Annotated in this window: 44 protein-coding genes (1 of these 44 cut by a window edge); 27 read left to right on the forward strand and 17 right to left on the reverse strand. The window is 53.7% G+C overall.

Annotated elements, in window-relative coordinates; all coding sequences use genetic code 11:
• The 7 genes from rpsF to I2E77_RS09410 all read right to left on the reverse strand — a co-directional run.
• Positions 1–69, reverse strand: partial view of a 30S ribosomal protein S6 gene (rpsF, locus tag I2E77_RS09380; RefSeq protein WP_087232933.1) — the beginning only. It extends 246 nt beyond the left edge of the window; the window shows 69 of its 315 coding nt (coding positions 1–69); the start codon lies at positions 67–69; the stop codon falls past the left edge of the window.
• Positions 70–192: 123 nt separating this feature from the next.
• The gene (galU, locus tag I2E77_RS09385; protein ID WP_191395281.1) at positions 193–1,068 is read right to left on the reverse strand and encodes a UTP--glucose-1-phosphate uridylyltransferase GalU; all 876 of its coding nucleotides are present in this window, start codon (positions 1,066–1,068) and stop codon (positions 193–195) included.
• A 117-nt stretch (positions 1,069–1,185) separates the two neighbouring features.
• Positions 1,186–2,268 carry an RING finger protein gene (locus I2E77_RS09390; RefSeq protein ID WP_191405544.1) on the reverse strand — a complete coding sequence of 361 codons (1,083 nt, stop codon included), beginning with the start codon at positions 2,266–2,268 and terminating at the stop codon, positions 1,186–1,188.
• A 239-nt stretch (positions 2,269–2,507) separates the two neighbouring features.
• Positions 2,508–2,765 carry an HPr family phosphocarrier protein gene (locus I2E77_RS09395; protein ID WP_087232942.1) on the reverse strand — a complete coding sequence of 86 codons (258 nt, stop codon included), beginning with the start codon at positions 2,763–2,765 and terminating at the stop codon, positions 2,508–2,510.
• Positions 2,766–2,973: 208 nt separating this feature from the next.
• Complete coding sequence (locus tag I2E77_RS09400) at positions 2,974–4,896, reverse strand: PTS fructose transporter subunit IIABC (RefSeq protein ID WP_195451101.1); 1,923 nt, start codon at positions 4,894–4,896, stop codon at positions 2,974–2,976.
• Between the two features lie 31 nt (positions 4,897–4,927).
• The gene (gene pfkB, locus I2E77_RS09405; RefSeq protein ID WP_195451102.1) at positions 4,928–5,830 is read right to left on the reverse strand and encodes a 1-phosphofructokinase; all 903 of its coding nucleotides are present in this window, start codon (positions 5,828–5,830) and stop codon (positions 4,928–4,930) included.
• Positions 5,827–6,597: a DeoR/GlpR family DNA-binding transcription regulator gene (locus I2E77_RS09410; RefSeq protein WP_195451103.1), complete on the reverse strand. Its 771-nt coding sequence runs from the start codon at positions 6,595–6,597 to the stop codon at positions 5,827–5,829. The genes pfkB and I2E77_RS09410 overlap by 4 nt, the downstream gene beginning before the upstream one ends.
• Before the next feature lie 368 nt (positions 6,598–6,965).
• Here I2E77_RS09410 and I2E77_RS09415 point away from each other — a divergent pair, with 368 nt between their 5' ends.
• The 5 genes from I2E77_RS09415 (at position 6,966) to I2E77_RS14275 (ending at position 11,814) form a co-directional block, all read left to right on the forward strand.
• Positions 6,966–8,207: an aminopeptidase gene (locus I2E77_RS09415; RefSeq protein WP_195451104.1), complete on the forward strand. Its 1,242-nt coding sequence runs from the start codon at positions 6,966–6,968 to the stop codon at positions 8,205–8,207.
• 44 nt (positions 8,208–8,251) lie between these two features.
• A complete protein-coding gene (locus I2E77_RS09420; RefSeq protein WP_087232957.1) occupies positions 8,252–9,196 on the forward strand; it encodes an L-lactate dehydrogenase in 945 nt (314 codons plus the stop codon).
• A gap of 210 nt (positions 9,197–9,406) precedes the next feature.
• On the forward strand, positions 9,407–9,631 hold the full coding sequence (locus I2E77_RS09425) for a FeoA family protein (protein WP_087232960.1): 225 nt from the start codon (positions 9,407–9,409) through the stop codon (positions 9,629–9,631).
• Positions 9,632–9,633: 2 nt separating this feature from the next.
• Entirely contained in the window at positions 9,634–11,637 is a 2,004-nt protein-coding gene (feoB, locus tag I2E77_RS09430; protein WP_195451105.1) for a ferrous iron transport protein B, read from the forward strand.
• A gap of 18 nt (positions 11,638–11,655) precedes the next feature.
• Complete coding sequence (locus tag I2E77_RS14275) at positions 11,656–11,814, forward strand: FeoB-associated Cys-rich membrane protein (protein WP_191362205.1); 159 nt, start codon at positions 11,656–11,658, stop codon at positions 11,812–11,814.
• 51 nt (positions 11,815–11,865) lie between these two features.
• Here I2E77_RS14275 and I2E77_RS09440 read toward each other — a convergent pair whose 3' ends face one another.
• Complete coding sequence (locus tag I2E77_RS09440; RefSeq protein WP_087232969.1) at positions 11,866–12,438, reverse strand: uracil-DNA glycosylase; 573 nt, start codon at positions 12,436–12,438, stop codon at positions 11,866–11,868.
• A gap of 187 nt (positions 12,439–12,625) precedes the next feature.
• Between I2E77_RS09440 and I2E77_RS09445 the strand changes: the two genes are divergently transcribed.
• From I2E77_RS09445 to pdxT, 4 genes are read left to right on the forward strand one after another with little or no spacing between them, the layout of a single operon-like run.
• Positions 12,626–13,195, forward strand: a complete 570-nt coding sequence (locus I2E77_RS09445; protein WP_087232971.1) for a PduL/EutD family phosphate acyltransferase — start codon at positions 12,626–12,628, stop codon at positions 13,193–13,195.
• A 32-nt stretch (positions 13,196–13,227) separates the two neighbouring features.
• On the forward strand, positions 13,228–13,461 hold the full coding sequence (locus I2E77_RS09450) for a hypothetical protein (RefSeq protein ID WP_195451106.1): 234 nt from the start codon (positions 13,228–13,230) through the stop codon (positions 13,459–13,461).
• A 16-nt stretch (positions 13,462–13,477) separates the two neighbouring features.
• The gene (gene pdxS / locus I2E77_RS09455; protein WP_087233086.1) at positions 13,478–14,353 is read left to right on the forward strand and encodes a pyridoxal 5'-phosphate synthase lyase subunit PdxS; all 876 of its coding nucleotides are present in this window, start codon (positions 13,478–13,480) and stop codon (positions 14,351–14,353) included.
• A gap of 3 nt (positions 14,354–14,356) precedes the next feature.
• Positions 14,357–14,932 carry a pyridoxal 5'-phosphate synthase glutaminase subunit PdxT gene (gene pdxT, locus I2E77_RS09460; protein ID WP_087232974.1) on the forward strand — a complete coding sequence of 192 codons (576 nt, stop codon included), beginning with the start codon at positions 14,357–14,359 and terminating at the stop codon, positions 14,930–14,932.
• A 51-nt stretch (positions 14,933–14,983) separates the two neighbouring features.
• Here the strand turns inward: pdxT and I2E77_RS09465 are convergent, their stop codons facing one another.
• Positions 14,984–16,162, reverse strand: coding sequence for a DegT/DnrJ/EryC1/StrS family aminotransferase (locus I2E77_RS09465; protein ID WP_087232977.1), 1,179 nt, complete (start codon positions 16,160–16,162; stop codon positions 14,984–14,986).
• A 311-nt stretch (positions 16,163–16,473) separates the two neighbouring features.
• On the opposite strand from I2E77_RS09465, the gene I2E77_RS09470 reads away from it, so the two are divergent.
• From I2E77_RS09470 to I2E77_RS09515, 10 genes are all read left to right on the forward strand, one after another.
• On the forward strand, positions 16,474–17,061 hold the full coding sequence (locus tag I2E77_RS09470) for an acyltransferase (RefSeq protein ID WP_191441297.1): 588 nt from the start codon (positions 16,474–16,476) through the stop codon (positions 17,059–17,061).
• Positions 17,062–18,189: a DegT/DnrJ/EryC1/StrS family aminotransferase gene (locus I2E77_RS09475; protein WP_195451107.1), complete on the forward strand. Its 1,128-nt coding sequence runs from the start codon at positions 17,062–17,064 to the stop codon at positions 18,187–18,189.
• Positions 18,190–18,227: 38 nt separating this feature from the next.
• The gene (locus tag I2E77_RS09480) at positions 18,228–19,547 is read left to right on the forward strand and encodes a nucleotide sugar dehydrogenase (RefSeq protein ID WP_195451108.1); all 1,320 of its coding nucleotides are present in this window, start codon (positions 18,228–18,230) and stop codon (positions 19,545–19,547) included.
• A gap of 137 nt (positions 19,548–19,684) precedes the next feature.
• The gene (locus tag I2E77_RS09485; RefSeq protein ID WP_195451109.1) at positions 19,685–20,791 is read left to right on the forward strand and encodes a Gfo/Idh/MocA family protein; all 1,107 of its coding nucleotides are present in this window, start codon (positions 19,685–19,687) and stop codon (positions 20,789–20,791) included.
• A gap of 3 nt (positions 20,792–20,794) precedes the next feature.
• The gene (wecB, locus tag I2E77_RS09490; RefSeq protein ID WP_195451110.1) at positions 20,795–21,877 is read left to right on the forward strand and encodes a non-hydrolyzing UDP-N-acetylglucosamine 2-epimerase; all 1,083 of its coding nucleotides are present in this window, start codon (positions 20,795–20,797) and stop codon (positions 21,875–21,877) included.
• A 7-nt stretch (positions 21,878–21,884) separates the two neighbouring features.
• Positions 21,885–23,132: a glycosyltransferase family 4 protein gene (locus I2E77_RS09495; protein WP_195451111.1), complete on the forward strand. Its 1,248-nt coding sequence runs from the start codon at positions 21,885–21,887 to the stop codon at positions 23,130–23,132.
• 245 nt (positions 23,133–23,377) lie between these two features.
• On the forward strand, positions 23,378–23,785 hold the full coding sequence (locus tag I2E77_RS09500; protein WP_087232994.1) for a Fur family transcriptional regulator: 408 nt from the start codon (positions 23,378–23,380) through the stop codon (positions 23,783–23,785).
• A gap of 28 nt (positions 23,786–23,813) precedes the next feature.
• The gene (locus I2E77_RS09505; protein WP_191362196.1) at positions 23,814–24,359 is read left to right on the forward strand and encodes an NADH peroxidase; all 546 of its coding nucleotides are present in this window, start codon (positions 23,814–23,816) and stop codon (positions 24,357–24,359) included.
• 245 nt (positions 24,360–24,604) lie between these two features.
• Positions 24,605–25,867, forward strand: a complete 1,263-nt coding sequence (locus tag I2E77_RS09510; protein ID WP_195451112.1) for an NAD(P)/FAD-dependent oxidoreductase — start codon at positions 24,605–24,607, stop codon at positions 25,865–25,867.
• A 5-nt stretch (positions 25,868–25,872) separates the two neighbouring features.
• Positions 25,873–27,456 carry an NAD(P)/FAD-dependent oxidoreductase gene (locus I2E77_RS09515; RefSeq protein ID WP_195451113.1) on the forward strand — a complete coding sequence of 528 codons (1,584 nt, stop codon included), beginning with the start codon at positions 25,873–25,875 and terminating at the stop codon, positions 27,454–27,456.
• Positions 27,457–27,538: 82 nt separating this feature from the next.
• Here I2E77_RS09515 and I2E77_RS09520 read toward each other — a convergent pair whose 3' ends face one another.
• Complete coding sequence (locus tag I2E77_RS09520) at positions 27,539–28,048, reverse strand: nitroreductase family protein (RefSeq protein WP_172749640.1); 510 nt, start codon at positions 28,046–28,048, stop codon at positions 27,539–27,541.
• A 377-nt stretch (positions 28,049–28,425) separates the two neighbouring features.
• Between I2E77_RS09520 and I2E77_RS09525 the strand changes: the two genes are divergently transcribed.
• Complete coding sequence (locus tag I2E77_RS09525; RefSeq protein WP_243252582.1) at positions 28,426–29,187, forward strand: polysaccharide deacetylase family protein; 762 nt, start codon at positions 28,426–28,428, stop codon at positions 29,185–29,187.
• Between the two features lie 130 nt (positions 29,188–29,317).
• Here I2E77_RS09525 and I2E77_RS09530 read toward each other — a convergent pair whose 3' ends face one another.
• Positions 29,318–30,445, reverse strand: coding sequence for a DUF3810 domain-containing protein (locus I2E77_RS09530; protein WP_195451114.1), 1,128 nt, complete (start codon positions 30,443–30,445; stop codon positions 29,318–29,320).
• Between the two features lie 316 nt (positions 30,446–30,761).
• On the opposite strand from I2E77_RS09530, the gene I2E77_RS09535 reads away from it, so the two are divergent.
• The 7 genes from I2E77_RS09535 (at position 30,762) to I2E77_RS09565 (ending at position 38,935) form a co-directional block, all read left to right on the forward strand.
• A complete protein-coding gene (locus I2E77_RS09535) occupies positions 30,762–32,429 on the forward strand; it encodes a Na/Pi cotransporter family protein (RefSeq protein WP_195451115.1) in 1,668 nt (555 codons plus the stop codon).
• Between the two features lie 148 nt (positions 32,430–32,577).
• A complete protein-coding gene (locus I2E77_RS09540; RefSeq protein ID WP_191362189.1) occupies positions 32,578–33,069 on the forward strand; it encodes an LURP-one-related/scramblase family protein in 492 nt (163 codons plus the stop codon).
• A 137-nt stretch (positions 33,070–33,206) separates the two neighbouring features.
• A complete protein-coding gene (locus tag I2E77_RS09545) occupies positions 33,207–35,834 on the forward strand; it encodes a valine--tRNA ligase (RefSeq protein ID WP_195451116.1) in 2,628 nt (875 codons plus the stop codon).
• Positions 35,835–36,041: 207 nt separating this feature from the next.
• Positions 36,042–37,355 carry a bifunctional folylpolyglutamate synthase/dihydrofolate synthase gene (locus I2E77_RS09550; RefSeq protein ID WP_195451117.1) on the forward strand — a complete coding sequence of 438 codons (1,314 nt, stop codon included), beginning with the start codon at positions 36,042–36,044 and terminating at the stop codon, positions 37,353–37,355.
• Positions 37,356–37,529: 174 nt separating this feature from the next.
• Entirely contained in the window at positions 37,530–37,865 is a 336-nt protein-coding gene (locus tag I2E77_RS09555) for an STAS domain-containing protein (RefSeq protein WP_191395301.1), read from the forward strand.
• The gene (spoIIAB, locus tag I2E77_RS09560; RefSeq protein ID WP_087233035.1) at positions 37,849–38,292 is read left to right on the forward strand and encodes an anti-sigma F factor; all 444 of its coding nucleotides are present in this window, start codon (positions 37,849–37,851) and stop codon (positions 38,290–38,292) included. Before I2E77_RS09555 ends, spoIIAB begins: the two co-directional genes overlap by 17 nt.
• Positions 38,285–38,935, forward strand: a complete 651-nt coding sequence (locus I2E77_RS09565; RefSeq protein WP_087233038.1) for a sigma-70 family RNA polymerase sigma factor — start codon at positions 38,285–38,287, stop codon at positions 38,933–38,935. Before spoIIAB ends, I2E77_RS09565 begins: the two co-directional genes overlap by 8 nt.
• Before the next feature lie 112 nt (positions 38,936–39,047).
• Here the strand turns inward: I2E77_RS09565 and vanT are convergent, their stop codons facing one another.
• The 6 genes from vanT to metA form a co-directional block, all read right to left on the reverse strand.
• Positions 39,048–40,172, reverse strand: a complete 1,125-nt coding sequence (vanT, locus tag I2E77_RS09570; protein WP_195451118.1) for a serine racemase VanT catalytic subunit — start codon at positions 40,170–40,172, stop codon at positions 39,048–39,050.
• Complete coding sequence (locus tag I2E77_RS09575; RefSeq protein WP_191448256.1) at positions 40,139–41,173, reverse strand: acyltransferase; 1,035 nt, start codon at positions 41,171–41,173, stop codon at positions 40,139–40,141. The genes vanT and I2E77_RS09575 overlap by 34 nt, the downstream gene beginning before the upstream one ends.
• On the reverse strand, positions 41,163–41,933 hold the full coding sequence (locus I2E77_RS09580) for a D-alanyl-D-alanine carboxypeptidase family protein (RefSeq protein WP_195451119.1): 771 nt from the start codon (positions 41,931–41,933) through the stop codon (positions 41,163–41,165). The genes I2E77_RS09575 and I2E77_RS09580 overlap by 11 nt, the downstream gene beginning before the upstream one ends.
• Entirely contained in the window at positions 41,930–43,081 is a 1,152-nt protein-coding gene (vanG, locus tag I2E77_RS09585) for a D-alanine--D-serine ligase VanG (protein WP_191395304.1), read from the reverse strand. The genes I2E77_RS09580 and vanG overlap by 4 nt, the downstream gene beginning before the upstream one ends.
• Positions 43,082–43,332: 251 nt before the next feature.
• Positions 43,333–43,815 carry a GNAT family N-acetyltransferase gene (locus I2E77_RS09590; protein ID WP_195451120.1) on the reverse strand — a complete coding sequence of 161 codons (483 nt, stop codon included), beginning with the start codon at positions 43,813–43,815 and terminating at the stop codon, positions 43,333–43,335.
• A 3-nt stretch (positions 43,816–43,818) separates the two neighbouring features.
• The gene (gene metA / locus I2E77_RS09595) at positions 43,819–44,742 is read right to left on the reverse strand and encodes a homoserine O-acetyltransferase MetA (protein ID WP_087233055.1); all 924 of its coding nucleotides are present in this window, start codon (positions 44,740–44,742) and stop codon (positions 43,819–43,821) included.
• Positions 44,743–45,087 lie beyond the last annotated feature (345 nt).

Genomic DNA, 45,087 nt, shown 5'->3' on the forward strand with positions numbered 1-45,087 from the left:
GATGCCGTCCTCTCCCAACTTGGTGGAAAGAATGAAAACGGTCTCATAGGAATTTGTTACTTCTGGCATTGTATTGCACCTCCTTTTGGACGTTAGGCCCCGGATAGAACTTCCGGAGCAAGGATAGAAAGCCAAGAATATGGCTAACAGACATAATTATAACAGCGATAAACCGATGCGTCAACTAAAATTTTACAGGGTTTTGCTGATTTCCTTTAGATATGCCCGGAAAGCGCTTCCAATCTCTGGGTGCTGAAGCGCAACCTCGACCGAAGCCTGCATGATGCCGAGCTTATTGCCCATGTCGTAGCGTGTGCCGGTGAAATCCACCGCAACCATCCCTTTGCTGCGTGCCATGGTCCCCATCGCGTCGGTCAGCTGAATCTCCCCGCCGGCGCCGGGATTTGTGTTGTCCAAAATGTCGAAGATGTCCGGAGTCAGGACGCAGCGGCCCAGGATGGAAAACAGAGAAAGGATCTTATCCGGCGTGGGCTTTTCCACCATATCCGTACACTTATAGTAATTGTCGTGAATCGGCTCGACTTTCAGGGAGCTGTATTTTGTAATCGCTTCCGGCGTCACTTCCTTCACGCCCAACACACCGAGGCCGAACTCCTCGTAGGCGCGGATGAGCTGGCCGCAGGCCGGGTCCTCCCCGATGATGACGTCGTCGCCGTATAGGACGGCGAAGGGCTCGTTACCGACAAAGGAACGCGCGCAGTTGACGGCATGTCCCAAGCCGCGCGTCTCCTTTTGGCGGACAAAATAGATATTGGCCATATGGGAGATGTCCACGATCTCTTTGAGAATCTTTTCCTTTTCCGGGCCTCCGCTGGTCAAACGCGCCTCCAATTCCGGGACGCGGTCGAAGTGGTCTTCAATTAGGCCCTTCCCGCGGTTGGTGATGATGAGGATGTCTGTGATACCGGAGTGGACCGCCTCCTCAACGATGTATTGAATGGCAGGTTTGTCCACGATCGGGAGCATTTCCTTCGGCATGGATTTGGTGGCCGGAAGCACACGTGTGCCCAAGCCGGCAGCGGGGATAACGGCTTTTGTTACCTTCACTGGGATTCCTCCTTAAAGTCATGATGGAACGTGCGTAGCGTCTGTGTTTTTCTGTCCTTAGCCTATGTGTAAAGAATCGCAGTATACTTTCCTGTGCGATGGGATTCTACTTTTCATTTAATAGAGAAAGAGCTGAGGGAGATAAACCACAATCATATAACAAATCAACAGACAGATGGCCAGGGAGGTGTTCACACCGCCGTGCAGCTGCAAACGGACGGCATAATCCGACGGGTCGGGGTTTTCCTCCCGGAGCGTGCGGATTTTGCGGATACAGTGGTTCATATACATGCGGTTTCCATTGAATCCGACAAACAGCATGAGGGCAAACCGAAGCAGCGAGAGCAGGCTGGGAGCCCATACCAGGAAAATTTGCCAGGGAGCCTGCTGCATCAGCAGCGACATGAACTGGACCGACTGTTCCATGGTCGGGTAGGCGGCGTTGATATCCACGCCGACCTGCTGCATCAGATCCATGATGATAGGCGTGGCAAAGCGATAGGAGATAAAGGTGGAAAGCACATAGATCAGCAACATAATCCCCGTGAAAATGGCGCCCCATTTATATTGTTTGCGGTAAAGCATCCAACCGCCAGAGCAGAGAAACGCGGAAAAATTGAACCGGTTCCGATGGTAGCGCTTCCGGTTGACAAAGGCCGGAATATAATATTGGGGATTGGTTTGTACAAATTTTGCTGCATCGCCCGCCGTGACGCCGTCTCCGAGGGGTTCCTCCGGTCTAACGCCGCCCATAGGGTCGAAGGCGAACGGGTAAGGGCCGCTGTACGGGGCGTTTGGTGCGCCAGGGTTTTGATAGGGCGGGGAATTCGGCACGCCAGGATTCTGATAAGGCGAAGCATTGGGGTTCGGTGTCCCGTATGGGGAATACCCTCCATTTGGTGAGGCGCCTTTGCTTGCTCCACCGCTTAACAGCTGACCACATTGGTCGCAAAACAGCGACTCACGGGCGTTTTTCTTGCCGCAGCGTGGACAGATCTTCCCTTCGGCGCCCGTTTCCGTTTGCTTTTCCGGGGGCTTCCAGGCGTCCGGGGTTCCATGCTTTTCTTGAAAAATACAATGTCCAGCTTGCTGATAGCAGGCACGATGATAGGGCGCGCCGCATTCCGGACAGACAACGATGTCGTCGTCAGAGGTAAACGGTTTGCCGCACACAGGGCATTTCAAACCGGTATAATCCATTCTGTGTCCTCCTTGTCGGGGCCCTTTTGGCCCGCAGTCCATTAATATAGTATTCTATCGTTTTTTAGGAGAAACTGCAAGGTTTCCAAGGATAAGTTTTCAGCCTATTCACAGTTTTTCAAAAATCCGGAAATCAAACGCATGGTTGGCTGGCTGCCATCGCATTCAAGCGGAGAAAGGGCCATACAAAAAACAGCCCTTGGGAAATTCCCAAGAGCTGCTTATTTTTCTATAAAAGATTACAGATTTTCCTTAAAGAATGCCTCCAGTGCGGGAGCAGCCGTATCCTCGTCTGCACCTTCCACACATACGGTGACAGTCTCGCCCTTCTTAGCCGCTAAGCCCATGACAGAGAAGATCTTTTTAGCGTCTCCGCTTTTGTCGTCCTTCTTGATCGTGATCGTGCTGGCAAATTCCTTTGCCTTTTTGACAAGCAATCCTGCCGGTCTTGCATGGATACCTTCCGCATCGGTGATGACATACTGAAATTCCTTCATCTTAAATATCTCCTTGTCTATCAATTGGTCCCAATGGCTCACAAGATGCCCAGAGGGACCTGTTATTATTCTTATTATAGAAGGAAAATTGGGCCGGGTCAAGGGATTCCAGACGGGATTTTGCGGGGGATTGAAAAAAGTGCAGCAAGGCTGAAAACGGCCCAATTTTGCTATTTGCTCTCCTTCCTGGAAAGCAGATCATTGGAAATTAGTGCTCTTCCTTGATCGGCTTTTTCAGCAGGGCCAAGAGGAGCATGGCGACGACGGAGCCGATCAAGAGGGATACCAGGTACATGGGCCAATTTTGGACCACAGCGAACACGAAGATTCCACCGTGCGGCGCCGGAAGCGTGCAGCCGAACAGCATGGAGAGCGCACCGGCCACAGCGGAACCGACCACGCAGGACGGGATGACGCGCAGCGGATCGGAAGCGGCAAAGGGGATAACGCCTTCTGTGATGAACGAGAAGCCCATAATATAGTTGGTAACGGTTGTCTGGCGCTCTTTTTCGGTAAAGCGGTTTTTAAAGAACGTAGTGCACAGGGCAACGGCAAGCGGCGGAACCATACCGCCGATCATCACGGCAGCCATAACGCCGGAGGAGACCGGGTCGCCGGCGGCATTGATGAGGGAGGCTGTGCCAAATACATAAGCCGCTTTATTGAACGGTCCGCCCATGTCGATGCTCATCATGCCGCCGACAATCGCGCCGAGGATGACGCCGCTGGTTGCATTCAAGCTGGCCAGAGCATTGCTGATCCACAAGTTCAACGCCGACACAGGGGGATTGATGATAAACTGGATGATGATGCCAATCGCCAGGATGCCCACCACGGGATAGATCAGGACCGGCTTGGTTCCTTCCAGAGATTTCGGCAGCTTGGCGCAGAGCTTCTCCAGGCCGAGCATCAGATATCCGGCTATAAAGCCGGCGATCAATGCGCCGAGGAAACCGGAGCCGCCGGCATTGGCCAATGCGCCGCCCACAAATCCTACCGCGAGTCCGGGGCGGTCCGCGATGCTCATGGAGATGAAGCCCGCGAGGATGGGCAGCATAAAGCCGAACGCTGCATTGCCGATGGTCTTAAAGAGCGCCGCCGCCGGGGAATTCATGCCGAAGTTGGCCGGGTCGCCGCCCGGGGCTAGGATGGTGTCGAGAAGGAAGGCGATTGCAATTAAGATGCCGCCGCCGATGACAAAGGGAAGCATGTTGGAGACACCGTTCATCAGATGCTTGTAGATCTGATGGCCGATCCCCTCCTTCGCGGTGCCGGTTTCCGCCTGGGCATGGCCGCCCTGTGCGTGGAAAACCGGCGCTTTGCCGTCGAGGATGGTCTGGATCAATTCCTGCGGGCGGGAGATGCCGTCGGACACCTGGGTTTGAACGACCGGCTTGCCGTCAAAACGGGGCATATCCACTTTTGTATCCGCAGCGACAATGATTCCGTCCGCAGCCGCGATTTCTGCCTGCGTCAAGACGTTCTTCTTGCCGCCGGAACCGTTGGTCTCCACCTTGATGGTCACGCCCATCTGCTTGGCCTTTTCCTCCAGGCTTTCCGCCGCCATGTAGGTATGGGCAATTCCGGTCGGACAGGCCGTTACAGCGAGGATGCGGTAAGTACCCGGCGCGGCTTTTTTCGCCTCTTCCTCTTTTTTCTCCGTTTCCGCTACCTTCTTGTTTTCGGCTTCGTCCACCAAACGGAAAAATTCTTCTTTGTCCTTTGCGTCGATCAGGCCCTGGCGGAAATCGTCGTCCATCAGCAGGACGCTCAGGCGCCCCAGAACGTCCAGATGGATATTGTCCTCCGTGTCCGGCGCGGCGATCAGGAAGAACAATTTGGCCGGTTCGCCGTCCAGGGAGTCAAAGTCCACGCCGTCGCGGACGACGATCACGGCAAGGCCCGCGCTTTTGACCGCTTTGGTTTTCGCGTGGGGAATGGCGACCCCCTCGCCAATTCCTGTGGAACCGATGGTTTCACGCTTTAAAACGCATTTTTTGTACTCTTCCTTGTCGAGTATATTTCCAGACCGCACCATCAGGTCCACCAGGAGGTCGATTGCCTCCGCTTTGCTTTTGGGGGTGGCATTCAGATCCATTGCGTCTTTGTTCAGAAGTTCCGTAATACGCATAACAAGTCCTCCTATTAAAAATCTCAAGCTATTACATGGTTTTTAAAAGCGCCCGGATGTCATCGCCGCTGGCCAGCCATTCCTGGAAGGCCGAGGCACTGCCGGCGGCCAGGCCGGTCTGAAACGCGGTTTCGTAGTTTTGCGAAGAGAGATAACCGGCAAGGAATCCGGCGACCATCGAATCCCCCGCGCCAACCGAGTTGACCACATGGCCCTGCGGTGGCAAACGCTTGTGGATGCCGCCGCCTTCATCCACCAGGATGGCTCCGTCGCCCGCCATGGAAACCAGGACGTTGCGCGCACCCATCTGCTGAAGCTTTTGCGCGTGGGAGATAATGGCCTCGTCCGTCGTAAGGTGCTGCCCAAAGAGTTCACCCAATTCGTGGTTGTTGGGCTTAATCAGGAAGGGCTGGTATTTTAAGACATTCCGAAGCAATTCCCCGGTGGCGTCCACCACGGCATGGATGTTCCGGCCCTGTAGATGCTCCAAAATTTTTTCGTAGATGTCGGCCGGCAGGGTGTTGGGGATGCTTCCAGCCAGGACCAGCCCGTCGCCGTCGGAGAGATGCTCCAACTTTGCGAACAGGTCCTGTAGATTCTGTGGACTGAGATACGGGCCCTGCCCGTTGATTTCACTCTCCTGTTCGGCTTTGATTTTGACATTGATCCGCGAAAACCCTTCCTGCACTTGGATAAAATCGTTGCGGCAACCACATGCATCGAGCAGCCTGCGGATTTCCTGCCCGGTAAACCCTGCGGTAAATCCAAGGGCGGTGCTCTCAACCCCCAAGTTGCGCAGGACGATCGAGACATTGATCCCCTTACCGCCGGGATAGAGCTCCTCTTTTGCTGTGCGGTTGACGCTGCCAAGTTCCAGGGTGGGGAGTTTTACAATGTAGTCGAGTGAGGGGTTGAATGTTACGGTATAGATCATGAGGACGTTTGCTCCTTTCCAAGGTCTGTTTCAATCACGGTCGTGTGGGAGCGGAGTTGTTTATCCGGTAAAGCAGTTGTGATAACAGCGGCTTGGGATAGATCCGCGAAGATGACCGAATAGAGTTGGTTGTATTTGGAGGGGTCTGCCAGCACATAGCGCTTGTTGCAGCGCTGGATGGCTTCGGTTTTTACGCGGGCTTCCTCGATGTCCGGCGTGCTGAACCCATCGCCAACGCGCATGCCGTTTGTCCCGAAAAAGCCGATGGAGAAACGATACCGTTGCAGGCTGTGCACCGCTTCCGTCCCGACGATTGCCTCCGTGACCGCCTTGATCTTGCCCGACAGGATGTAGGCTTCCAGGCCCTTTTCCGCGAGTTTCCGCGCGTGGACAATCCCATTCGTCACATAGACGGCGTCCTGTTCATGGAGGTAGTCGATCATCCGCTCGGTAGTGGTGCCCGCATCCAGGAACACAAAATCGTTTTTATGTACCAGGGAGGCGGCACATTGCGCGATGCGGTTCTTTTCCTCCACATGGAGGTTGTGGCGGACAGAGGTTTTGTCCTCTGTCATCTGGTAGACGCCGTTGATAGAGGTGGCCCCGCCGTGGACCTTGGTCAGTTTTCCCATCCGGTGAAGCGCCGTCAGGTCGCGCCGGATGGTGGATTCCGAGCTGTTCAGGAGTTCCGTCAATTCCAAAACCGATACGGCCTTTTTTTCCTCCAGAAGTTTGAGAATGGCGGCATACCGTTCTTCTGTCAACATTTCGATCACTTCCTTTGTTCATATAATACAGTCAATATCAGTCAAAGTCAATCGAAATCGATCAAAAACATGACGAAAAACGAACGGATGAGTTATGCAAAACAAACAATCTACAAAGATAACGCGGTGTATTCTGTGAAAACTAACGGGTAACTTGAACAGGTTTGGCTGAAATTGACCGAATGGGTTTGGAGGAGGTGCGCCCAAATCCAAGCATGCGCCTAGTTGTATTTTGCCTGCGAATCGGATATGATAGATTCATACAGAGATCGCTGTCTACAGAAGTTTGTGCGAAAAGAGAGCGATTATGAGCGAACGAAAGCGGTTTTCCAAAACCGGCTTTGGATATAAGGAAAAGAGGATGCAGAATGGTTACGCAAGATACATTGCGGAAATATGCGGAGTTGGCCGTGCGGGTCGGGGTAAACGTGCAGCCGGGACAATTGATGGTTTTGGCGTCCCCTGTGGACTGCGCGTTCTTTGCCCGCCTTTGCGTGGAAGAGGCTTACCGGGCCGGAGCGGGGGAAGTCCGCGTCAATTGGACGGATGAATACACGGACAAGCTGCGCTATGAATACGAAGAACAATCGTCGATGGCTTCTATAGCCCCTTGGCGGATCCAGCAGAAGCAGGATGACATTGACCGCCGCTGCTGTTTTTTGCACATAAAGTCCAGCACGCCGGGGCTGCTGGCGGAGATTCCCGGAGAAAAGCTTCAGGCTGTGCGCGTTGCAGAGGAGCTTGCCTTTGAGAAATTTGAATATTACACCATGGCAAACCATGGGCAATGGAGCATTGTGGCTGTGCCGTCCATTGCATGGGCCAAAAAAGTGTTCCCGGAATTGGAGGAACAGGCGGCATTGGACGCGCTTTGGGACGCCATCCTCGCTGGGGTGCGGATTGGCGGAAACCGCGACGCTGTCGCGGAATGGCAGGCGCACATTACCCGTTTAGCGGAAAACAGCCGCAAATTAAATACCTATCATTTCCAGGCGCTGCACTTCCGGAACGGTATCGGCACCGACCTCACGGTCGGTCTGGCCAAGGGGCATATCTGGGAGGGAGGAAGCTCCCGTGCAGACAACGGCGCGGTATTCGTTCCGAACATGCCGACCGAGGAGGTGTTCACCGCCCCGGATAAATGCCATGTAAACGGGCGCGTCTACGCAACAAAACCGCTCAATTACCAGGGAAAGATGATCCGCGACTTCTGGTTCGATTTTCGCGATGGAAAGGTCTGCGCATACGGCGCCAGCGAGGGCGAAGATGTGCTAAAGAATCTCGTGGAATTTGATGAGGGCAGCGCTTACCTCGGCGAAGTGGCGCTGGTGCCGGACGATTCGCCCATTTCACGTTCCGGATTATTATTCCTGACAACCCTGTTCGATGAAAACGCCTCCTGCCATCTTGCGTTGGGCGCATCGTACCCGGAAAATATCGAGGGTGGGGCGGCGATGGACCGCAAACAATTGGAGGCCGCCGGCGCCAATCAATCCAAGGAGCATTGCGACTTTATGTTCGGCAGTCCGGACATGCAAATCGACGGCATCCTTTCCGATGGAAGGGAGATCCCCGTATTTCGCAACGGTGTTTTTGCTTTCCCAGAATGAGGAATGATCCATAGAAAAATGACGATGTAAAGGAGTGAGCTTTAATGGTAAACATTCAAAAAGCAGCGATGATCGGTTGTGGTGCGGTGGGCGCGACCTCCGCGTTCAGCCTGATGCAGAGCGGACTATTTTCGGAACTGGTGTTGATCGACGCCAACCAGCAAAAGGCGGAGGGGGAAGCGACCGACCTCAGCCACGGCCTTCCCTTTGGCCGTCCCATGAAAATCTATGCCGGTACCTATGACGACCTGGCCGATTGCTATTTGATTATCATCACGGCGGGCGCGGCGCAAAAGCCGGACGAGACCCGTATCGACCTGGTCAATAAAAATGTGAAGATTTTTAAGAGCATTATCCCGGAGATCGTAAAGCGCAACACGGAGGGGATTCTGCTGGTGGTTTCCAATCCGGTGGACATCCTGACGTATGTGACGTTGAAGCTCTCCGGGTTCCCGACAAACCGGGTCATTGGCTCCGGAACCGTGCTGGACACAGCGCGGTTGAAATACCTGTTGGGCGAGCATTTGCAGGTCGATAGCCGCAGCATCCATGCGTTTATCATCGGCGAGCACGGCGACAGCGAGCTGGCGGTTTGGAGCAGCGCGAACGTCTCCGGCGTAGATTTAAACCATTTCTGCGAATTGCGCGGCCACTACAACCATATGGAGGCCATGGAGCGCATCTACACCGATGTGCGCGACAGCGCCTATGAGATTATTGAGAAAAAAGGCGCCACCTATTACGGCATCGCCATGGCGGTGCGCAGGATCTGCGAGAGCATCATCCGGAATGAGCACTCCATTTTGCCGATCTCCAGCCTGATCTGCGGCCATTATGGGCTGGAAGATGTGTGCATGGGCGTACCTACCGTGGTAGGGCGCAACGGTGCAGAGACCGTTTTGGATATTCCGCTCAACGGCTTGGAGCAGCGCAAACTGATGGCTTCTGCCGACGCGCTTCGCAAGGTTCTGGATGGAATTGAGTTGTAACGGTTCCGGCCAATAGAAAAAAGCAACGATGCCCCTGGGCTGTTTTCCGACAGCACAGGGGCATTTTGCATAAGAATTTGTATAGAGCATTGTGGAATCTCGATGACGTGTGTCTTGACAAATTTTTTAGGAAGGGATTATAATAAAAAAGATAGCATAGGCTAACTTTTGCCGATGGTATACGATTCAGGAGAGAGGGATTGTGGGAATATGACGTTGGATGAATTGAAAATTGGTCAAAAATCCCGAATTCTTGCGGTAAATGGGCAGGGGGCTTTGCGCCGCCGTTTGCTGGACATGGGATTGACGCCGCATACGGAAGTCATGGTGCGCAAGGTAGCGCCCATGGGGGACCCGATTGAATTGCATTTGCGCGGTTATGAGTTGACGCTCCGCATCGAAGATGCGAAGAACATCGAAGTGGAGGAGGTATAACCGTGATTTTTGCATTGGCTGGAAACCAAAACTGCGGAAAAACGACCCTGTTTAACCAGTTGACCGGCTCAAACCAACACGTCGGAAATTTTCCCGGCGTCACAGTGGAAAGCAAGGAGGGCGTCATCCGCGGGTATAAGGACGATACGGTCGTTGACCTCCCGGGAATCTATTCCCTTTCACCCTATACCAACGAAGAGATCGTAACGCGTGATTTCCTTCTGAAAAACAAGCCGGACGGCATCATCAATATTGTGGATGCCACGAACATCGAGCGCAATCTCTATTTGAGCATGCAGCTCATTGAGCTGCATATCCCGATGGTGATCGCCCTCAACATGATGGACGAAGTCCGGGCGAACGGCGGCACCATTAAGATCGATAAATTGCAGGAGGAACTTGGGGTCCCGGTGGTCCCAATTTCGGCCAGCAAAAATGAAGGCATCGACGAGTTGATCGAGACCGCCGTGCGGACTGCGCAGAACCATCAATACCCACGGCGCCAAGATTTTTGTTCCGGCGCAGTACATAGGGCGATCCACTCCATTGCGCACCTTGTGGAGGATCACGCAGAGCGCATCCACACACCTCCGCGGTTTGCTGCCACCAAACTGGTGGAGGGCGATGAGCCCATGTTGAACGCCTTGAACCTCTCGGACAACGAGAAGGACATGGTGGAGCACGCCGTCACGGAAATGGAACGCGAACTCGATACGGACCGCGAGGCAGCTTTGGCCGATATGCGCTATACGTTTATCGACCGCCTTTGCGCCGACAGCGTGGTAAAATGCGGGGAAAGCAAGGAACATGCGCGCAGCGTAAAAATGGATAACCTGCTGACCAACAAATATTTGGCGATTCCGATTTTTCTTGTCATCATGCTGCTGATCTTTTGGCTGACCTTTGGGGTCGTCGGCAGCTTCTTGAGCGATTTGCTTTCCCAGGGCATTGATTTTGTCACAAATGTGGTCAGCGATGCGCTCACCGCTTATGGGATCAATCCCGTGGTGCATTCCCTGGTGATCGACGGCGTTTTTGCCGGTGTGGGAAGCGTGCTCTCCTTTATTCCCACGATTGTGGTGCTGTTTTTCTTCCTTTCTATTTTGGAGGACAGCGGTTATATGGCGCGTGTGGCGTTTGTCATGGATAAACTCCTGCGCAAGATCGGCCTTTCCGGAAGAAGCTTTGTTCCGATGTTGATTGGATTCGGCTGCTCGGTCCCCGCGATTATGGCGACGCGGACCCTGTCCAGCGAGCGGGACCGGAAGATGACGATTCTGCTCACACCGTTTATGAGCTGTTCGGCCAAGCTTCCCATTTATGGGATGATTACGATGGCGTTTTTCCCCAAGTATCGCGCCCTGGTGATGATCGGGCTTTATGTGTTGGGGATGGTCGTCGGTGTTTTGATGGGGTTACTTCTGAAAAGGACGTTGTTCCACGGCAAGCCCGTGCCGTTTGTTATGGAACTTCCGAACTACCGGCTGCCCAGCCCCAAGAGCGTCGGCATGCTGCTGTGGGATAAGGCGAAGGACTTCTTGACCCGCGCCTTCACGGTGATCTTTGTTGCGACCATCATCATCTGGTTCTTGCAGAGCTTTGACGTCCGTTTAAATCCCGTTTCCGCAGGGGATGACAGCATGTTGGCGGGGATCGGCCGTTGGATTGCTCCCATTTTTGCGCCGCTTGGCTTTGGCGATTGGCGCGCCTCCACCGCATTGCTCACGGGATTCAGCGCAAAGGAGGCGGTGGTCAGCACCTTTGCCGTCCTGACCGGCTCGAATACGGCAAATATGTCGGCCGCCCTTTCGTCCATCTTTACGCCGCTGACTGCGATTTCCTTTTTGGTATTTACCCTGCTTTATACCCCGTGCGTCGCGGCGATCAGCGCGGTCCGGCGTGAAATGAACAGTGGCAAAGCGGCGGTCGGCGTGGTGTTTTTGCAGACCGGCGTCGCGTGGGTGGTGGCCTTTATCGTCTATCATATCGGGCTGCTGTTTGTGTGACATCGAAAGGACGATTGTATGCATGCGATTGATTTTGTCATTCTTGCGGTGATTTTTGTGTTGGTGGTTTTCGCAGCGCGTTACGCTTGGAAGCATCGGAACACCTGCTGTGGCAACTGTTCCGGCTGCTCGCACTGCAACGCCTGTGAGAACGCTCACAAACCAGAAAAAGAATAGCGCATAAAAACGGAGGGCCGCCCATGCATTGGACGGCCCTCCGCAGCGTTGTTATTCCAGCGGGATACCGAGTTCGTCGATCTTCTCGCGCAATTTTAAAAAGTCTTCAAATGCGCCGGGCTTGCTGCTGGGGTTGCGCAGGAGCGCGGCCGGGTGCAGCGTCGCCATCATCCAGACGCCATTTTTTTCGGTAAACACGCCGTGTTCCCGCGTGATTTTGAAGTCGGGCCGGATGAGCTTCATGGCGGCGATCCGGCCGAGGCAGACGATGATCTTCGGGCGGATGAGGTAGACCTGGTTGCGCAACCAGCCGATGCAGGTTTCCTGCTCTTCCGGGAGGGGATCGCGGTTTTGTGGGGGACGGCATTTCACGATGTTCGCAATATAGATGTTCTTTTGGCGGTTCAAGTCCACGGCGTCAAGCATCTTGTCCAGAAGCTGTCCACTGCGTCCGACGAACGGTTCCCCCTTTAGGTCCTCCTGTTCGCCCGGCCCTTCACCGATGAACAGGATTTTTGCTTTTTTATTTCCAACGCCAAACACCAGGTTGGTCCGCCCGGAACACAAACCACATTTTTGGCATCCCATGCAGGCGGCCTCCAACTCATCCCACGTCTGGTACATGCTTTTCCTCCCTTTATCCCGGATTAAATCCGATCTCTTTTGTTTCAGATTATTATAACACGAAATATTCCCCAGGAAAAGAAGGGAATTCCGTTGAATTTTCTTGCGTCCTGCGGTACAATAAAGCCATAACCCATTGCTTTAAAAGGCAAGCTGCTTATTTAATAAGATTTAGGAGATGGATGCTATGAAAATTATGGTAGAAACTTCCGCGCGTCACGTGCATTTGACGCAGGAGCATTTGGATATTCTGTTTGGAAAAGGTTATGCGCTCACACCGAAGAAGGATCTGTCCCAGCCGGGCCAGTTTGCCTGCGTAGAGAAAGTGGAAGTGGTTGGCCCCAAGGGTTCGCTGAAGATGTCCATCCTCGGACCGGTCCGTCCGGAGACGCAGATCGAGATCTCCAAGACGGAGACCCGTACTCTGGGCATCGATGCGCCGCTGCGCATGTCCGCCGATCTGGAGGGCACGCCGGGCTGCAAGATCATCGGGCCGAAGGGCGAAATCACCGTCGATAAGGGCGTCATCGTTGCAAAGCGCCATGCCCACTTTACGCCGGACGACGCAAAGGTCTTTGGGGTGACCGATGGCCAGGCGATCCAGATCAAGCTGGACTACAATGGCCGCTCGTTGATCTTCGGCGATGTGATTGCGCGCGTCAGCAAGACGGCTGGCTTGGCGGTGCATATTGATACGGACGAGGCCAATGCCGCAGGCTTGACCGGTACGGTAGACGGCGAAGCCATTATCGGTTAATTCTAAACCGCTTTTCTGGAAGAGGGTTGCTGTTGATTGACAGTGACCCTCTTCTTTTTATCGCCAAACTGACCTGGTTAAAATTGCACAAATTGGATATTGCGAAAGATACAGATGTAATTATAATGAAAAACAACATGGGAAAGCCCTTGTTCCATCGGATGGAGTTTTGGCGCCGGGTCATCGGGAAATATGGTTGCAAACATATTTCCTCCAACGGGGAAGCCTCTCGCAGCAGCGTGTGTGCTTCTCTATGCGATGTATGAAATAGGAGGAAGTCATATGCAGAACGACCGTTACGAATTGAACAAACAGCTTGCCCAAATGCTCAAAGGCGGGGTGATTATGGATGTCACAACGCCGGAGCAAGCGAAGATTGCAGAAGCGGCAGGGGCTTGCGCGGTGATGGCTCTGGAGCGCATCCCGGCGGATATCCGCGCGGCCGGCGGCGTCTCCCGCATGAGCGACCCAAAGATGATCAAAGGCATCCAGGAAGCGGTGTCCATCCCCGTCATGGCCAAATGCCGGATTGGACATTTTGCAGAAGCGCAGATATTGCAGGCGATTGAGATCGACTATATCGATGAAAGTGAAGTCTTATCCCCGGCGGACGATGTCTATCACATCGATAAGACGAAATTCCAAGTGCCCTTTGTCTGTGGCGCCAGGGACTTGGGGGAGGCGCTCCGCCGGATTGCAGAAGGAGCGTCCATGATCCGCACAAAGGGCGAGCCCGGAACCGGCGACATTGTGCAGGCGGTCCGCCACATGCGTCGGATGAACGCAGAGATCGCCCGCTTAACTTCGATGCGCGAAGAGGAACTCTTTGAAGCGGCCAAGGAGCTGCAAGTCCCCTATGAACAGGTCCAGTTTGTCCATAGCCACGGCAAACTCCCGGTCGTCAATTTTGCAGCGGGCGGCGTGGCGACCCCGGCGGATGCCGCGCTGATGATGCAGCTCGGCGCGGAAGGCGTGTTTGTAGGGTCTGGGATTTTTAAATCCGGCAATCCGTCCAAGCGGGCAGCGGCCATTGTCAAGGCGGTGGCAAATTATCAGGATGCGGACCAGCTGGCAAAGCTCTCCGAAGACTTGGGGGAGGCCATGGTCGGAATTAATGAGCAGGAGATCGAAGTGTTGATGGCGGAGAGGGGACGGTAACCCATGCGGATTGGCGTGTTGGCAGTGCAGGGGGCGTTTGCGGAGCATATCGCCATGCTGCAAAAATTGGATGCCGAGCCGTTTGAAATCCGCCAAAAGCGGGATCTGGAACAGCCCTTTGACGGCCTGATCCTTCCAGGCGGAGAGAGCACGACGATGGGCAAACTCCTGCGGGAATTGGACCTTTTGGAAGATTTGCGAATGCGGATTGCCCAGGGGCTTCCAGTCCTGGGCACCTGCGCTGGCCTGATTCTCTTGGCGGAGAAGATTGCCAACGATGCACATACCTATTTTGGAACGCTGCCGGTCACGGTGCAGCGGAATTCCTATGGGAGGCAGCTCGGGAGCTTTTCCCAAACGGCGGATATAAAGGGAATCGGCCCGTTTCCGCTGGTGTTTATCCGCGCGCCCTCCATCGAAGCGATGGGCGCGGGCGTGGAAGTCCTGGTGGAGATCGATGGCAAAGCCGCTGGCGTGCGGTATGGGAATCAAATCGGGGTTGCGTTCCATCCCGAATTGACCGGGAATCCGGCCGTTCATCAGCTTTTTCTACAGAGGATTGAAGACTCCAAGATATAAACAGAAGCCATGTGGATATTCTCCACATGGCTTCTGTCAGTTTGCTCAGGTTTATTTGTGGTAGGTTTCTACAATGTCCGTTACAGCTGCGATGACATAATCCACCTGCTCGTCCGTCATCGTGGGATAGAGCGGGAGGGAGATGATCCGTTCGAAATGCTTCTGCGCCATCGGGAAGTCGCTGTCCACAAAGCCGAAACGCTTCTGATAAGCCGACATGTTGTGTACCGGGATAAAATGCACGCTTGTGCCGACGTTGCGCTCGTTGAGTTCCACGATGAATTGGTCGCGGTCGATGGTCAGCAACTCCGGTACAATGCGGAGCACATAGAGGTGCCAGCAGTGGGTGGTATAATCCGGGACAAACGGCGGGTCCAATGCGTCGATCTTCCCGAACGCCTCCTGATATTTGGCGGCAATCTTCAGGCGGGCAGCCTGCATTTCCTCCAAGCGGGAAAGCTGAACCAGACCCAGAGCCGCCTGAATATCAAACATGTTGTATTTGAAGCCGGGTTCTGCAATGTCGTATTTCCAGGAGCCGCCCTTTGCATAGCGGTTCCAGGCGTTGTGGCTCATCCCCTGGCCGGAGAGGATCCGTGCGCGTGCGTCGATCTCGTCGTCGTCGGTGACCAGCATACCGCCGTCGCCCGTGCAGAGGTTTTTCGTGGCATAAAAACTGTAGGAGGCCGCGCCCTGCAGTTTGTTGCCGATCAGACGGCCCTTGTAGCGGCTCCACAGCGCATGTGCCGCATCTTCGCTCACAAACAGGCCGTGCTTGTCCGCAATCGCATAGATGCGGTCCAGGTCGCAGACTTGGCCGCTGTAATGGACGGGAACGATGGCCTTTGTCCGGGAGGTAATCTTTTTCTCGATCTCATCCGGGTCGATGCAGCCGGTTCGGTAGTCGATGTCGGCAAATACAGGCGTTGCTCCTGTATGGATGATGGTGCTTGCGGTGGAGGCGAACGTCATCGGGGTGGTGATGACCTCGTCGCCGGGGCCAATCCCCTTTGCAAGCAACGCAATGTGAAGCGCCGCCGTGCAGGAGTTCATGGCGACAGCGTGTTTTGCGCCGAGATAACCGGCGAATTCCTGCTCAAACCGGTTGGTGCGGGGGCCTTTGGCGACCCAGCCGGATTTCAACGTTTCCACGACCTCGTTGATTTCTGCGTCGGTGATGTCCGGTACATTATAGGGGATAAAGTCGTCCCTTCTCTGAAAATCACTCATGAATTGATTGCCTCTTTTTCTCACAAAATATGGGCATGCTGTCTGACGTGCAGTCCGCTGTGGTTTTCCCTGCAAATTTGCGGGGAACCACACCGCCACACTGCATATTTTACGCCCAATATACGGTTTTACTAATAATTACGTGTAAATCATAATACGATTGATACCTATTGTCAACACTAATTGCATGGCGAAAGATTGACTAAAAAGGGCCTTCGAGATATAATGTTAGGGAATAAATGGCGGGAAGAATCGGGTAAAATAGGAAAAAACGGCGGGTTCTTTCTGCTGAAAAGGAATGGGGTTTGTTCGTGGAGAATACCGCAAACGACACATTTTTTGTTCACCCGAGCGCATGTGTGGACGAGAATGTCCAGATCGGGGAAGGGACAAAGATTTGGCACTTTTGCCACATCAGCCAGGACGCCTCCATCGGAGAGCATTGCTCGGTGGGGCAGAACGTCTTTGTTGCGCCTGGGGTGAAGATCGGGAACTTTTGCAAGATTCAGAACAATGTCTCCGTATACGACGGGGTGGAGCTGGGCGACTATGTGTTCTGCGGGCCGTCCATGGTTTTTACCAATGTGCAGCGGCCGCGCTGCAAGTATCCGCAGGCGGGACATCAGTTCTATCTCAAGACGCCGGTATGCGAAGGCGCCAGCATCGGTGCAAATGCAACCATCGTGTGCGGACACCGCATCGGCCGGCATGCGTTTATTGCAGCCGGAAGCGTGGTCACAAAGGATGTGCCCGATCATGCCATCATGATGGGCGTCCCGGCCAGACAGCGCGGATGGGCCTGCGAATGTGGGGAAACGCTGGATGAAGCGCTCCGCTGCCCCAAGTGCGGCAGAAAGTATTGCCAAGGTCCGGACGGCCTTGAGGAGGTAACCGAATAAATGCAGAAGATTGTTTTTAACGATTTGGAAGCGCAATACGCGCATTTAAAAAAAGAGATTGACGCGGGAATTGCTTCGGTGATTGAAGGCTGTCATTTTATTTCCGGGCCGCAGGTGGAAGAGTTGGAAAAAGCGCTCTGCGCCTATACGGGCCGGAAATACTGTGTGACAGTTTCCAGCGGAACAGACGCCCTGCTGATGCCGCTGATGGCTTGGGGCATCCACGAGGGCGACGCGGTGTTTGTGCCGGGCTTTACCTTCTTCGCTACGGCGGAAGTGGTCAGCTTGACTGGGGCGACGCCGGTATTCTGTGATATTAACCCGTACACGTTCAATATGGACCCCAATTCCCTGAGCGAGCAGATTGAGCGCGTGCTACGGGAAGGAAAGCTCACGCCAAAGGCGGTCATCCCAGTGGACCTCTTTGGCCAACCGGCGGAGTTTCCCAAGATCGAAGAGATCTGCCAGGAGCACCACCTTCTGGTGATGGAGGACGCCGCGCAGGGCTTTGGCGGCGCGATCGACGGGAAGCGCGCATGCTGCTTCGGCGACGTCTCCGCGACGAGCTTTTTCCCGGCGAAGGTGCTGGGCTGTTATGGCGACGGCGGGGCGATTTTTACCGACGATGAAGAGATGTACCAAAAGCTGGTTTCCATCCGCGTCCATGGAAAGGGCTCCTACAAATATGAAAATGTGCGCCTCGGATTGAACGCTCGTCTGGATACCATGCAGGCAGCGATTCTGCTTCCAAAACTCCGCGCCTTGGACGGCGAAATCGAGGTGCGCAACCGGATGGCCGCGCGCTACTCCGAGAAGCTGGAGGGCGTGGTGGAGCCGCAGAAGGTTTTGGATGGATACTTCTCCAGCTGTGGGTATTATACGGCGCAGGCAAAGGATGGAGCGCACCGCGATGCAATCATGGCAGGGTTAAAGGAGAAGGGAATCCCGACGATGATCTATTATCCCATTCCGCTGCATTTGCAAAAGGTTTATGAATCCCTTGGATATCAGAAAGGCGATCTGCCGGTTTGCGAGGCTCTGTGTGAGCGCGTGTTCAGCCTGCCGATGCATGGCTATCTGACGGAGGAGCAGGTCGACTTTATCTGTGATACGATCAAAAGTCTTTGATAATATAGAAAGAATTTAAAATAAGGTAGGTATGAAAGATGTCTGATGTAAAAAAGCAGCTGCTGGATAAAATTGCAAACAAGACCGCAGTGGTCGGTATTGTGGGCCTGGGCTATGTGGGCCTGCCTCTTGCGACGGAGTTCGCCAAGTCCGGCTACAAGACCATTGGCTTTGACGTACAAAGCAAGAAGGTAGATTTGGTCAATGCAGGGCACAACTACATTGGGGATATCGTGGACGATGTTTTCAAAGAGGTTGTAGAGTCCGGGAAGCTTTCCGCCACATCCGATTTCGCGTTTATCAAAGATGTGGATGCGGTTGCCATCTGCGTGCCGACCCCGTTGGATAAGTATCAGCAGCCGGACATCAGCTATGTAAAGGGTTCCACGGAATCTGTGGCGGAGCATTTGCATCCGGGCATGGTGGTCATCTTGGAGTCTACCACCTATCCGGGCACGACGGAAGAGCTTCTGATGCCCATTTTGGAGGCCACCGGCCTGAAATGCACGGAGGATTTCTATCTGGCCTTCTCGCCGGAGCGCGTCGATCCCGGCAATAAGCAGTATAAGACGAAGAATACGCCGAAGGTCATCGGCGGCGTGGGACCGGATTCCACAGAGGTGGCGGCTACTTTGTACCGCAATGTCCTGGAGGGCGGCGTCTACGAGGTTTCTTCCCCGGCGGTAGCGGAGATGGAGAAACTGCTGGAGAATACCTACCGCAATATTAACATCGGCCTGGCCAATGAGATGGCGATCATCTGCAACCGCATGGGAATCAATGTCTGGGAAGTGATCGACGCGGCAAAGACAAAGCCGTACGGCTTCCAGGCGTTCTATCCGGGCCCGGGCCTCGGCGGGCACTGCATCCCGCTCGATCCGTTCTATCTGGCTTGGAAGGCGCGTGAATACGACTATCACACCCGTCTGATCGAGACGTCCGGTGAAATCAACACCGGCATGCCGGAGTATGTAGTGGATCGTGCGATGAAGGTCCTCAACAAGAACAAGATCGCCATGAACGGCGCAAAAGTGCTGGTCCTTGGCGTGGCTTATAAGTCGGACATCGACGACTACCGCGAGAGCCCGGCGCTGAATGTGATTGACCGCCTGAACGAGCAGGGCGCTGTTACGACGTTCTATGATCCGTATATTCCGGAATATAAGCACAAGGGCGTTGTGCATACGGGCGCCAAGGAGCTCACGGACGATATGCTGAAAGCGGCGGACATCGTGATTATTTGCACCGCGCATGCGTGCTTCGATTACGACCGCATTCAGAAGTGCAGCAAGGAAATTTTTGACACCCGCAACGCGATGAAGGATGTCAAGGAACGCTCCAACATTGAGCTGCTGTAAGAATTGACAGCCGGCAAAATTCCCCCGTTTTCGCGACGGGGGAATTTTTTCCAACATGTGTTTAAAGGCTTTCTTTTAAAAGCGGTCCATGCAAAATTTCCGTTGAAACCACTGCGAATACGAGAGGATGGTATCAAATGAATAAACTTCGCCTTGCCCTCATCGGCTGCGGCCGTATTTCGAAAAATCATATTGTCGCTTCGGCTGAAAATAAAGACATCTGTGAATTGGTTGCCGTCTGCGACCCGGTGACGGAGCGCGCGGAACAGAAGGCAGCTCAGTACGAAGAATTGATGGGCGTGCGCCCTGCCGTCTATGCGGACTATAAAAAGATGCTGGAAGAGATGGAGATCGACTGCTGCGCGATTGCGACGGAGAGCGGATACCATGCGGAGATCGCCCTCTACTGCATCCAGCACGGAAAGCATGTGTTGGTGGAAAAGCCTATGGCGCTCTCCACCGCTGATGCAGAAAAGATGATCGCGGAGGCAAAGGCGCACAAGGTCACCTTGGGCGTATGCCATCAGAACCGCTTTAACGCACCGATCCAGCAGCTGCACAAGGCGTTGGAGGACGGCCGTTTTGGAAAGCTGGTCAACGGCACAGCGCGCATCCTTTGGAACCGCACAATGCCGTACTATGAGCAGGCTCCGTGGCGTGGCACCTGGGCGCAGGACGGCGGTACGTTGATGAACCAGTGCATTCACAACATCGATTTGCTCCAGTGGAGCCTCGGCGGGGAGCCGGATACGGTCATGGCGATGACCGGCAATTTCCTGCGCGACATCCAGGCGGAGGACTTCGGCGCGATCCTGATCCGCTTCAAGAACGGGGCGATCGGCATCGTGGAAGGGACCGCCTGCGTGTATCCGAAAAATTTGGAGGAAACGCTTTCCATCTTCGGTGGGACCGGCACGGCGGTCATCGGCGGCCTTGCGGTCAACCGCGTGCAGACTTGGAACTTTGAAACGCCTGCCCCGCAGGACGACGAAGTGGCAAAGATCAATGGCACGGACCCGAAGGACGTCTACGGCAGCGGCCATACGCCCCTGTACGCCAATTACATCCACGCCATTGAAAATGGGGTGGACCCGTTGGTGAGCGGCACGGAGGCAATCAAGGCGATGAAGATCATCCTGGCTGCCTATAGATCCCAAAAGACCGGCCAGCCGGTCAAATTCGACGATCTGGAGTTTTCCACGCTGGATATGCAGGATTCCGACGTGCGTTGGCACAGGGGGTAAACCATGAAAGTAATCACGGTAGTCGGCGCACGCCCGCAGTTTATCAAAGCGGCGGTGGTTTCGGAGGCCTTAAAGGGCGTGTGTGAAGAAAAGATCGTGCACACCGGCCAGCACTATGACGCCAACATGTCCGATGTGTTTTTCGAAGAGCTCGGAATCCCGAAGCCTGCTTACAATTTGGGTGTCGGTTCCGGCACACACGGCCACCAGACCGGCGAAATGCTGATGAAGATCGAAGACGTCCTGCTTGCGGAAAAGCCGGATGTGCTTTTGGTGTATGGCGACACCAATTCGACAATCGCGGGAGCGCTGGCGGCTTCTAAGCTGCACATCCCGGTGGCCCATGTGGAAGCGGGCTTGCGTTCGTACAACATGCGGATGCCGGAAGAGCAGAACCGCGTATTGACCGACCATATTTCCCACTGGCTGTTCTGCCCCACGCAGACCGCTGTGGATAATTTGAAAAAAGAGGGTATTGTGCAGGGGGTTCAGCTCACAGGCGACGTGATGCTGGATTCGGTGCTGCACTTCCTCGAGGTGGCGCGCCGTAACCCGCAAAAGACAGCGATCTTTGAAGCGCTTTGCATTGCGCCCAAGCAGTACCGCCTGGCCACGCTGCACCGCGCAGAGACCACGGACGGCGGCCTGGAGGCGATTGTGCGCATCTTCCGGGCGTTTGAGCAGCTTCCCCAGCGGGTGGTGATCCCGATCCATCCGCGCACACGCAAGCTGGCGGAACAGGCGATTGCCCAGGAAGGGTTTCACAATATTCAGCTAATCGACCCGGTCGGCTATTTGGAGATGCTCCTGTTGACCTCCAACGCCTGCCAGGTGTTGACCGATTCCGGCGGCCTGCAAAAGGAAGCCTGGTTTATGGAGGTCCCGTGCATCACCCTGCGCAAGGAGACGGAATGGGTGGAGACGCTGGACGGAAACTGGAATGTGCTCGCAGATCTGACCACGGAGGATATTTTGCAAAAGGCGCTGCACACAGTGCCCGACCCAGCGGCGCGCGGGAAGCTGCCGTTTGGCGATGGGAAGGCCAGCCAGAAAATCGCAGAGGCATTGAAAAGAGAGACGGAGTGAGTTTCATTTGAATATCGTCTATATCAACCATTATGCCGGTTCCGATAAACACGGCATGGAATACCGGCCGTATTTTATGGCGAAGCGCTGGGCGGAGGCCGGGCACAATGTCACCATTGTGGCGAGTTCCTATTCCCATCTGCGCACGAAGAATCCCGATATGCGCGGGCAAGCGACCATGGAGGAGATGCACGACGGCATCCGGTATTTTTGGATTGCGGGGCCTTCCTACCAAGGAAACGGTTTGGGACGCATAAAAAATATGCTCTCCTTCCTCCATGGGCTGAAAAAGTACCGCAAACAGATCGCGGCGCAGGGCAAGCCCGATGCGGTGATCGCATCCTCGACATATCCGTTGGACATTTATCCCGCCCGCAAGATCGCGAAGGAGTCCGGCGCCCTGCTGATCTACGAGGTGCACGACCTTTGGCCGCTCAGCCCCATCGAGCTCGGCGGGATGAGCCCGCACCATCCCTATATTGTTCTGATGCAGATGGCGGAGAATTACTGCTATAAACATAGCGACTATGTGGTGTCCCTGCTGCCGTGCGCGGAAGGCCATATGAAGGAGCATGGCCTTGCCAACGGAAAGTTTGTGTATATCCCCAACGGGATCGTAAAAGAGGATTGGGAGAAAGCGCCGGGGAATCCTCCGGTTTATGCGGACAAACTTGGACAGTACCACCGCGACGGTTGGTTCCTGATCGGCTATACCGGCGCCCACGGGATTGCCAATGGGTTGGACAGCTTTGTGGAGGCAGGGAAAGCCCTTCAAGGAAAGAAGATCAAACTCATCCTGGTAGGGCAGGGTCCGGAACGCGACCGCCTAATCCAGAAGGTTAAAGACCTTCACCTCGAAGAAAATGTGGAGTTGTTGCCGGCGGTCAAGCGCGATGCAGTGCCGGAGCTTTTGGCGCAGTTTGACGCCCTGTATGTGGGGTTGCAGCGGCAGCCGCTGTTCCGCTTTGGCGTGAGCCCCAACAAGCTTATGGATTATATGATGGCGGGGAAGCCGGTCATCTTTGCCATAGACGCGGGCAACGATATGGTGGCGGATGCTTCGTGCGGAATTTCCATTGAACCGGAAAACAGTGCGGCGATTGCAAAGGCGGCCATCCAGCTTGCGGAGACGCCGCAGGACCAGCTCCAGAAGATGGGGGCGCGGGGCAAAGCGTACATTTTGGAACACCACGAATACGGTGTTTTGGCAAAACAATTTTTGGACGTCTTCTCTTTGCCAAAGAGGGAGAAGTGAGTTTTATCCGAAGCAGGCAGGGCTTTCAGGCTTTCTGCCTGCTGTTTTGTCCTTGCAGGCATTTGTACAGGGAACGATACGGCGGTCTAGGTACAACGGGTCGTAATAGGAAAAAAATTGTAAAAATTTTAGAGCGCCCCTTTACAAATGGAAATCCTTGTGCTATGATTATATTCAGTAATAGGAATTGTTATCAATTATTAACCTGTTACATTCTGGCACAGAAGGAAGGTGCAGATGCCTCAATGGAGAAACGACAGAACTTTAGCCGGAAGCGGGAAGCAATTTTGATGACCATTCGCAACGCCAAAATTCATCCCACAGCGGAATGGGTCTATCAGCAATTGAAACCCCAGTATCCCGACTTGAGTCTGGGAACGGTCTATCGCAACATTGCGCAGTTCAAAAACGATGGGATTATCAATAGCGTTGGCGTGGTAAACGGCCAGGAACGCTTCGACGGCGATATACGGCCGCATACGCATTTTATCTGCACAAAGTGCGGTGCAGTCATTGATATTCCGGGGGAATTTGTTGGAGCCCGGATTGGCAAGCAAGTGGCTAAGGAAAATGGATTGTTTGTGGAAAGCTGTGAAGTGATTTTTCGCGGCACCTGTTCCGATTGCATGAAAAGACAAGAAAGTCTTTCCTAATATTTTAATTTGTATGGAGGAACCTATCATGAAAAAATTTGTGTGTTCTGTATGCGGTTATGTCTATGAAGGTGAGCAGGCTCCGGAGTTCTGCCCCCAGTGCAAAGCGCCGAGAGAGAAGTTCATCGAGAAGAAAGAGGGCGCTTCCTTTGCTTGCGAGCATGAGATCGGCGTTGCGCAGGGCGTAGACAAGGAAGTCTATGACGGCCTGGTAATGAACTTCAACGGCGAGTGCACCGAGGTTGGCATGTATCTGGCAATGAGCCGTCAGGCAGAGCGCGAAGGCTATCCGGAGGTTGCGGAAGCGTTCAAGAGATATGCATTCGAAGAGGCAGAGCATGCTGCGAAGTTCGCAGAGCTGCTCGGCGAAGTAGTTACCAACAGCACCAAGAAGAACGTCGAGATGCGTGCAGAGGCTGAGGCGGGCGCTTGCGAAGGCAAGCTGCAGATCGCAAAGCGCGCGAAGGAACTGGGCTACGATGCAATCCATGACACCGTTCATGAGATGGCTAAGGATGAGGCCCGCCATGGCGCTGGCTTCAATGGCCTGCTGAAGAGATACTTCGCGGACTAATTGTACATTTCTCTTTCTACATAGGGAATAAAAGGGGCGGAATGGCACTTGCTGTTCCGCTCTTTTTTTCTTTGCCCCGGGGCTATGGGGGCTCTCTCAAAAACGGGAGAAAAGGGTTGCCAGAGTGATCAAAGGTGGTTTATACTAAGATAGATTTGCGCCGTTTAAAGCAAAGCGACGGCGATGATTCCCTGCGCCATGGGCGATGGAGCGCCATTCTTTCATAAAATAAGGGGGGACGCGATGTGGAAACGTATGATATAGCGGTACTCGGCGGTGGAGCCGCTGGGCTGATGGCCGCGGTTGCCAGTACAGAGGCAGGGCACAGCGGTTTGCGTGTCCTTGTATTGGAAGGGAATGCACGGGTCGGGAAGAAACTCTTGGCGACGGGCAATGGGCGTTGCAATTTGAGCAACCGCCATGTGGCCCCTGCGCATTACCACGGAGATACAGGACGCGCCGCTGCCCTGCTGAAGCGGTTTCCACCGGAAAAGGCGGTCGGGCAGTTTGCCTCCATGGGATTGCTCTGCCGGGAGTTGGAGGAAGGCCGTTTGTATCCCTATTCCCTCCAGGCGTCTTCTGTGTTGGAGATTTTGCGTCTCCATTTGGAGCGTCAAAGGGTGGAAGTCAAATGCGAACGTCTGGTTACGGGGATACACCGGGAGAAGGAAGGCTTCCTTCTTCAAACGGGAACAGGAGCTTATCGGGCCCGCAAGGTCATCTTTGCCACAGGTGGACTTGCCTATCCACAGCTTGGGGCGAATGCGAGCGGGTATCAGCTGTTGGAAAAGCTGGGGCACAGCATCGTCCCCCTGCGGCCAGCGTTGGTGCAGATCCGGACGGAACCGAAGCGCGCGAAGCCCTTAAAAGGGATGCGGAGCCATGCGGAGGCCACTTTGCTGGCCGATGGCACCCCCCTCCAAAAGACCAGCGGGGAAGTTCAGTTTACGGAACACGGCCTCTCCGGAATCTGCATTTTTGAGCTTTCCCGTTTGGCCGGGCAATGCTTGGAACAAAAGAATAAAAAAGTGGAGGTAGCTTTGGATCTGATGCCGGAGTATACGGAATCACAGATCGCTTCGCTGCTTTACCAGGCCGTCGAGCGCCTCCCCACGCTCCCTAGCGGTGACCTGTTGGGGGGAATGCTGAACCGGAACGTGGGGCGGGAGCTTTTGCGCGTTGCGCTCCCACAGCTCCCCAAAACAGCTGGACAGTTTTCCAAGGGACAGTTGGGGACTGTCAGCAGAACGGTGAAGAATTTCCGGTTCCCCGTGGTGGGGCTGCTGTCGTGGGACAGCGCACAGGTTACGGCCGGAGGGGTGCCGCTCGCAGAGGTCGATTGCCGGACGATGGAATCGCGAAAATGCAGGGGCGTTTACTTAACAGGGGAATTGCTGAATGTGGATGGAGATTGCGGCGGGTATAACCTCCACTGGGCGTGGAGCACGGGAATGGCCGCCGGGCGCGCTTGTGCGCGCTCTTTACTGAATGGAATGCCGGAGGAATAAAGACGATGGTCTATCGAATTGCAGATATTCATTTGCCGCTGGACGGGACGATGGAGGACCTGTCCAATCTCGCGGCGAAACGGCTGGGGGTGTCGCCGGGGGAAGTGCGGAATCTAAGGCTGTGCAGGAAGTCTGTGGATGCGCGCAAAAAGAGTGAGGTTCATTTTACGTGTACGGTGGAATGCGAGTGCAGCCGGGCGCGTATCCGGGGAGACCGCAAAATTACAGAAGCGGTTCCCTATCGCTATGAGCTGCCGGACAGCCGTCCGCTTCCCATGCGCCCCGTGGTGGTTGGATTTGGTCCGGCCGGTCTGTTTGCCGCGTTGATTTTGGCCCAGGCCGGGCAGCGCCCAATCGTGATCGAGCGCGGGGAGCCGGTGGAAAAACGGCAAAAAGCGGTGGAGCATTTTTGGAAGACGGGGGAGCTGCGGCCGCAGAGCAACGTGCAGTTTGGCGAAGGCGGCGCAGGGACTTTTTCCGACGGAAAGCTCAATACCGGGACAAAGGACCCGCGCGCCCGGAAGGTGCTGGAGGAATTGGCGCTGGCCGGGGCCCCGGAAGAGATCCTGTATATGGCGAAGCCGCATGTCGGGACGGACCGGCTGCCCCAGACGGTCAAAAATATCCGGGAAACCATCTGCAAGCTGGGCGGCGAAGTGCGGTTTGCGTCGCAAATGACCGGACTGCTCTGCAAAGAAAATCAAGTGACAGGGGTGCGCATCCAGCCGGCCGAAGGCAATCCGTATGTGTTGGAAACCCATCATGTGGTGCTGGCGGTGGGGCACAGCGCCCGCGATACCTTTTCGATGTTGGAAGAGATGGGCATCCCCATGCAGCCCAAGCCGTTTTCCGTTGGAGCGCGAATTGAACATCCGCAGGAGCTGATCAACCGGGCGCAATACGGCCGCTTTGCGCAGCATCCGGCTTTAGGAGCGGCCGATTACAAATTAGCGGTTCACCTTCCCAGCGGCCGGGGCGTGTATACGTTTTGCATGTGCCCAGGGGGCCAGGTGGTTGCGGCTGCCAGCGAAGAGGGCCGGTTGGTCACCAATGGAATGAGCAATTTTGCACGCGACGGTGAAAATGCCAATGCCGCGCTGCTCGTCGGGATCGGTCCAGAGGATTTCGGCTCGGATGGGCCGCTGGCAGGGGTAACCTTTCAGCGTAAATTGGAGGAGAAAGCATTCCGTTTAGGGGGTGGCGGGTATGCCGCGCCCGTACAGCGCGTGGAGGATTTTCTACAAAATAGGGCCTCCAAACGGCTGGGAGATGTCAAGCCCACGTACCGGCCAGGGGTGACGCCTTCTGCGCTGGACGGCTGCCTGCCGTCTGAGCTCACCGAGGCGATGAGGCAGGGAATTGTACAGATGGAGCGGTACTTGCATGGCTTTGCCTATCCGGATGCGCTCTTAACAGCAGTGGAGAGCCGCAGTTCCTCCCCGGTGCGCATTTTACGCGGGGAATCGCTGGAATCCCCCGTGGTGAAGGGGCTGTATCCATGCGGCGAGGGCGCCGGTTATGCGGGCGGCATTGTCTCCGCCGCGGTGGATGGAATCCGCTGTGCAGAAAAAATTTTAGAGCATTCCTAAAAGGTTTCTATAAAACAAAACGGCATTTGCTTTTGCGAATTCATACGCAGAAAAGCAAATGCCGTTTTCTTGTGTGGCGTTTCTAACGGACATAGGAGACGTCGTCTGTGCGGCGCGGCACGGGGGCGTCGGCGTGCTCCTTTGGATAACCGAGCGTGATACAGCTATAGGGGATGTATCCCTCGGGCAATTTTAAGCGGGACTGGATGGCAGGGGTGCGCAACACATCGCGCACGCAGCCGATGAAGCACGTCCCCAAGCCGTAAGAATGCGCGGCCAGCATCAAGTTCATGATGGCGCAGCTGGTGTCCTCCGGGGCAAAGCGGGCGTCTGCCGGAGCGGAGAGAACAATCACAGTCGGCGCTCCATAGAAGGGGTCGTCTGTGGCGTCCTGCATGGCGGCACGGATATCGGCAAGAAGCGCCTTGTTTTGAATCACAGTGAAGTGACGGGCCTGACGGCCCATAGCGGACGGCGCATATTTCCCCGTTTTCAAAATGTCGGTCAGTTCCTCTTCGCTGACCTGTTCACTGCGGTAGGAACGGATGGAACGGCGTTCCATCAACGCTTCCACCGTATGGTTCAAGATCATGGCAAAACCCTCCTTTTTGATATTGTAACCATTATATTCTACCAGTTTTTGTTTCGCAAGGGTTTCTTCGTTAAGAACGAAAGGCTTTCTTGAGTGATATTTGTAACCAATATGACAAACCTTTAACTGCCCTTTTGTGGCAGATCTTGTTATAATGGGGGAGCGGAGGGATGAAAAACAAAGACAAGGGAGGTATTTGAATGAAACGAGCGAAATATGTTCGCAGAGGAAACGGTGGGAAGGTAGTTTCAATTTTGACAATTTTACTGCTTTTTGCCCTGTTTTCAGCGACTTGCTTTCCACTTTCTCGTGCGCTTCAAAAGGTGGATTCCCCATCGCTTTCTACCTTAGCAGGCCAGGTAGCGATAGAAGGGGCATTGTCCGCTAAACCGGAAATCGTCGCAGAAAGCGCTCCAGCTGTAGAAATCGCTCCTGAAAAACAAGCCTTACCGAATGATCCGTATCCGCTGCTGTATACCGAAAAGATTTCCCCAAAAGAAGACGATTCAAAAGAAAAAATCGCCTATCTGACCTTTGACGATGGGCCTTCCGATTTGACCATCCCCCTGTTGGATGTGCTGGATCGCTATCAGGTCAAAGCGACGTTTTTCCTGGTTGGAAAAACAGGCGAAGAGGATCGTAAAGCTATGCGCGAAATTGTGAAGCGCGGCCACGCCATTGCCGTACATAGTTATTCGCATGACTATCGGGAAATCTATGCTTCGGTCGATGCGTATTTAGCGGATTTTGCCAAGATGCACGACCTGATTTTGAAAGAAACCGGGGTGGATACCCCCCTCTATCGATTTGCTGGGGGCAGTATCAATTCCTACAACCGCGATACAGCAAAGGCGATTATTGAGGAAATGAACCGCCGGGGATATACCTATTTTGACTGGAACGTTGATTCCGGGGATGCGACCAGGGGGACGACCGCCCAGCAGATCTATCAGCACGCGGTAAATGATAGCAAGCAATTCCGCCGTCCGGTCATCCTGTTCCATAATACGGGCACGAAAAAGATGACGTTGGAACAGATCCCAGCGATCATTGAGGCGCTTCAGAAGGAAGGGTACCGGTTTGATGTACTGAAAGCGGATACACCACCAGTGCGGTTCCGAATCCCAGAAACGGCCTGAATAGAAAAGGAAAGCAACCTTCGGGAAGCAGAATGGAGAAATGGATTTCAGAGTTTAGGCAATGAAACAAAAACAGGCGCCTTCAGCGGAAAGTCTACCGCTGAAGGTGCCTGTTTCTTTTTGGGGAAAATCAGGATGTTTGCAGGGAAGTTGCCTCCTGTTTTGCCCGATGCTCAGCGAGAAGGAGATCGACCACACGTCCATAGCTTCTGACGCCATCCTGCTGCCGGTTGGCTTTTAAATAAGCATTGTTGACCTGGTTGGCCACTTCTGCGACTGGGCTTTCAAATTGATCCCAATAGGCGTTATTGGCGTTGAGATCCATGCGGACCCCTTCCCCTAAGGAAGCGGAAATCTCCTGCGCCGCCTGCGGATCTTCTGCAAAAAGCGCATTGAATACATAGATATAGGCCAGCATTTTCCCGGAGTATTGGAACTCCGCGCTTTCGCTATGTATACAGGCCAGATAGGCGATAAAATTGGCTTCGTCTTCCCGCATGAAGCCGCTCAGATGGGCGAGCTCGTGGCACATCGTGGAGGGAATAGAGTAATCGGGAATGTCAATGTTGACATTGGCTTCAAAAGTAAAGGGAAAAAAGATGCCCGTAATCTGGCAAGCGGATAGGGCCCTGGAAAAAAAGACCGGTTTGGGGCCAAGGTAGGTGCCGTCGAGCAGGGGATAGTCGGCGGAAGCCGCCCGCATAGCGGAACGGGCTTGTTTCGCTGTGCCATTGACGGAAGCGTCAAGCGTTGTGATTCCATTTGCGTCGGTCTGCACCTGCTGGCGCAATGCAGTGACGTCGCCGGCCAACGACTGGCAGAGCTCCTGCAATTCCTCTTTCGAGGATGGTTGGATACGCAGGCCGGAGGTTTGCGCAAAGGTGTAGCGGCTGTAATTGATCCCACAACAGATGGTGAAAAGGAACGCCAGAAGGCTGATGGCGCAGAGCGCATTTCGAAAGAAGCGGCAGAGGGTTTCCCTGCGGCTTTCTCTATGTTTTCTCCATTGGATAAAGAAATAAATCAAATAGCCGAGGCAAACCGGAATGGCCGCAAGGACAAGCATCTCCCCAATGGAAGAATACGGAATGCAAAAGGAGAGAAGGTTTCCCCAGTGGGAGAGCCAGCGATAGGGACCGGTGGCATACCATTCTGCAAACGATGGAACGGCACGGGAAAACATAAGGAGCAGAAGGGAGAGAGGAAGAAACAATACAGGTATCCAAGGACGCAAGTTTGGCAGACGGAGCCGTTTCACGAAAAAAGCCTCCTATCCAAAAGGAATGTTTAGGACTGCATTCAAATGGTACCCTGGGGAAATATCACCAAGGGATTACCCTTCTATTTTAACATATTGTCGAAAAATGTACAAACTTTAAATATGCACATATTACTAAAATTTTATGAGTTACTTAGATGCAAGGAAATTTTTTCAAATTAGAGCCTATTTTTTCTAATTCGACATAAACACAGATGGATAATGTATTATCATTTTTAACATAAAGTTAACTTTGCTTTAACAAATAGCCAATAGAAATTAGTAACTAAATTTTAATGATTGGCAGGTTGCTGAAATGACAATTGAAAACTTCATGATGTTGCTTTGTGGACTGGGACTCTTTCTGTATGGCATGAAACTGATGGGCGATGGATTGGAATTGGCGGCCGGTTCCCGACTCAAGACGATGATCGAACGGCTGACAACCAATAAGTACATGGGGGCCCTGATCGGTTTTGCAGTAACCGCGGTGATCCAGAGCTCTTCCGCCACCACGGTCATGGTTGTGGGCTTCGTAAATGCCGGATTGATGACTTTGGCGCAGGCCGTCGGCGTGATCATGGGTGCCAACATTGGCACGACGGTGACCGGCTTTATGATTGCCATTAAGCTCAACAGCCTCGCACCAATTGCGATTTTCTTGGGCGTTGTCATGATCATGTTCTGTAAAAAGAACAACCATAAGCACATCGGACAGATCGTCTGCGGCTTTGGCATCCTGTTCTATGGGATGACCGTAATGAGTACGGCAATGGAACCGCTGAGCGAATCGGAGTTCTTCCGGAATCTGTTTGTGCAGATGCAGAACCCGCTTTTGGGCCTGCTGATCGGTTTGGTGTTCACTGCATTGATTCAAAGCTCCTCTGCGTCCGTGGGCGTTTTGCAGGCGTTGGCTGCATCGGGGGCGATTGGCCTGGATTCCGCCATCTATGTGATCTATGGCCAGAACATCGGGACCTGCGTGACCGCGATCATGGCCAGTGCAGGTACAACGAAGACGGCAAAGCGTACCGCAACGGTACATCTGTTGTTCAACGTCATTGGCGCAACCCTCTTTACCTTAATTACCCTGCTGACGCCGTTCACCAGCCTCATTAAGAGCCTTTCGCCGGACAACGTGATGATGCAGATCTCAATTGTGCACATTATCTTTAATATTGTGACGACTTCCATCCTGTTGCCATTGAGCAACTATTTGGTAAAGCTGGCCTGCAAAATTATCCCCGGAGAAGACCGGCAGAGGGAGAATCTTCGCCTCCAATATTTGGATCAGCGCATCCTTAACACGCCCCCCATTGCCGTAGCACAGGTACTTAAGGAAGTGGAACGCATGGGAAAATTGGCGCGAACCAACTTTTTAAACAGCATGGAAGCCCTCTTTTATAAGGACACGGAGAAGCTGGAAGAGGTCGGAGAGAATGAAAAGGTCTTAAACTTCCTCAACCAGAAGATTACGGAATATTTGGTCCAGATCAACGGATTGGAATTGCAAGACCCGGACCGGGAAGTGATCGGCGCCCTGTTCCATGTGGTGAGCGATTTTGAACGGATCGGGGATCACAGCACCAATATTGGCGAAATGGCACAGATCATCATCGACAATAAGGCGTCTTTGAGTGAAGCAGCGGCCAAGGAACTGAAACATATGCAGGATCTTGTGCTTACAGTTTTGGATGACTCCATACGCCTCTTTGAGGATGGAGGCCGAAACAAGGAGTTGGCGGACCAGGTCAACCGTATCGAACAGACCATCGACGACGAGACGGAGCGGCTCAAGGAAAACCACATCCAACGTCTCACCAATGGCACCTGTACGCCGCAGTCCGGCGCCATTTACAACGATATGCTGATGAATCTGGAACGCATTGCCGACCATTCGACCAATATCGCATTTTCCACAGAGCATATTGAGCATTTACCCGCAAAGGGGTTGTTGCCAACCCTTACCAATGTGACCGCATAAAAATTGCATAAAAGCCGGGGACAAGGGTTCCCGGCTTTTTCGTATTTTTCGGAGCGTGAATGGCATTTTCAGTTGCGATAAAAGCGTAAAAATGGTACAATACTATCCTAAGAAATCGGTAAAGTGAGACGCGAGAGGAGGCTGCGTTTTGAATTTGTATCTGAAACAGGATACGGAGGCAAATGCGGGCCTTTTTACGGTCTATGATACTTGCGGCCGAGTCTGCTATCGCCTTTCCGGGGATGCACAAACCCTTGGAGGAAAAATGTATCTGTACGACTCCAACGGTGTGGAGGCAGCGCGGGTCACCCATATGGGGCTGGCAGGCATTTCCCGCTATACCATCGTGGTGGCGGAGAAGGAACGCGCGCGGATCTTACAAAACCTGGCTTCTTTGAAGACGCCGTTCCGCATCCGCGGGATTTCTTGGAGGCTGCGCGGAGATATGGCCCTGCGCTCATTTGACGTGGTCGATGCGGAGGGCCGGGTGGTCATGTCGCACGGACGCTGTTGGGAGTCCAGCGGGGAATGTTTTGCACTGGAGATTGCGGAGGCGGAGAATGCCGTATTGTGCATCTGCATCGCCGCAGTGATCGACAGCAGTGCGCAGGCTGGCTCTGCTGTGGCCTTGCCGGTTTGAGATCTTTGCGCCCATTGACAAAATGGGGCGCAAATGGCATACTATAACATATATTTATTTGTAGCATCTTGTAAAAAACGCCGCCGCGCTCCTTGCTTCAGCGCCTGCGGCGATTGTGTTGATTAGGGGGAACATGCATGAGCAGGGAATTGGCAAAGACCTATGACCCGCAGGAAGTGGAGGATCGGATTTACGATTTCTGGCTGAACGGCGGTTATTTCCATGCAACGGTCGATCCGGAGAAAAAACCTTACACCATCGTCATCCCGCCGCCCAATATCACCGGCCAACTTCATATGGGACATGCGATGGATGAAACCCTTCAGGATATTCTGATTCGTTGGAGAAGAATGCAGGGGTATTCTGCGCTTTGGCTCCCCGGCACGGACCACGCCTCCATCGCGACAGAGGCCAAGATCGTGGAGGCGATGCGCCAGGAGGGACTCACCAAAGAGGACCTGGGGCGCGAGAAGTTCCTGGAACGCGCCTGGGCGTGGAAAGAGAAATACGGCGGCAGGATTGTAGAACAGCTCAAAAAGCTGGGCTCCTCCTGCGATTGGGAGCGCGAACGCTTCACCATGGACGAGGGCTGCAACAAGGCGGTTCGTGAGGTGTTTGTGCGGTTATATAATAAGGGCCTGATTTACCGTGGCGAGCGGATCATCAACTGGTGCCCGCATTGTAAGACCTCCATTTCCGACGCGGAGGTGGAATTCGCAGAGAAGGACGGCAATTTCTGGCACATCCGCTATCCGTTTAAGGACGGCAGTGGGTATTTGGAGCTGGCCACCACCCGACCGGAGACGATGCTGGGCGACACCGCCGTGGCGGTGCATCCGGACGACCCGCGCTATAAGGACATCGTTGGCAAGATGCTGATCCTCCCGTTGGTTGGCCGTGAGATCCCGGTGATTGCGGATACCTATGTCGAGCAGGACTTTGGGACCGGCGTGGTGAAGATCACCCCCGCACACGACCCGAACGACTTTGAAGTCGGCCTGCGCCACAATCTGGAAATCATCAATGTGATGAACGATGACGGCAGCATTAATGAAAACGGCGGGAAGTTTGCAGGAATGCCCGGCCTTGAGGCGCGCAAACAGATCGTCAAGGAGCTGGAAGAACAGGGCTTCCTGGTGCGTATCGAGCCGATCAAGCACAATGTCGGCAGTTGCTACCGCTGCCACACCGTGGTGGAGCCGCGCGTTTCGAAGCAGTGGTTTGTAAAGATGGAACCGCTGGCAAAGCCGGCGATCGAATGCGTCCGCGACGGACGTGTGCGCTTTATTCCGGAGCGCATGGAGAAGATCTATTTCAATTGGATGGAGAACATCAAGGATTGGTGTATTTCCCGCCAGCTCTGGTGGGGACACCGCATCCCGGCGTGGTACTGCGAGGATTGCGGCGAGACGATTGTCGCGATGGACGCGCCGCATACGTGCCCCAAGTGCGGCTCCGAAAAGCTGCACCAGGATGAGGACACCCTGGATACCTGGTTCTCTTCCGCGCTGTGGCCGTTCTCGACGCTGGGCTGGCCGGATCAGACAGAAGACCTCAAGTATTTCTATCCGACGGATACGCTCGTGACGGGCTATGACATCATCTTCTTCTGGGTTGCCCGCATGATCTTCTCCGGTATGGAGCATATGGGCGAGCCACCCTTTAAGACGGTCTTTATCCACGGCCTGATCCGTGATGCCCAGGGGCGCAAGATGAGCAAATCGCTCGGCAACGGCATTGACCCGCTGGAAGTGATCGCACAGTATGGTGCGGATGCGCTGCGCTTTACGTTGGTGACGGGAAACAGCCCCGGGAACGACCTGCGTTTCTCGCAGGAGAAGGTGGAAGCCAGCCGGAATTTTGCGAATAAGATCTGGAACGCATCGCGTTTCATTCTGATGAATATCGATGGCCACGATGTCCCCAACCAGCTGCCTGAAAAGCTGGCATTGGAAGACAAGTGGATTGTCAACCAGTTTAATCAGGTTGTCAAAGAAGTCACGGATAACCTTGAGCATTTTGAAATCGGCATTGCCGTACAGAAGCTGTACGATTTCCTCTGGGACGAGCTGTGCGACTGGTATATTGAGATTGCAAAGATCCGTTTGCAGTCCAGCGACGAGTCGGCCGCCCAAGCAGCGCGCCAGGTGCTGGTTTGGGTGATGACGGGAACGCTCCAGCTGTTGCATCCGTTTATGCCGTATATCACGGAGGAGATCTGGCAGTCGCTGCCGCATGAGGGCGAGTCCATTATGGTCTCCAAGTGGCCGGTCTATGAAGAAGCGCATTGCTTCCAGCAGGCCGCCTCCGATATGCAGGGCATTATGGATGTCATCCGCGCAGTGCGCAACCGCCGTTCGGAGATGAACGTGCCCCCGTCGAGAAAGACGCATCTGTACATTGCGACTGCGGCGGAAAAGGTGTTCCAGGAGGGCGCTCCGATCATCGAGCGTTTGGCCTTTGCCAACGGGGTAGAGATTGGACCCGCATTCGAGATCGAAGGCGCGGTGAACATTGTCACCAGCGGCGCGAAGGCATATATCCCGATGGACGAACTGGTGGATAAGAAAGCAGAGCTTGCCCGCTTGACGAAGGAATTGGAGTCGGCACAGAAGCAGTATGCGACGACACAGCAAAAGCTGAGCAACGAGAAATTCCTTTCGAAGGCCCCGGAGAACGTCGTGGAGGGCGTTCGCCAGAATGCAGCGAAATTGAAAGAGCACATCGCGTTGATTCAGTCCAGCATCGATGCGCTGTCGAAATAAGATTTTTGCAGGAAACGAGAGAGGCATGCTTTCCAAAGCGGAAGTATGCCTCTTTCTGCAATACTGCATGATAAGCAGGAAGGGAATGCCGCCGGAATCCGATGGCTTTCGACCGCGCTGGTTTGAGACCATTCGTTGTGGATGGAAAGGAATCGAAGGATATTTGGGCGTTTTCCTGAATTTTTTTGGAAGGAAAGTGGGGGTACAATGACCTATGAACAAACCTTGGAGAGGATTCACGCGTTTCCACGTTTTGGCGGTTCGCCCGGGGTGGAGCGCGTCCGGAAACTCTTGGCACAGCTGGGGAATCCCCAGGATCGTTTGAAATATATTCATGTGGCAGGTACAAACGGGAAGGGCTCCACCTGCGCGATGATTGCATCCGTATTGCAAAAAGCAGGATACCGGACGGGCCTTTTCACGTCCCCATTTCTCAGCGATTTTTGTGAGCGCATCCGAGTGGATGCTGAAAAAATCCCAAGGGAATCGCTTGTCGAGATTACAGAGGAGGCGCTTCCGGTTGCACAGGGCTTGATTGAAAACGGGGAAGCCCTCACGGAGTTTGACTTTACCACCGCGCTCGGCTTCCTGTGGTTTGCACGCCAGCAATGCGATTTTGTTGTTTTGGAAGTGGGGCTGGGGGGGCGAAATGATGCGACAAATGTGATCGGAACGCCGCTGGTGTCCGTTATCACGTCCATCTCCCTGGACCATACCAGCGTGCTGGGGGATACGGTGGAGCAGATCGCTGCGGAAAAAGCGGGGATTATCAAGCCGTATGGGGTGACGGTGGCTTATGGCGATCAATTGCCCGGCGCAATGGAGGTGATCCGGCGCGCAGCGATGAAGCAACATAACCGGCTTGTGGAGGCCGCGCCTTCCGTACTCTCGGTGGTTTCCAGCGGGCTGCATGGGACGGAACTGCGCTATGAGGGGCTCTCCTTGCACTTGCCCCTTTTGGGAGAATACCAGGTGAAAAATGCCGCCACCGCTTTGGCTGCCCTTTCGGTTGTACAGGAACACGGCTATTCGATCCCCGACCAAGCGCTCATGGAGGGTTTCGCTGCGGTCCGTTTCCCCGCCCGTATGGAACTGCTGAGCGAAAATCCTTTGGTTTTCCTGGACGGCGCCCACAACCCAGACGGAACGCATGCGCTTGCAGAGACACTTCGGAACCATTTGGCGGGGCGCCCCTTGGTGGGGCTGATCGGCATGCTGGCGGATAAGGATGTCCACACGGCGGCTGAAAATTTGGACGGGCTCTTCGAACAGGTGGTGACGGTCACACCCGACAATCCGCGCGCCATGCCCGCCGAAGAGCTGGCGGCCATCTGGCGTGTACGTGGGACGCCAGCATACCCTGTGGAGGGTGTATCCGCGGCTTTGGACAAGGCGCTTACCCTTTTAAAGGAAAACGGTGCGCTGGTGATTTGTGGTTCGCTGTTCCTCGCGGGAGAGATTCGCCCGATTGCCCGAAAGCGGTTGCGGGAAAAAGTCGGCTTGCCCGCAGATTTCGAGTAAAATTTTAGCAAAGACCCTTTATCTTTATAGATAAAGGGTCTTTTTGTATACCTACGAAGAAGAAGCATAGAACGCCTTTCTGAAAAAAGTTTTTCCTTCGTATAAAAAGGCAAAAAGTGGGAATCCTTTTTGAATGGTCCAAGATACAAGAATGGATACATAGGAGGCAATCGAATGGGTGTCAGGCTGATTTTAAAAGACGGCTGCCTTACGGCTTTGCTCAGCGGAGAGATCGACCACCATGTGGCAAGGGAATTGCGGGAGGAGATCGATGGAACAGCAATGCGGACAAGGCCAAGCGTGTTAAAACTGGATTTTTCCGGTGTGCAATTTATGGACAGCTCCGGGATCGGATTGATTATGGGACGGTATAAATTGATGCAGACGTGGGGTGGCAACGTGACCATTGCCAATCTCCCGCCCAAATTGGAGAAGATCGTATCCCTCTCCGGCCTGCGGGATCTCTGTAGCGTTGTAAAGGAGGTGAAGGAAGTTGAAGGCGAAGAATGAGATGCGCATTTCGTTTCCAAGCAATTCCAACAATGAAGCATTTGGAAGGGCGGTTGTCGCCGCATTTGCCGCGCAATTGGACCCCACGATCGACGAGTTGAGCGACATCAAAACCGCTGTTTCGGAAGCGGTCACAAATTGCATTGTACATGCCTACCGGGATACGATCGGGATGATCTACATAACGGCAAAATACGATGACCATGGAACCTTGCAGATCAAAATCCGCGACAAGGGGTGTGGCATTGCAGATGTGGAACAGGCTATGCAGCCGCTCTTTACTACGGCCGGGGAAGAACGCGCAGGTTTGGGCTTTGCTGTGATGGAGAGCTTTATGGACAAGCTTCGCGTCACTTCGAAACTGGGGTCTGGAACCACCGTCACCATGCAGAAGAACCTTGCGCGGCGTGTGATGAAGAATGGATAGGGATCAATCGATACAGGAAAACATTGGCTTAGTACATGCCTGCGCCAAACGGTTTAAGGGGCGCGGGATGGAGTATGACGACCTTTTCCAGGCGGGATGTTTAGGTCTGGTCAAAGCGGTGGACCATTTTGACGAGAGCCGCGGCCTCAAATTTTCCACGTATGCAGTGCCGGTTATCCTGGGCGAGATGCGCCGTCTTTTCCGGGACGGCGGCGCTGTAAAAGTGGGCCGCTCTCTGAAAGAGCTTTCCATTCGCGCCTCCCGAAAGGCGGCGGAATTTGCAGAAAAGGAGGGGCGTTCTCCGACCGTCGGAGAGCTTGCAGAGCTTTTAGGGGTGGAACCGGCGGAAGCGGCGCAAGCGCTCGGTGCAGCGCAGATGCCCCTCTCCTTGACCGCTTCCGAAGAGGATGGGGGCGGACAGATGGATATCAGCGTCGAGGGGGAGGATGAGAAGATCGCGGAGCTGCTCTCTTTGAAACAGGTGGTAAAGGAATTGCCTCCGCGCGACCAAAACATCATCTATTTCCGGTATTATAAGCATCGGACGCAGACCGAAACCGCGCAGGCGCTGGGAATGACGCAGGTCCAGGTCTCCCGGAGGGAAAAGGTGATTTTACAGGAGCTTCGAAGAAAATTGGTTTAGGGGACAGCATTTTCGTTTGAAACAGAAGCGGAGTGTATTAGGCTTCCAAAGAAAAAGCAGTGCCATGCCCAAGGAGAGGGCAACGCACTGCTTTTCCGTTTTGGGACGGAAGTCAATCACGGACCTCGATTCGCTCCAGCCGGCTTCCCAGCCGGCTGAGGATTTCATTGGAAATCGTGCCGGACTGTTCGGCCAAGTCGCTGGCGGAAATCTGTTGGATGCCGGAGCTTCCGATCAGGACGGCTTCATCCCCCGGCGCCACATTTGGAATGCCGGTGACGTCGATGAAAAGTTGATCCATACAGATGCGTCCAACGATGGGGACCTTTTGCCCATGGAGAAGCGCATATCTGGTCTGGGAGCCATTGCGTGGAATCCCATCCGCGTAACCGATGGAAACAACGGCGATGGTCCGCTCGGAAGCGGCCGTAAATGCCCGCCCGTATCCGGCGGCTTCACCGGGAGACAATGTTTTGACGCATTCTACCCTAGCTTTTAAGGAGAGAACCGGCCGCAGGTCGGCGGCTGCGCGCACATGGTCGTGCGGACGGCTTAGGACTCCATAGAGTGCAATGCCGGTCCGCGCATAATCGAAGGAAGGTTCATAATCGTTCAAAATTCCGTAGCTGCTCTGGATATGTGTTTTAAACCCGTATATGCCGCTTTTATGGAGCACATCCACCACGGACCGAAACCGCTTGATTTGCAGCTGGGTAAAGGCGCGCTCCTCCGCTGTTGTCCCGTCGGACACGCACAGATGGGAGTAGACGCCGGTGATTTTCAAATGGGGAAAGCTCCAAATGGCGCGGATTTTTTCGATTGCATCGCTGCGTTCCCCCAAACGCCGCATACCGGTGTCGATGCCCACATGTACCGGAAGTGCCTTTCCATAGTCGTTTAAAACCTGGGCATAGGGATAGTCGATGACCGTTTGGACGAGGTTGTAATGGGCCAGTTCATTGAATTGGGAGGGATGGGTATAGCCCAATACGAGGATCTGTCCCGTAATGCCGGCCAGCCGGAGTTCGATCCCTTCCTGCACGGTGGCAACACAAAAATCGGAGATCCCCATATCCTGTAACGCTTTGCCGACGAGGGCCGCGCCATGGCCATAGGCGTTCGCCTTGATCGCTGGCATCATGGCGGTATGCTTTGGAAGAATCCGCTGAAGTTCTCGGACATTATGGGCCAAGTTTTCCCGGCTCAGCTCGATCCAGGCCCTACCTTTTTGGCACATACCGCGTTCCTCCTTTCCTTCAAAAATAAGACGGCTGCCACCAGCCCAAGCGATACAACGCAGACAGCCGAATAGTGTATCATTGAGTTTTCAACAAACAGCTTAGTTGTGCCGGTGATTTTGGCAGCTCCGCGCACAAGAACGATCACAGCCGGATGGATCAGATAGAACAGGGTGCAACCGCCGTGCACCCAACGGGGCGCTTGTCCGGGTATCCGCAGCAACATTTGGAACAGAAAATACAGGACTGGCAACAGAAAAAGATACATGCTGTTGTGCCGTTGCAGGTGCAGAAGATCGGTCAAATACCCTTCGATCAGCAAGAAAACGACAGAGATCGGAAGCCCCCACCGGCAAGCGGTTTTGGAACAGCGGTTTCTGGGATTGGCAATGGCCATGCCGAGCAATAGATAGATGGGTGCGAAAAAAATACCGTTGCGCGTATAATTGCTGATGGAGAAGATGCCGTCATAACACGCTTTAAGTGCGGGAATCTGCTGGATTAGCCCATAATAGCTGTCACCGGCAAGGCCAATCAGATAAGCAATCCCTGCGTAGATCCACGCAGCCCGCATGGACCGCTTGGCGAGGATCGCCACAAGGAGGCACCCGAGGATTGCCGCCGGAAAGTACCACAGATGGTAAAACGTCCCATCAAATAGAAGGGCTTTAAAAAATTCCAGTACGTTTTTGGGTAGGTTTCCTGCATACCAATTGATCGGGAAATAGAAGAGGGTGGCAGCCAGATAGAGCAGCGTGTTTTGTCTTAAGAATCGGACGAGGCGGCGCTTGTCCCGAAATCCGCTCTTCGCATACGGCGCCAATACAAAGAAGCCGGTTGTCATCAGGAAAAAGGGAACCGCTATACGGCCGAGACAGTAGGTGAACAGGACGTCCCCCACGCGGTTCCAAGTCGAAAAGGGGGCGATGTGGATTGCCGCAACCATCAGGGCGGCGGGAATCCGGAACAGGTCCACACCTGCGTAATTTTTAGTCTTCATGGGGACTTCTCCAAAGGGTCAGAACGATGCCGCCCGCGTTGGTGCCGGAGAGGGAATAGGACATCGAATCCGGGATTTCCACCGTTGTTTCTATCGGCTTTTCCATGGGAACATAGAACAGTTCAAAATGAATCCCGTTAAAGCGATAGGAAAACGGATGACCGGGAGCGGTAGCGTTTTTCAAAAAGGAAAGATACTCTTCCAGAACCCAATGCTTCTGTGCGATCACGATTGAATGGGGAACACCGACGAAGCGGAAGTGCCATGGCTCCGCCGCGATGCCTGTCAAGGATTCCTTGCCGCTGAGATACCGTTCTATAAATCCAAACTGCGGAGCCAGTTGCCGGAACTTTTGGAAGATGCCTGTGTGCGGAAAGTCCGGACAGATAAAATCAATCCGGGCACTTTGTGCCGCCAGATCAATGGCGAGCCCGGTCTGATGTTCACTGTGTCCGGGGAGGGCGACATACTTCTGGGTGAATGCCAGCCCCTCCTTTGCCTGCGTATCCCGCCAGATTTCCTCCTGTTCTTCCTGGGTGCGGAAACCGCTGACAGCGGCCACCTGTTTCCAACCGTCGAGGGTGGCGATTAGACGTTGCAAAGACTGTGCGGCATGGGGCTGCAAAAGAATGTCCGGTTGATCGGGAAGCGCTGGGGCCATCTCCGGGAGCACTGAAAATGGGGGCATGGAGTATCCAGGAGCAACCAGAAGAAGGTCGCCGTGAGAAATATTCTCCTGCCTGAGAAGAACCGGTTTCATATGGATACCCCCGTTTCCAATAGACGTTGGATGACCTCTGTGAAGGAGAGGCCGATTTCTTTCAGCATATTGGGATAGCGGCTGTGGGAGGTAAATCCGGGAATGGTGTTGACCTCATTGAAGTAAATGCGGCCCTCCGGCGTCAAGAACAAGTCCACCCTGGCGAATCCATTGCACCCCAAAATGCGGAAAATCTTTTTAGCGACCGCCTGGATCTCTTCCGCCTTATGGTCGGATATGCGGGCGGGAACATGGATTTTTGCGTGTTTTAATGTATATTTTTCCGTATAGTTGAAGAAGCCGCCGGAAAGCTCAATTTCATCCACGGCGCCGACGGTTAGATGGTCCGTTCCCAGGATGGCGCATCCCACCTCAAAGCCAGGAATCGTTTCTTCCAAGAGGACTGCCGAATCGTGTAAAAATGCATGTTCGATGGCGGGAAACAGTTCCTCAACGGCGTGTACTTTGGTGATGCCAAAGGAGGAGCCCGATCGGACGGGTTTTACAAACAGGGGATAGCCCAGCGTTTCTGCGGCTTGTTGAAGCGATTCTCTGTTGAACGGGGGCCGGACCAAAAAGGACCGGGGAACGGCGATCCCTTCCGCCGCCACCAGGCGATGGGCCATTTCTTTGTTCATACATACAGCGGAACTCAAGAGATCGCATCCGACGACCGGGATACCGGCCAATTCCAAAAGCCCCTGTACGGTTCCGTCCTCTCCGTTTTTCCCGTGGAGGATGGGGAGCGCTGCGTCCAAAGAAACCGTCTGTAGAATGCCGTTGTCCATATAATGAAATCCGTGGATGGACTGATCTGTGGAGGGAAAGATCGGGATGCAGAAGTCCTCCGAAAACCAGCTATCGTTTAGAATGCGCTCTGGGTCCCCGCGGTACCAAAACCATTGGCCGGTATGCGGATGAAGGCCGATCCATATGCATGCATAAGCAGACGAATCTATATGGGTAATCACGGAATAGGCGGATTGTAGAGAAACACTATATTCTGTGGAACAGCCGCCAAACAAAATGGCCAGTTTCTTTCTGCGCTCCGAACACTCCAGAGGTGTTTGACTGGTGTGCAGGTGTTGAGACAAATTTGTGAGATCATCGGGGGATGGAGCGACCGTTGTCCGATGAAAGGTGTTCATTTGTAAAGCCTCCTTTGGGAAAGACAACAGAGAAGCGTGCCGTTCCCCTGTGTCCAATCGTACAGAAATACATATTTTAAACAGAAACGAAAAAGATCGCCCCTGTTCGGTCTTTATTCTACCGAACAGGGGCGATCTTTCCTTTAAGATTCACTTGTCGACTTCTTAAGAAACCAAGAAGGACTTATTAAGATTTTCTGAAGGTTATAAATAGAGGTTCATCCATTTTGCATCTACAAAACGGCCGTCCTCTAAATGGAAAAAGCGGGGATAACACCGACCTCTTGAAAGCCATAGCGCTGATACAAACGGATTGCACGCACATTTTCGGCATTGACCGTCAGGCCGATCACTTGAATTTGTTTGGAATTCCGGGCAAATTGCAAGAGCTGCTCCATCAATGCCTGGGCGATTCCCGTCCCCCAATAGGACTTCCTTGCCGAGATGGACAGTTCACTCGTATGGCAGAGGCGCGGCGCTTCCGCTGCGGTGAGATTCCCCATGGCGGCCAGCTGTCCATGCACATATACGACCAGCAAAATGCGGTTGGAGGATTGAAAACTTTTGATGTAGGCTTCCTCCTCGGCGACAGACATGGAAAATGCGTCTTTACCGAAGGTTAAAAAGTCGCTCTCTCCTCCGATACAACGGAGATAGTCGATCATATCTTCCGCATCGGAAGGAACCGCTTCCCGCAATTCGGCGGGTCTGCCATCCTTTAGAGAAAAGATCATCCTTTATACCTCTCGCAAATCCTTTAAGTCATAAGGGGTCTGCTGATAAACATAGTAGTTCAGCCAATTGGCAAAGAGCAGATGCGCATGGCTGCGCCAAGTAAAACGCGGCTGCAAGCTGGGATCGTCATTCGGAAAGTAGTTTTCCGGAATGTGTGGCTTTAATCCTTTGCGCACATCGCGGAAATATTCGTTGGCCAGGGTGTCGCGATCGTATTCGCCGTGCCCGGTGACAAAAAATTGGCGCCCGTCCTTTTTGGCCACCAGATGGACACCGGCCGCGCTGGAGGTGGACAGGATCATCAGTTCATCGTGCTGTTTGATGTCGTCCCGACGAATTTCCGTATTTCGGGAATGCGGGACATAAAAGCTGTCGTCGAACCCACGAACCAATGGATGGTGTGGGTCCAACACACGGTGCAGATAAACGCCGCTCAATTTTTGCGGCAATTGATATTTGGGGATTCCGTAGTGATAGTAAAGCCCGGCCTGCGCGCCCCAACAGATATGTAGGGTGGAGTAGACGTTCTTCCGGCTCCAATCCATAATCTCACAGAGCTCCGGCCAGTAGTCCACCTCTTCGAACGGCATGTTTTCAACGGGTGCTCCTGTGATAATCATGCCGTCGAATTTCTCGTTTTTCAAATCCTTAAAGGTTTTATAAAAGGTATTGAGATGGGAAGCAGAGGTGTTTTTCGAAACATGGGAGGCCATCTGCATCAATTCGACATCAACCTGTAACGGCGTGTTGCTCAAAACGCGCAGCAATTGCGTTTCGGTTACGGGTTTGATCGGCATCAAGTTGAGAATGACAATCTTGAGTGGACGGATATCCTGCATATTGGCGCGTTCATGCGTCATGACAAAGATGTTTTCTCCCTCTAATACTTTAATAGCGGGCAATTCCGCTTGTATTTTAATAGGCATATTATTTCGCTCGATTCTTTTTAGATTTTGGGGTATAATCGAAAGGTAAATAGGACATATTACTTTTAAGTATACCAAATTGACAGGAAAACCGCAATATAATTGGTAGAAAGGGACAGACATAAAATAAATGCAAAAAAAGCGTTGACATTGGGGAACGAGTGTGATATTATAGTGAAGCCGTCGAGAGAGACAGAAAAAATGCTTGACACCATAAAGCGAATGTGATATGATGTTAAACATCACCTCTGAACTTGATCGAAGAGGCGAAGGACCTTGAAAATTAAACAACGTTACGAAATGAAGGACCCGTAATGACTTTGAGAGAGACGGGAACATCCGAAA

This window comes from Anaeromassilibacillus sp. 1001302B_160321_C8, from assembly GCF_015554745.1.
Lineage (GTDB): Bacteria > Bacillota > Clostridia > Oscillospirales > Acutalibacteraceae > Anaeromassilibacillus > Anaeromassilibacillus stercoravium.

Excerpts from the sequence above, each read along its gene's own strand:
- I2E77_RS09390 (WP_191405544.1), bottom strand. The coding sequence starts at position 2,268 with ATGGATTATACCGGTTTGAAATGCCCTGTGTGCGGCAAACCGTTTACC.
- I2E77_RS09395 (WP_087232942.1), bottom strand. The coding sequence starts at position 2,765 with ATGAAGGAATTTCAGTATGTCATCACCGATGCGGAAGGTATCCATGCA.
- I2E77_RS09400 (WP_195451101.1), bottom strand. The coding sequence starts at position 4,896 with ATGCGTATTACGGAACTTCTGAACAAAGACGCAATGGATCTGAATGCC.
- pfkB (WP_195451102.1), bottom strand. The coding sequence starts at position 5,830 with ATGATCTATACCGTAACATTCAACCCCTCACTCGACTACATTGTAAAA.
- I2E77_RS09410 (WP_195451103.1), bottom strand. The coding sequence starts at position 6,597 with ATGTTGACAGAAGAACGGTATGCCGCCATTCTCAAACTTCTGGAGGAA.
- I2E77_RS09415 (WP_195451104.1), top strand. The coding sequence starts at position 6,966 with ATGGTTACGCAAGATACATTGCGGAAATATGCGGAGTTGGCCGTGCGG.
- I2E77_RS09420 (WP_087232957.1), top strand. The coding sequence starts at position 8,252 with ATGGTAAACATTCAAAAAGCAGCGATGATCGGTTGTGGTGCGGTGGGC.
- I2E77_RS09425 (WP_087232960.1), top strand. The coding sequence starts at position 9,407 with ATGACGTTGGATGAATTGAAAATTGGTCAAAAATCCCGAATTCTTGCG.
- I2E77_RS14275 (WP_191362205.1), top strand. The coding sequence starts at position 11,656 with ATGCATGCGATTGATTTTGTCATTCTTGCGGTGATTTTTGTGTTGGTG.
- I2E77_RS09440 (WP_087232969.1), bottom strand. The coding sequence starts at position 12,438 with ATGTACCAGACGTGGGATGAGTTGGAGGCCGCCTGCATGGGATGCCAA.
- I2E77_RS09445 (WP_087232971.1), top strand. The coding sequence starts at position 12,626 with ATGAAAATTATGGTAGAAACTTCCGCGCGTCACGTGCATTTGACGCAG.
- pdxS (WP_087233086.1), top strand. The coding sequence starts at position 13,478 with ATGCAGAACGACCGTTACGAATTGAACAAACAGCTTGCCCAAATGCTC.
- pdxT (WP_087232974.1), top strand. The coding sequence starts at position 14,357 with ATGCGGATTGGCGTGTTGGCAGTGCAGGGGGCGTTTGCGGAGCATATC.
- I2E77_RS09465 (WP_087232977.1), bottom strand. The coding sequence starts at position 16,162 with ATGAGTGATTTTCAGAGAAGGGACGACTTTATCCCCTATAATGTACCG.
- I2E77_RS09475 (WP_195451107.1), top strand. The coding sequence starts at position 17,062 with ATGCAGAAGATTGTTTTTAACGATTTGGAAGCGCAATACGCGCATTTA.
- I2E77_RS09480 (WP_195451108.1), top strand. The coding sequence starts at position 18,228 with ATGTCTGATGTAAAAAAGCAGCTGCTGGATAAAATTGCAAACAAGACC.
- I2E77_RS09485 (WP_195451109.1), top strand. The coding sequence starts at position 19,685 with ATGAATAAACTTCGCCTTGCCCTCATCGGCTGCGGCCGTATTTCGAAA.
- wecB (WP_195451110.1), top strand. The coding sequence starts at position 20,795 with ATGAAAGTAATCACGGTAGTCGGCGCACGCCCGCAGTTTATCAAAGCG.
- I2E77_RS09500 (WP_087232994.1), top strand. The coding sequence starts at position 23,378 with ATGGAGAAACGACAGAACTTTAGCCGGAAGCGGGAAGCAATTTTGATG.
- I2E77_RS09505 (WP_191362196.1), top strand. The coding sequence starts at position 23,814 with ATGAAAAAATTTGTGTGTTCTGTATGCGGTTATGTCTATGAAGGTGAG.
- I2E77_RS09515 (WP_195451113.1), top strand. The coding sequence starts at position 25,873 with ATGGTCTATCGAATTGCAGATATTCATTTGCCGCTGGACGGGACGATG.
- I2E77_RS09520 (WP_172749640.1), bottom strand. The coding sequence starts at position 28,048 with ATGATCTTGAACCATACGGTGGAAGCGTTGATGGAACGCCGTTCCATC.
- I2E77_RS09535 (WP_195451115.1), top strand. The coding sequence starts at position 30,762 with ATGACAATTGAAAACTTCATGATGTTGCTTTGTGGACTGGGACTCTTT.
- I2E77_RS09545 (WP_195451116.1), top strand. The coding sequence starts at position 33,207 with ATGAGCAGGGAATTGGCAAAGACCTATGACCCGCAGGAAGTGGAGGAT.
- I2E77_RS09550 (WP_195451117.1), top strand. The coding sequence starts at position 36,042 with ATGACCTATGAACAAACCTTGGAGAGGATTCACGCGTTTCCACGTTTT.
- I2E77_RS09555 (WP_191395301.1), top strand. The coding sequence starts at position 37,530 with ATGGGTGTCAGGCTGATTTTAAAAGACGGCTGCCTTACGGCTTTGCTC.
- I2E77_RS09565 (WP_087233038.1), top strand. The coding sequence starts at position 38,285 with ATGGATAGGGATCAATCGATACAGGAAAACATTGGCTTAGTACATGCC.
- vanT (WP_195451118.1), bottom strand. The coding sequence starts at position 40,172 with ATGTGCCAAAAAGGTAGGGCCTGGATCGAGCTGAGCCGGGAAAACTTG.
- I2E77_RS09575 (WP_191448256.1), bottom strand. The coding sequence starts at position 41,173 with ATGAAGACTAAAAATTACGCAGGTGTGGACCTGTTCCGGATTCCCGCC.
- I2E77_RS09580 (WP_195451119.1), bottom strand. The coding sequence starts at position 41,933 with ATGAAACCGGTTCTTCTCAGGCAGGAGAATATTTCTCACGGCGACCTT.
- vanG (WP_191395304.1), bottom strand. The coding sequence starts at position 43,081 with ATGAACACCTTTCATCGGACAACGGTCGCTCCATCCCCCGATGATCTC.
- I2E77_RS09590 (WP_195451120.1), bottom strand. The coding sequence starts at position 43,815 with ATGATCTTTTCTCTAAAGGATGGCAGACCCGCCGAATTGCGGGAAGCG.
- metA (WP_087233055.1), bottom strand. The coding sequence starts at position 44,742 with ATGCCTATTAAAATACAAGCGGAATTGCCCGCTATTAAAGTATTAGAG.